The organism is Pseudoalteromonas sp. SANK 73390 (genome assembly GCF_054966645.1).
Map to the genome: position 1 here is coordinate 1 of NZ_ARPN01000013.1, position 57,671 is coordinate 57,671.

Sequence of the window (57,671 nt, forward strand, 5' to 3'; positions counted from 1 at the left end):
CAAAAATATGTTATCTCGTTATTCTACATGAGTTACTTTAACGCAGTTAATGAGTTATTTAGTTTGCTAGAACGATCAATGTTTTAATAAAATTAGCATTAAAATATCAAGACGAAAAATCTAACTAAAGGCTTTTATAATTTATTTCACCATGCATATAGTCAATGGCGGGGCCAATTAACATCACCCTTTCATCTTTAACGTTACATAAAATAGTTCCGCCGCGATGCGAAATTTGAGAGGCACATAGCTGCGTTTTATCAAGCGTACGAGCCCAGTAAGGTGCTAATTCACAATGGGCTGAGCCTGTCACAGGGTCTTCATCAACTTTAAGTTTAGGGAAAAAACAACGACTAACAAAGTCCATATTGTCACCTTTTGCAGTCACAACCACCCCGCGTAGCTCTAATTCACGCCAAGCATTATAATCAGGTTCAAGAGCTTTGAGTTGAGCCTCATTTTTGAGCACAACAACATAATCAAACGCGGCAAGCACTTGCACTGGTTCTATATCGCCTAACCCACGTAGCAGTGCAAGCGGTACGGGCACTTCTTCCAAAACAGAGGCTGGAAAATCCATGCTATAGCCTTGTGTGGTTTTACTGACCTCCAACATGCCACTTTTAGTGTGAAAAGATATGCTTTTTTCATCATAGCCTAAGTGTTGATAGAGCACATGGGCTGTGGCAAGTGTTGCATGGCCACATAAATCAACTTCCTCTTTGGGAGTAAACCAACGTAACTCGTACCCCGTGTTAGCTTTTACGAAAAAAGCAGTTTCTGAGAGGTTATTTTCTTGAGCAATTTTTTGCATGAGCGTGTCATCAAGCCAGTCATCTAGTGGTATGACTGCAGCAGGATTGCCTTTGAATAAATCACTGGCAAAAGCATCAACTTGATAAATTGGTAATTTCATAACACATCCTGATCAAAAAAAGCAAAACAACACTTTAGACCTAAGTAAGTATTCATATCAATAGGCTGAACAGATAATGTATTAAAAAGAGTTATATAAACAGGAAAGTTGCACTGGTGAACAAAGGTCAAACTTGATAATGAAGCTAATGATTGTTGCCCGCCAATTTGATAGCGGGCAATTTTAAAACAAAGTTTATTTATCTAAGCCTAAGCTTTTGCCTTTATTTTGCTTTCGTACATTGGCTATACGAGAGCGATTTTTAGCCCTTGCTTCACCACTGGCCTGATTGCTAGGGCGGTTGCTTCGTGGCTGGCGACGTTGATGTGCCGGTTTTTTAGTCAATTTTTTAATCAAAGACTCTCGATTACTAACTTCATAGCCAGGTAAATAGTAGCGTTTAATGTGTTGCTCAATCAACTGCTCAATATGTACCAGCACTTGCTCTTCCTCACGAGATACAAATGAAATCGCTTGTCCTTGATTACCTGCTCGACCGGTGCGGCCAATACGGTGAACATAATCTTCAGCAAGATAAGGTAAGTCATAATTTACGACTCGTGGTAAGCCTTCAATATCAATACCTCGAGCAGCCACCTCGGTTGCCACTAACACTCGGTATTTACCTTCTTTAAACTCTCGTAAAGCTCTGCGACGTGCGCCTTGCTTTTTATCTCCATGGCATACAATAGCAGGTATGCCATCTAAATTTAGCTCTTCCACTAGCCCATCGGCAACATCTTTCATGTTGACAAAAACAAGGACTTGTTGCCAATTTTTCTTACCAATCAATTCCGACAGCAATTCTCTTTTTCGACTTTGCTCTACAGGGTATACAACATGGCGAACTGTTTCAGCGGTTGTGTTTTCTGGCGTTACTTGTACATATTTTGGATGACGTAATACTTGCGCAGCAAACTGTTTCATTGCTGAAGGGAAAGTGGCAGAAAATAATAGTAATTGGCGACGCTCATCCGCAAGCTCGATCACTTGTTGCATATCATTAATAAAGCCCATGTCTAGCATGCGATCTGCTTCATCAAGTACCAAGTGGGTAACTTTAGCTAAACTTAAATTGCCCAAGCGTATTTGGTCTAGTAGTCGTCCCGGTGTGGCAACAATTATATCACTGCCTTTAGAGAGCTGTTGCGCTTGTCCCTCAGTGCTCACGCCACCAAATAGTGCCACGGTTTTAAGTGACGTGTGTTTACAAAATGCATCGCAATTTTGCGCTATTTGCTCCGCTAATTCTCGCGTTGGTGCAACAATAAGCGCTCGTGGTTGAGGCCCACCCTCTCCTTCGAGTAATTTTTGTAAGATAGGTAGTGCAAACGCTGCTGTTTTACCAGTTCCCGTTTGAGCTGTTGCCAATACATCATGCCCTTTGCGCACAACAGGTATAGCGGCTTGCTGTATTGGGGTTAAGGTATGGAAATTTAATTCCTCTAATGCTTGTAGTAGCAAAGGTGAAAAGCTAAAAGATTTAAAATTCATGGTAAAACCTGCGACCAATACTTAAGGGCCGCAGATTATACGTTATTTGTGCAAGCCTAACAAAGTTTTAATCGTGTTTCGTCAATAATCCGAGCTTTCGAGCCAACAATGTCAACTTCGTTAAGTTGGTTGATCAGTTCAATGCCGAGTTGTTGTTGCGCGTCTTCTAACGGTAAGTATGGTAAGCGAAACACGGGTTTTACGGCGCCAGTCATGATTAAAGCAGTATTAATTGCAATGGGATTGGGTTCGCTAAATAACCATTGCATGAGTGGTTGTAACTGCTGATTCAACTCATTATTTTCAGTATCCATTAATTGACGGAACAATCCTGGAACTAAGTTTGAGGTGACTGAAATAACACCATGTGATTGATAACGATGGCGGCTATCATGTGCTTCATCATCATTACCTGACCAGCAAGCAATCCCTTTAGCTTCATAATGAGCAATCCGCTCATTGCCAGCACACTCTTTTACACCAATAAAGTTATTATGTTTAGCTAATGGCTCGATAATGTCGGGAGTAAGGTCTTGTCCCGTTCTACCGGGTACGTTATAGATAAACGCAGGACCTATATCTAGTAAACGTTCAAAATGCGTCATCACCCCTTTGATTGATGTTCTGCCGTAATATGGATTTATTTGCAAAGCAGCATCCATTCCTGATGCAAACCCATATTCGGTAGCCTTAACTGCTTCGCGGGTGTTATTACTTCCAGTATTACCAACAATCATTAATTTATCTGAGAATGTGTTTACGCTATGCGCGATGAGCATTAAATGCTCCTCCCAGTTCATTAGTTGACCTTCGCCCGTTGTGCCACCAACAATGATACCTTCAACTCCACTAGCTATTTGTTGCTTAACTAAATCATCATAAGCATTTAGGTCAATTTCTCCATTTTCAGTGTACGGAGTTTTAATTGCCGTGATTAAGCTCGCTTGTTTTATCGTTTGAATTGTTCGCATCGTATTCTAATTTTGCAGTTTTGACTTTGCGCACTGTTTTACCATAAATAGACATATTATCCGAGTAGCAAAGTATTAAATTTGGCAAAAACAGCATAATTATTTAAATAACCTTAACTCTGGGTAAGATGAATTTGCCCAATAAAGTTATTTCGACCATTCTCTGCGTTACTTCCACTTGTAATAGCCGGTTATTACATGTGAAAGTAACGTGATGTTGGGCTAAATCGCGTTATTGGATGATGAATGTTCAGCGCTTTTAGATGTTTACTATTGCCACACTCTTACCCAAATTTGAGGTTAAAGAGAACTTAGCATTGTCGTAATTTAATTTTGTTATTTTAGAGGCTACAAAAATACGTCCATTTTGCTTGAAACTAAAAGTAATATCAGCCACAATGATTTTACTGTACATTTATCCAGTAAAAATAATGAGCTTACTCAATCATCTAAATACACATTTTTACCGTACTGAAGAGCTTTGCCATGGCTTAAAAATAAGTGCTGAGCAATTATATGATTGGCAACAAACCGGGTTGTTCCCTAAACCCAGTTATAGTATTCAAAACCAAATAAAGTGCAGTTCTTTTCTTGGCTTGTACGAATGTGAAGAGTTTACAGATTATTACCCTAGAGGGTGTACACAGTGGGGCTTAGATTTAATAAAACACAAAATATCAAGTTCTGCGCAAGCCTATGAACTTTTTTATCAACACTACACGCAAAGTTTAAGTAAATGCCAACAACAAGGGTTTGTATGTCACGACGAATGCTTTAGTGATGATTTATGTGAACAGATTCAAATAGCGTGGCAACAATATTTGTGTAGTAAGTATGGTGTGCTAAGCCAAAATGGTTTAATCGAAGAGCTGGTTCACATTGAGCTAGGGCGCGTTATTGTCGATGAAATAACAGAAGGAAGAAGCTCACCGAGTGTAAGCATTGAACAACGGCCTCGCTTATTACAAGCAATTAAATTACTTAATCGTGCTTTTAGTCACCCAGCAAAACATGAACACAACCATTCTTTGCGTGAGCGCTACATTGATGCATTAATTAGCAAGTATGACCTTTCTATCAAATAATCCATTTATAGGTTTATTTTATTGCTGCATTATCATCTGGGCTGCACACAATAACTGGCCCACTTTATAGTATCTGAGTATTAATCGCACATGCTGCGGCTACGTTATTTAACAGAAAACTACAATCCACAAAACTAAACATTTCATCTTCGTAGTAATTTCATTGCCAATTCATTGTTCAATGAAAATACGCAAAAGTATTAGATAAAGCAAAATCAGCTAAATAAATTACTAAACAGTAAATATCTTTTATAAAAACAACAGTTTCTGTCGCATGTTATGCTTTCATGATTTCGCTCAGCGGAACACTAAAATGCCTTATCTTAGTTATATTGCTATTGATGCTCTTGCTCAAAATGCGCACGCATGACTTCAAAAGCCTTCAGTACATCAAGTTGAGATTTGCATAAGCCATCATACCAATTATCAAATCGTTCATCATCTTCTTGTTCACTTAGTGCCTGATATTGAGCCAGGAGCTCAATAATATCAGTATGTGTACAAGCCATACTATCAAGCTTTTCACTTAAAGCTGAGTGATCTTTATTTTTTAATGTTGCAATGACGCTATCATCTAGTTGTAGGTTTTGTTCCGTCATAGCGGCTCCTTCTTAAACATTACCCTTTCCTTTATATCAGGCTGAACACGAATAGCTAGCCCTGTTATACATAGTTGCATAATATTCAAACTGATTAAGGAAATAATTCATAATATGGACTCAAATTTAAGCAATATCATTCAGCAAGCACCTAGTTTCCAAACAGCAAATCCCAAATACTCGGAGGCTCATGCAATTTATGGTATTGCTTTCGTAATTTGTCGACTTCTAAAAGCTTAGTTTTTGCATCGGCTAATTTTCCTTCATTAGCTAACAACTTACTTTCGTTGACTATTCTAAGTACCTTATCTAGTCCTGCTTGCGATTTATCATGTAGCTGCGCATTAAACTGATGTTGTTTACTTACTAATAGGTGCTCAGTTAGTAATTTAATACTACTTAATAGCTGTTGCTGTGACTCGCTTTTCATTGCTTGCTTATAGGCATGGCCCATGTTTTTCATTGTCACTTCTAACTTACTGCTTTGCTGAGCAAATAACTGTGTACTCAGGCTTAGTAAAACGAGTAATAGAAAATTGTACATACATCCTCCTAAAAAATTGCGAGCATTATAATGCGCTTTTTAATACCAGCAAAGTAATGTAAAAAACTAGCATGAAGTTACACAAGTACTTTTAGGTTTTTGTGCCATAATAGTTACTTAACAAAAGATAAGGAGGTAAGTGTTGCTAAAAAACTTTGCATTTATTGTACTTTTATTGCTCTTAGCACTGCCTAGCAAGGCACAGCAGGTAAAAGTGACATTTGTAAACCCAGGCTTTGCACACGAAAACCCTACCGGTAATTTTTGGTTTAATGTGTCTTCACTAATGGATGCTGCGGCAGATGATCTAAATATTGAGTTAACAACCGTGTATGCTGAGCGCAATCATGTACGTATGAAAAACCTGATTGATCAAGTTTTAACGCGCAAAGATCATTACATTATTTTAGTTGATGAAAAATCGGCAGCAGCTCAAGCATTGCTCACATCAAAGCATATACACAATAAAGTTTTATTTCTTCTTAATAAACCTAGCAAGCAAGAATTACTTCGTTTAAAAGCTCGGGGAATGGGAATATTAGGAAGCATAGTACCGGACAACTTTCAAGCTGGTCGGGTACTTATTCAAGAATTAGAAAATCTTATTATAAAATCTGAAAAAAACCCAACTATTAACACTTTGGCACTGCTTGGTGACTTAGCAACAGATGCCGCCAGATTACGAGAACAAGGCTTACTGAGCCACAGTAACCGCTCTTACTATTTAAAGTTATTACAAAGAGTCAATGCTGGTTGGTCAGAGCAAGAAGCTTATAGCATTACTAAAGGGCTATTGAAACGCTTTGAAAATACTAAATTGATATGGGCTGCAAACGATGCAATGGCGGTAGGTGCATCCCGTGCAGCAGAAGAGCTATCGGTCCGCCAAAACATAAAAATTGGGGGAATAAACTGGGATAAAAATCAACATCAGTTATTGGATGTTTCGGTGGGTGGCCATGTAACTTTAGGCGCGCTAGCTATTGTTAAAATTGCTGATTTTGCCGCCGATAATCGCAATGCCATTGGCGATCTAACTCTGCCGATTTTTAAAGCTTACCAGCCTAAATATGCGCCTTTATATCAAGCAATACACGGTAATAATGTAGCTCAAATCGACTTTCGCTATTTTTCCCTTGCACATGCAACTCTAACAGCAAAGCCATTTACCCTTGATAATATGACAGCGCTGGTCAAATAATTTTTAATACCTAAATAAGCAATAAAATAGAATAATAAAGTGAATTTTCAGAATATATTAAATAATTAATATGTTTTTGTGTTTTTTATGAGAATATTATTCCCGCCCCTTCTTTTGCTCAAAAAACAGACTATTGACATGGGGCTATTTACCTGTTTTATTTACACGGGTTAACAACATGTAATAAAGGTAATTAAAAATGAAAAATATAGTTTCTAACAGCGTAAAACTTTCAATTCTGTCAGTTTGTGTAGGTGCAGCACTAAGTGCAAGCCACGTTGCTGCAAGTGAGGAGCAACGCGTAATTGTAACACTTAAAGATAATGTAATTAATACATTGCCATTGTCTGTGAGCAACTCTGATGTTTCTAACTACAAGCAACAAGCACTTAATTCGTTTGCGCATCAACTTAATGTAGAGCCAATGACAGCGCTGCCAAGTGTTAATGCAGTGGTCATGAATGTAACACCTGAAAAACTAGCAGAGCTTAAATCAAACCCGCAAGTTGCCAACGTTGAGGTAGATCCTAAACGTTTTTTAATGGCTGAATCAACACCTTACGGGATCAATATGGTTCAAGCAAATCAGCTAGCTGATAATATGAGTGGTAACCGCAAAGTATGTATTATGGATACAGGTTATACTTTGAATCACCCAGACCTACCAAGCTCAGGTATCACAGGTAATGATGGGTATGGCTCAAATAACACAGGTAACTGGTACAATGATGGTAACGGTCACGGCACCCACGTTGCTGGCACAATTGCTGCTATTGGTGGTAATAGTCAAGGTGTTGTAGGCGTTAACCCGTCAGGTCAACTTGGTTTACACATAGTTAAAGTATTTAATGACCAAGGTCGATGGGCTTATGGTTCTGACTTAATTAAAGCAATATCACAATGTGAAACTGCTGGCTCAAACATTACAAGCATGAGTTTAGGTGGTAGTGGTAGCTCAACAGCAGAGCGCAATGCCTTTGAACAAAGCTATCAGCGCGGTATGCTTCATATAGCGGCGGCAGGTAATGGTGGTAATAGCAGTTTAAGCTACCCTGCATCTTATGATGCCGTTGTATCTGTTGCAGCCGTTGATAGTTCAGAAAATAAAGCGTCATTCTCACAGTATAATAATCAAGTAGAAATTGCTGGACCAGGTGTGGGCGTTAACTCTACTTGGAACAATAATGGGTATAAGTCAATCAGCGGTACGTCTATGGCGACGCCTCACGTTTCTGGTGTTGCAGCATTAGTATGGAGCCATTTCCCAGATTGTTCAAATGAGCAAATTCGTAACGCATTGAATAGTTCAGCAAAAGATAAAGGCGCTCAAGGCAGAGATACATCATATGGATATGGTATCGTACAAGCAAAAAGTGCATATGACTTACTTTCATCATCAACAGATTGTGGAGGAGGTGAATTGCCTGTTGCTAATTTCCAATATAGCGTTGATGGAAATACGGTTACTTTTTCAAACTCATCTCTAAATGCAACAAATTATAGTTGGCAATTTGGAGATGGTAACAGCAGCACACAAGTTTCACCAACACATACATATTTGGCTGCGGGAACATACACTGTTGAACTCACTGTATCTAATGATCAGGCGCAATCATCGACTATCACTAAACCTGTAGTTGTTGATCCTAGAGGTTGTGATGGCAGCGATTGGCTTGCTAACAAGCAATATAAAATAGGTGACATCGTGGTGTATAAAAATAACAAGTACGAAGCCATTTGGTGGTCTCGTCAAGCACAACCAGACATCTTCAGTAATGTTTGGAAACGTGTAGGATCTTGTAACTAAGCTATTTTTAGCGCCCACTTTTGGTGGGCGCTTTCAATACACCAAAACTACACTGCTTATCAAAATTAACATAATTGCTGCGCTTTGCTTTACACTTATTTGCTCTTTGAAAAATAACATACCGATCAGCAATGCACTTAGAATTCCTACCGCACGCTTTAATCCTTCAACTACCCCAGGTTGTAGCAACTCTATTGCCATAAATTGAAAAATGACTGCACCCGAAAAACATAAAGTCGCAAACAACCACCACAGAGGAAACTTTTTTAAAATATTTAACTTTATTTTTACCCCAAGCATAATTGAAATGGTAAATAAAATAATAATAGTGATATAGATTGCGTGAAACTCTCTAGGTCCATATTGCAATGCAAATTTGTCGAGTACAATGCAGCATCCCCAACAGCATGCAGCTAGTAGTCCTTGCCAAACACCAGCTTCTTGGGTTTTCAGACGCCCGCCTAATACCCAAAAGGAACCTAAAGTAATACCTAAAATTGCAATAATTTGTATAGAATTCAAAGGGTCTTCTAACCAGAACCAAGCAAGTAAGGCCGAGCACACAGGCGTGAATGACAACATAGGTAAAACAATAGCCATTTTACCTAATGCCAGAGCTCGGATAAACGACACACTACCAAGCGCGGCAAGTAATCCACTAACCGTTGCACTTAAATAGTAATCATTAGTTGGCAATGTTGCACCACTAGAGATCCATAAAACCAAGAATATAGGCAATACCAGCGAGCTAAACATAATCGACATTTTAGGGGCACTGAATGACTGAGCTAGTTGTTTACGACATAGGTCAAACCCTGCCCAACACAGCGCACTTATTAATGCATAAATCATATTAACCTCTATTTTGCGCTAAAGTGGCGTTCGTGTGTTCAAGCATATATTGATTTATTTTCACATGATCAGGTTTCCAACCGAGTAAAAAACGATGGAAGTCAGCCCAAACAACAGGCCATAGTGCTCGCCAACTGTTAATCAAATTTATTACATAATCTGTAGAATGATTAATTCTTAAGTGTGCATTTAACTGTTTAAGATAATATTCTAATAACCTATCTGCATGATTAAATAATGATGCTTCGTCAAACACACTGGTAAAATACAACATCACGTCCTGCACACCAACTCCACCACCAACATATTGAAAATCGAAACCCATAACATTTAAATGACTATCTAGAGCAAAGTTTGCGACTTTAGCATCACCATGTATGACACACCTATAAGGGCAGTGTGTGACTAAATCGTCAATATATTTTGCGTGGGTTTTGAGTCCATGATGATGCATTCTTTGCCACTCATCAGGGCGAGTGGCTAAATGCCAATAACCTCCTTGTTGCCAGCCAATCTGCTCACTTTGATTTAAAAGTTGACTATGGAAGCGAGCAAGCCAACTCAATATTGCATGATGTTGCTGCATTGAAACATCAGTATGTTGCACAAAACCTTGATAGCCAAAGTCTGCTAATACCAAACAGGTTGCATTGTTTTTTTGACTGGAAAATATCAACTCAGGTATTTGACACCCCGCTTTTGGATTTGTATGAAACCATTGATAAAACTCTAACTCAACTTTGTAAGAAGTACGCTTTCTTGACAATGCAAAGTCAGACTGCTGAATATGGCGATGAATCAATTGCTCAGGTACATATGAAAACTTAACCACAACATTTTGCTCATCAAGACACATCTTACGAACTTCACCGCAGCCGCTCCAAAGTTTGGTATGATTATTTTTATCAATGAGCTCACTAAATTGTTCACTTAAAAATTGATATAACATAATGTTTTACAGTTAGTTATTTAATCAAAACCCTACCATGTTTTATGCATAAAAAAAGCCCCTAAAATGAGTTAGGGGCTTTATCAAAATAATTAAGTGCCGTTACTGCTGGCACTTAGGGCATTGTTGAAAATTATTTAGCTTGCCTGCTGTACATTCTCAGTAGGTTTTGCATTGTCATCAAGTAGGTTCATATCAAAATCAAATTCATCAACTCGAATCGCTTTTTCACGTTTCTTATTGTAGTCAATCAATTGTGTGTATTCAGCTGCGTTAATCAAGTTGGCAGCTAACGCATTATCTAGCGTTTGAGCAAAGCGTACGCCCGCTTTAATCTCTTTTTTACGTAATGCCTTTTTTACTTTTGCTAATAAATCTAAGCAAGCCATTTTAGCTTTATACGCCTGCTCATTTATATCATGACCATCGCCAGCTGTTGGCTTAATCAAGTGCGTAAGTTGCGCTTTAAAAGCAGTATCCATTTGTGCTGCTTTAGCTAGCTCGCGCACTAAGTCATCACTAATAGCTGGCATTCTGTGTGTATAATGCATGGTGATCACGCGCATAAATTTACGAGTTACCGATGATGGGAAGTTGTCTAAAAACTTGTGTAATGCATTTTCAGCATTTTGTAATGCCCAACGCGTTGCATAGTGAAAGTAAGGTGCAGCAGCTTGTCTATCTGCCACGGCTACTTTCTGCTCGTAGTATTTGATAGAGGCCATAGCCGCATACAAATAGCTCATTACATCACCCAAACGCGCCGATAGCATTTCAGCTTGCTTTAACTTACCGCCCAATACTAATAATGAGAAATCTGCATACACTGCCAATTTAGCAGATAACTGGTGCGCCGCTTTTTCATATGCTTGTACTTCAGGTAATGATGATTTACTTCCTGCTGTAAATGGTAATACGCCTAAGCGTAATGCCCGTAAGCTGTTTGCTACACTATAGCCAACTGTTTTACGAAAAATCTTATTAAACGCTTTATCTGCATCTTTATCTTGGCTGTGAATTGACTCAACCATAGATTGCAAATATGGATGGCAGCGCATTACACCTTGACCGAAAATCATTAGGTTACGAGTTAATATGTTCGCGCCTTCTACTGTAATTGCGATAGGCTGAGCCACATACCCACTTGCTAAGGTATTTTGTGGACCATTTTGAATCGCTTTACCCGCTTGAATATCCATCGCAGAGTCTAAAACATCTCGACCAATTTCTGTCATATGATATTTTGCAATTGCTGTTACTACTGATGGTTTTAAGCCCATGCCCAAGCCCTCAGTGGTTAAAACACGCATGGATTCTTGTAGGTATGTTTTACCAGCAATGTCAGCTAGCTTTTCTTGAATCCCTTCAAACTGACCAATTGATAAGCCAAACTGCTCACGAACCGCAGCATATTCAGATGCTGATTTTAGAGCTACTTGCGCCGTTGAAACACCAAGCGCAGGTAATGAAATACCCCTGCCTGCACCTAAACAACTAACAAGCATTTGCCAACCTCGACCGATATTTTTTTGGCCACCGATAATGAAGTCCATTGGTATAAATACTTTTTCACCACGAGTAGTACCGTTGTAAAAACGAATGCCCATAGGGTCATGACGATTACCCAGCTCAACACCAGGGTGAGATTTAGGGATCAATGCACAAGTAATACCCAAATGTTCTTTGCCACCGAGTAAGCTGTGTGGGTCTTCTACTTTAAATGCTAACCCTAACACAGTCGCAATAGGCGCGAGCGTAATATATCTCTTGTCCCAAGTTATCTCTAAACCAAGTACTTCTTCACCATTATATTGGCCTTTTTTAACAACGCCAATATCCGGTATGCCACCTGCATCGGAGCCTGCTTCAGGGCTTGTAAGCGCAAAACATGGAATTTCACGGCCATTTGCAAGGCGTGGTAAATAATGAGCTTGCTGCTCTTCAGTACCATAGTGCAGCAATAACTCACCAGGCCCTAAAGAGTTAGGGACCATCACGGTAACGGCAACAGCAGATGATTTAGTTGCAATCGTACCCACAATAGTCGAATTAGCGTAAGGGCTAAATTCTAGGCCACCAAAAGACTTTGGAATGATAAGTGAGAAAAAACGCTCTTTTTTCAAAAATTCTAAAATATGGTCAGGTAAATGCTTACTGTTTTGGATCACAGAGTCATCTATCATCGCCATTAACTCTTTAACCGGCCCGTCTAAAAAGGCCTGTTCATCAGCGCTTAGCTTTGCCTCTGGCACAGCTCTTAGTGCATCGAAATCTGGCTTACCTTGGTAAATTGAACCTTCAAGCCATACATCACCGGCATCCAGTGCTTCTTGTTCTGTTACTGAAATGCTTGGTAATACTTTCTTTAATTGTGTTCTTAAACTCATAATCAACTCATCCGACCAGATACATATATCTTACATTACGGCATAAAAATCACAATAGATCAATCACTCTACATAACTTTTAACGAGTTTTTTATCGTTATTTAATTTTATTGAGAATATTTTTCGATAAATTAGCAGCTTACACGTGTACGCTCAAATGCTGTATTTTGGTTGAAATTCTGCTTTTTGGACGGCAATCCCTTTCAAATGATGCTAATTGCTTTAAATTAGAGGTCTGAATCGTGATAGGTAAAGGACTTGGTGACTAGGCTCCCTCTATCGATAAGGTAAATACCTTCATATAAGTTAGACAAGTATTTAGGTATATCGTTATCCTACATCAGCAACTTTAAACGTAGTGATTGAGATATTTAGCACGCGAGAATGAATAAATGTAAGAGTAAATTTGATATTTAGAGTTTGTACGCATATGTTTAATTGGTAATTGTGATTTTATGCGCTTCAAATTTTAAATACTTTAATAGTAATATTTTATAATTTTTGTTGCACTGGATGACACTGCACATATCATAAACTTAAAATATTGAAGGCGGCTCCCTGCCGCCTCTGTGTATTAGCTTTGTTCATTAAATAAGCCGGTATATGCGAAAGTATGGCTTAATGTGTTTGCCTATAGCTACGATAAATGCTCTTTATTAGCTAAATCAGTAGTGCTTTGTTGCTGGCTTATAATTAATGCTTTTAGTTGTTGGATTTCACTGTGTAGGTCTTCAATGGTGGGTATATTTTGAGCGTTTTCTTTTTCTTTTCGTAACTTAGAGCGCTCATCTTCCATCACATTCACCACAATGCCTATCACCATATTTAAAAACGCAAATGCAGTAAAAAATATAAAAGATAAATAGAATACCCAAGACATTGGATAGACTTCCATCGTCTCGTATTGAATATCTGTCCAATCTTCAAACGTCATAATCCTAAACAACGTTAACATTGAAATTGCTATATCACCCCATAACTTGGGATTAATTTCATTGAATATGAAACTTCCGATAGCAGCGTAAATGTAGAAGATAATAAACATAAGTAAGATAACATAGCCTAATTGTGGTAATGCCTTTATCAATGAATTGATTAATACTCGAAGTTCAGGTACAACCGAAACCATTCTAAGCACCCTAAATACCCTGACTAGTCGAGCGAGTAGCGCCATTTCACTGTCATTAATAGGAATGAGACTGATCACCACAACGAGAGTGTCAAAAATATTCCAGCCTTTTGTAAAAAAACGTTTTTTATTTTCGTCAGCGATAAATCTAACCGATAATTCAAAAAGGAAGAATAAGGTTATAAATATATCAAGCACATGTGTAACCGATACCGCGCCACTTGACAGTGGAAATGTTTTTGCACCAATTTCAAGTGCAGAGATGATGATCACAGCCACAACAGAAAGCTCAAACGCTTTGTTGTTTTTTAAATTATTTAATCGTGTTTTGATAGTTTCGTACATAAGCTGCCAATTAAGTTGAATGGTTGTGCGATTACATAAAATTTGCGTGATTATATCCTAATTAATAGCTAATTAGGATTATCGTTCATTTAAAAATTTCAGATAATAGTAATGATTAGCACATAGGTTGTTGGGTTTTGTAAATAGAGCTTTTACCCGATGGAGCTGCTTATAAATCAATTCACGTTGTCAAATCACTTTTGATATTAGACAGTCTCTTGCAAATAAACTCAGGTAATATTGTGTTTTATAAATGCTAGTTTTTAGCCCCGTTGCTTTAGTGTATTCAACATGAACTATGAACTTAACACAACACTAGTTTGCTAAATGCCTTTACCTGAAGTTATTCATATATCTATATCCACCTTCCAAATATCCAATTTTAATCGGAAAATTTTGTATTTAATTTGACCATTACACAGTTAATACCAAGCTTTTTAAATTAATTTTTTAGGCATCACTGTGAAGCAAAATGAGCCGCAATTATGAGCTTAAACCAAATGGTGCTTATCGGCAGTGCATTTGCTAGTACTACAAACAGGCTTGGCGTCAAAAGCGTTGACTGCTATGCTCTATTTCCTCTTCGTTGGTTTACTCAGGTCACAAAGTTAACAGCAATGAGTCGCTTTCAAAAGCTCGAAAAGTTTAGCAATGCTGTGTAGTGATATTCTGCACAGGAAGGAAGAAATATCTTAACCTAGCAGTTTTTATTAGGGGCTTTTGATCTTTGAGGTATGAATTTTGTTCAAATCAAAACTTTTATTACGCGAAATGAGCAATACAGCATAATAGTTTATGTCAGTTGCGGATGACAAAGTAGTGGAAGCCTTTGGGTAGCACCATATAAAATATCTCAATGTTTTTATAACGAGAGGTAAAACAGTTATTATCATGACCATAATATCAACCAAATTGTGGTATTGGTTAATTTTTGTGTGGTTTGCTTTAACTAGATTGAGATGAAAAAATAAGAAGATTATCTTTAGGTAAGGAAGAAAAACGAATGCTATGAGATCATAGAGATGCTCTGTATAGAATATGATCCTGCTCTGCTTCATATTGAAGCTTATTTAGGCCGGCTAATGACAAGCTTTATTTGCAAGATCATACATTTAAGTAATTAGCTTATGTGTAAACTGTTGAGGTCGATTTCACACACCAATATTTCAATGCCAAAACTTAGTTTAGCCGGAGCATAAATTTACTATTTTATTTGCTCTTATAAATAAGTGCTTTTGATCTTTCATCACTAGATTAATTTAGTGCTATCTTATTCATGTTAAGCATTCATAGTTTTTCTGTATTGGCATGTCACTTATAATTATCTAGTTTTAATTCTATCATCTTATCTAGTGTTAACATTTTAATGATAAAGGCTTGGTTCTTATCGTATTCACACGATTCTTTCTTGAAGCCTTGAATGATATGTAAGCTCCCCCATATATAGATTCAGCATCCTTATTGGATAATTCTTTTATTTTTTTGCTTTTAATTTTAGCGATATTACCATTGTTTTATTCCTTATTATTGTGCCAAGTAAATTTTGAATGGTGTTGACTTCTAACGTTTAAAGATTAAATATTGCGCGAATATTGAACCGCTAGAATCATCTTACTGGTATACTTTATGAACAGCAATCAACCAATATTACCAGTTTAATCTATCAAAATTTATTCTATTTTCTGGATGTACTTTACTAGAGTTCTTTATATAGAGGGAACATGATGCACTGAACTTTATAGTCGTATATTGGAAATACATACACAGTAATTAACTGGCTGATTACTATAAGGTTAAAGCCAAAAATGTATCTGGATAGTAATTACCCATGAGTCACATAGTAAGATAGCAAGTTATGTTTTATAAATAACAGTAAAAATATAATTAGTACAAATGTATTAATTCCGTTAACCTAAATGCTTTATGGAGGTGAGGTAGAAATGAAAAAAATAGCCATATTTGTGGATGTGCAGAATATTTATTATACGTGCAAACATGCACTTGGTTATAATTTTGACTACAACGCGTTTTGGTCGCATGCACAACAGCTTGGTTCAATTGAATACGCGTATGCCTACGCTACTTATCGTGGCGATGACAAGCAAACTCAATTTCAAAATATATTACGGGCCATTGGTTTTGAAGTAAAACTTAAGCCTTTTATCCAGCGTAGTGACGGGTCAAAGAAGGGAGATTGGGATGTAGGAATCACGATCGACATATTAGAAGCCGCAAAACAAGTTGATGAAGTAGTTTTACTATCAGGGGATGGTGACTTTGCTATTTTATTATCACATATACGCAAAAATTATGATGTTTCAAGTCGTGTATATGGAGCACAAAAGCTTACTGCTCAGTTACTTATGGATAGTTGTGATACATTCACCCCTGTCGATGAAAAATTGTTATTAACTTAAATCCTATAAGAGTTTTTTATAAAAGCATTTGGCTTTGTCATTAAACAGCTCTTTGCTAAAAAGAAATATACCTTTATACTTGGTACTAAAATTTAGTATCGGACTTAACGATGATGTTAGTGCCATTGGTCGACACTTTAAAACAACTTCGCTATCAAATAGCACATATAGATGACAAAACATTACAGCAAGAATACCCTGAGCTAGATTTATACTTGGAAAATACAACCGCGTTAATACCGCAAACATATGATGATATACAATTCTTATATCACTTTCTGTATGTTTATGGTCGTAAATCTGAAGCCACTTTTAGCCGTTTCCGTAATGAATTGGAACGTTTTTACCTTTGGGCTTGGCACCATAAACAGCAATCTGTATTTACTTTAAGACGAGATGACATTGAACAATATGTTGATTTTGTGGTTGAGCCAAATACAGCTTGGTGTGCTGATTCGGTGCAATGGCGTTACAAAGATAGTCAAGGTAAAAGAGTCGTTAATATAAATTGGCGCCCGTTTGTTGAGAAAGAAAAAAGCATAAGCCAACAAACTTTAGCTGCTATGTTTACTGCATTAAATGTATTTTATAAATTTGCAATTTTAGAAGAAAAGACGAATACAAATTTTGTTCCTGTAGTAAAAAAAAATAGTCCTTTTTTAGTTGTACAATCGCAGATCAAGCTGCCTGATACGCTGAGCAATTTGCAATGGGAGTATGTATTAGGTGTGACTAAAGATAGGAGTGAACAGCAACCAGAGCTAGAACGTAATTTATTTACGCTTGTGTGCTTAAAAGGTTTATATTTAAGGATCTCGGAGCTATCGGAAAGGCCCCAGTGGTCACCTGTTATGAGCCACTTTTGGCAAGATCCAGACGGATTTTGGTATTTACGAATTATGGGCAAAGGCAATAAGCTTAGAGATGTAACTTTAAGTGAGGATATTGTTGAATGCTTAAAAAGGTATAGGACTTACCGTGGTTTACCCTCCTTGCCACGCGTTGATGAAGCATTTCCAATAATCCATAAATTACGGGGTCAAGGTGGAATGAATGTGCGGCAACTGCGCCGAATTGTTCAGCAAAGTTTTGATTTAGCAGTAGAGTCGTTAAACAAAGACGGCTTTATAGATGAAGCTGAATTACTTAAAGCCGCAACTGCGCATTGGTTAAGGCATACGGGTGCAACACACGATGCGCAACACCGGCCACTTAAGCATTTATCTGAAGATTTGGGTCATTCCAAAATAGCGACAACAGACCAAATTTATATTCAAACCAACATAAAAGACAGAGCTAAGTCAGGTTCAAAACGTAAATTATAATTATGTTAAATTAGCCTCAAAATTTAAATTCGAGGCTAACAACATTAATTAATTGAGCGTGCAATAAATTCAATTGGGTGAAGAGGTTTTTGTTTGTCAAAGCGTTTTACTTGGCTCCTACATGAAAAACCAGTTGCGAGTAAATTATTTTTTACTGTAGCTTTTACGTTTGCTTGCCAAGACATTTGATACAGAGAGTAACTATTTTCTTGGTTTTCTAATTCATGTCCATATGTACCTGCCATTCCACAACATCCGGTATTAGGTGTCTTTAGATTTAACCCTAACTGAGAGAAAATTTCTCTCCACACTTTAGGGCTATCAGGCAAGGCAGTTGTTTCAGTACAATGAGACAGCAACGTAAATTCAGTTCCAGGCTCTACATTCACAACTATCTTTGACCAATCTTGAGTTCTGAGCCAATCATATGCTAATTCTACTTTAAAATTTAGGTGCTCCTGAGAAGCAAATTGCTTATATTCATCACGATAAACCATAACAAGAGATGCATCTAACCCAATCATAGGTATATTGTAGTGTGCTATGTTGTGTAAAAATTCACTGCTACGCTGAGCCGTTTTACAAAATTCTTTCAAAAATCCTTTTACATGTTGAGCTTTCCCATTCGGAATAAATGGTAGAAGAATAGGCGTTTTTCCTAATGCTTGTATAACATCAATGCAAGATGAGACTAATTCAGCTTCGTAGTAACTGGTAAATGGGTCTTGTACAATAAAGACTGAATTTTGTTTTTGTTCCTCAGTCATAGATTCAATTAATGCTTCACTAAAATGAACTTGTTTGTCGACTCTATGTTGCACTGATGGTGTACTCAACATAGGTGTATCTACATAGCCGAACACATGTTTGATTAAACCCGCAACCAATTTAGTTGATATTATAGGGTTTACAATTGGCGCAATTTTTGAAAGTAAAGGAGCCATTAATTCAATATTAGAAACTAAAAAGTCTTTTAAAGGACGATTGTATTTACTGTAGTATAAATTCAAAAAGCGAGCTCTAAAACTAGGTACATCTACCTTAATAGGGCAAGCCGTGGTGCATGCTTTGCAGGCTAAGCATGCATCCATTGACTCTTTAACTTCATGAGAAAAATCATACTGACCCTGTTGTTTGGCCTGATTATTTCTAAAACGTTCCCACCAAGTTATGTCGTTTTCTTTATAAATGAGTTGTTTCTCAACATTTAGTATGTCGATATTTGCAGCGCTTTGCAGTCTTAACCACTCCCGAATTAGAGTTGCCCTACCCTTTGGTGAGTGTCGACGATCTTTCGTAACTTTATATGAAGGACACATTGGTGAAGTTTCATCATAATTAAAGCAAAGTCCATTACCGTTACAGTTCATGGCATTGTCAAAACTGTCGCGTACTTGAACGTCTATACTCTTATCAAACCAAGAACGTTTCTGGTCATCAACACTGACAAGTGAGTCTTCACTTTCAATTGGAGTACATATTTTACCTGGGTTTAGTCTATTGCTTTTATCAAATACAGTTTTTATTTTTCGTAATTCACAAAACAACTGCTCACCAAAAAACTCCGGTCCGTATTCACTGCGGTACCCTTTACCATGCTCTCCCCACATTAAGCCGCCATATTTGGCAGTTAAAGAAACGACTTGATCTGAAATTAGACGAAGTAGCTTTTCTTGCTCAGGATCGCATAGATCTAAAGCTGGTCGTACATGTAGTACCCCTGCATCGACATGGCCAAACATACCGTAATGGAGTTCATGATCATCAAGGAGTTTTCTAAATTCAGCAATAAAGTCAGCCAAATTTTCTGGAGGAACGGCGGTATCTTCAGCGAAGGCCAGAGGCTTTTGTTTACCTTTGGTATTACCTAACAAGCCAACTGATTTTTTTCGCATAGCATAAATTTTAAGAATGTCGGCTTTGTCATTGGTAAGTTGATAACCGATAACGCCAGCTTCTTTATTTGCAATCAACTTATCAAGGTTTCTGCACAGGGTTGAAATTTTGCTGTCCATTTCATCAGCAGTTTCACCATTGAATTCGACCATGTTGAGGCCTTGCATTTCAATACCAGGCACATCGGTTATTAAGTCCGATACTGAATGCCAGATAATATCTTCTTTAGCTAAATTCAATACTTTACTGTCGACGGTTTCAACTGATGTTGCACTTGCCTCTACTAAAAATGGTGAGTTTCTCAGGGCAGAATCAAAGCTGTCGTATTTTATATTTATTAAGGTTTTGTAGGGAGCAATTGGGGTTATGTTTAGCTTTGCTTCAGTTACAACCCCAAGAGACCCTTCTGAGCCGGTAATAATTCTAGATAAATCAAAGGTGGATAAATCATCATTGAAAACGTTTTCTAGATCATACCCAGTTAAAAAACGGTTCAGTCTTGGAAATGTATTTAAAATTTGATGTCGGTTATTTTTACAAGATGCCAATACTTGCTGGTAAATTTGCGCGGTACGGTTGTCTTGCTGAGCGATAACTTGTGCTTTATCAGTCGCAATTTTGCTGGTGCATAACTCGGTGCCATCAACTAGGTATGTTGTGAGCCCTAAAACATGATCACTCGTTTTGCCATAAACTAAAGACCCCTGCCCTGATGCATCTGTGTTTATCATACCACCAATAGTTGCTCGATTACTTGTTGATAAGTCAGGAGCAAAGAAATAGCCAAATTCTTTTAGGTAATCATTAAGCTGATCTTTTATCACCCCGGCTTGAACTCGAACCCATTTTTCTTCAACATTGATCTCGAGAATTTCTCGCATATGTTTTGATAAATCAATGACAATACCAGGCGTTAAAGATTGGCCATTTGTGCCTGTACCGCCCCCGCGAGGGCCAAAAGTCAAAGACAGAAATGGGTCTTGCGATGCACATTGTAACGCAGTTTGAATATCCTTATTGCAAGTAGGAAAGATAACCGCTTGTGGTACATTTTGGTAAATACTATTATCAGTCGCATTTATCAAACGAGTTGCATAGCTTGAGTCTGTTTCACCTACAAAACCCGCTTGTTTAATTGTGTTTAGGTAGTCGTTAAGTAATTTGTTGGCTGTGTCTTGCTGACTTATATTGGCAATCATGACGGTAATAAGTTATTGCTTTTATCTTATTGTAACATGTAGAAAGATTTAAAAAATTGAGAAATTTAATCTTTGTTACATAATTTGCAAACTTTGACACACAAATTATCTTATAGTTGATGTAATGCTTGAATGAGATAAGATATGAAGAAAATTTTGATTTTATTATTAGGTGTATTGTTTATATTACTGGCTTTAATATTTGCGATAATTCCAGGACCTTCGATAATATTTTTGTTATCAGCACTTGTGTGCTTTTCAATATATTACCCAAAAGCTAGAAAGTGGCTCAAGAAATTACAAAAGATATTTACTAAAGCATGCTACAAGTTAGACAAAATAAAATAAAACAGCCAGTAGCTACTGGCTGTTTTTTATAGCTTAGTTCTTTAACTTATCCGCTAGGTAAAGCCAAGTTTCTAAAACTGTATCAGGGTTTAGCGATACAGAGTCAATACCCTGCTCAACCAACCATGCAGCAAAATCTTCATGATCTGAAGGTCCTTGTCCGCAAATACCAACGTATTTACCTTTTGCTTTTGCAGTTTGGATAGCCATTGATAGCAACTTTTTGATTGCAGGGTTACGTTCGTCAAATAAATGTGCAATCAGACCAGAATCGCGGTCTAAACCGAGTGTTAGCTGAGTTAAATCATTTGAACCAATCGAGAAGCCATCAAAGTATTCTAGGAATTCTTCAGCCAATAACGCATTCGAAGGAAGTTCACACATCATGATTACTTGTAGACCGTTTTCTCCACGCTTAAGTCCATGCTCCTCAAGTAGCTCGATTACTCTTGCCGCTTCTTCAAGCGTACGAACAAACGGTATCATGACCTCAACATTAGTTAAGCCCATTTCATTACGCACACGCTTTATAGCTTCACACTCAAGCGCAAAACATTCACGAAAATCTTCAGAGATATATCGTGATGCACCACGGAAGCCAATCATTGGGTTTTCTTCTTCCGGTTCATATTGCTGACCGCCAACAAGGTTTGCATATTCGTTTGACTTAAAATCAGACATACGCACTATTACGCGTTCAGGAGCAAATGCACAACCCAATGTAGAAATACCTTCTACTAACTTTGCGATATAAAATTCAACAGGTGACTCGTAGCCTGCGATTATATCTTTAATCTCGGCCTGTAACTCAGGAGTTTGAGTATCAAAGTTGAGAAGAGCTTTAGGGTGCACACCAATCATTCGATTGATTATGAATTCAAGGCGGGCAAGACCAATACCTGCATGAGGTAATTTTGCAAAATCAAATGCTCTGTCAGGGTTACCAACGTTCATCATTATTTTCATTGGTAAATCTGGCATTGAATCTACGCGAGACGAAATGACCTCGTATTCAAGTTCGCCTTCATAAATATAACCTGTATCACCTTCTGCACAAGAAACAGTCACTTGCTGATTGTTACTAATTAGGTCAGTTGCATTACCACAACCAACAACAGCAGGAATACCTAATTCACGAGCGATAATTGCTGCGTGACAAGTACGTCCACCACGATTTGTTACAATCGCAGCTGCGCGCTTCATGATAGGCTCCCAATCAGGGTCAGTCATATCGGTAACGAGCACATCGCCTTGCTGAACTTTGTCCATCTCATCTATGGAGTTAAGCACGCGAACGACACCCGCACCAATTTTATGACCGATGGCACGTCCTTCAGCAACAACATTAGAGTGCGCTTTTAATTGAAAGCGCTCCATTACATTAGCATCTTCATTAGAGCGCACAGTTTCAGGACGCGCTTGGACAATGTACAATTTGCCATCATTGCCGTCTTTAGCCCACTCGATGTCCATTGGACGACCGTAGTGTTTCTCAATTATTACAGCTTGTTTTGCTAACTCTTGCACTTCATCATCTGTGATAGAAAATTGTGCAGACTTAGCAGGGTCCATGTCAACGATTTCAACTTGTTTACCGTGAGCTTCATCACTAGAGTAAATCATTTGAATCGCTTTAGAGCCGATATTACGACGCACAACAGAAGGAAGACCTTTGTTAAGTGTTGGTTTGTGAACATAAAATTCATCAGGATTGACCGCGCCTTGAACTACCATCTCGCCAAGACCGTAGCTAGAGGTTACAAATACAACATCTTCAAAGCCAGATTCAGTATCAATACTAAACATAACACCTGATGATGCTTTGTCTGAACGCACCATACGCTGAATACCAGCAGACAACGCGACACCTCTGTGGTCATAACCTTGGTGAACACGGTAAGAAATAGCTCGGTCATTAAACAATGAGGCAAAAACATGTTTTATAGCGACCATTACTGCATCAATTCCGCGAACGTTTAAAAATGTTTCTTGCTGACCTGCAAATGATGCATCTGGCATATCTTCTGCTGTTGCAGATGAACGCACTGCAAAAGAAACATCTGAATTAGTATCCCCGTGAAGAGAGTTGTAAGCGTCTTGAATCGCGGTGTTTAGAGCTGGTTGAAAAGGTGTATCAATAATCCATTGGCGGATTTGTGCGCCAACTTTGGCTAGGGTGTTGACGTCATCGACATCAAGGGTATCTAAAATGGTGTGGATTTTTTCGTTTAAACCAGATTGGTCAAGGAATTCATTGAAGGCGTCTGCGGTAGTTGCAAATCCACCAGGAACTTGTACACCTGCGTTTGATAAATTAGATATCATTTCCCCAAGTGAGGCATTTTTACCACCAACCCGAGGCACGTCTTGCATACCTAACTCTTGATACCAGAGAACGTAGTCTTGCACGGAACTGTCTCCAAAAACAAATTGTAATAAATGTGAGAGATTATTTGACCTTTAATAAGGGTCGCAGGCATTCTACACTGGTAAGCATACCTACGTAAACCGCGATAGGGAAAATTCAGTTAATTTGAAATAATAAGGTTATCATGAGAACGGCATTCTATATCTCAGACGGCACCGCGATTACTTCAGAAGTATTTGGCCACGCAACGCTCTCTATGTTTCCAGTGGAATTTAATCACCAAACTATTCCATTTGTTGAAACAGTTCAAAAAGCTCAAGAAATAAAATCTTTAATTGACCTTACGTCACAAAACAGTGGTGATAGGCCACTGGTATTTTTTACTTTTGTGAATCCTGAGCTGTCAGAAATTATACTATCATCGCAGGGGGTTTGTTATGATTTTCTAGCATTAGCTAGTAAAGTCGTAAAGAAAGAGCTTAATGTTGACCCGGTGCCTAAAATACATCGTACACACTCCATACATGAAGCGAGTTATGATTTTCGAATCGATGCAGTTAACTATGCACTCGCCAATGATGACGGCGCTAATATTAAAGATTATGAGCAAGCTGACATTATTTTAGTAGGTGTGAGTCGATGTGGAAAAACACCAACAAGTTTATATCTAGCACTTCAGTATGGTATTAAAGCCGCCAACTATCCAATGACAGAAGATGACCTTGAAAAAGGAAATTTCCCACGTTGTTTGTTGCCTTTTAAACATAAATTATTTGGTCTAACTATCAACCCTGAACGTTTATCTGCAATTCGTGAAGGGAGAATGGCAAATTCAAAATACGCATCATTACGCCAATGCCGCATAGAGGTTAGAGAAGTAGAGATGTTATTTAAACGTCATAAAACGCCTTACTTGAACTCAACCTGCCACTCTATTGAAGAAATTTCAGCAAAGATAATTTCTGAAACAGGCTTAACAAGACGAAAATATTAAATGAAAAAAGGCCGTAAATACGGCCTTAACATTTGATATTATACTTTTTTACGTGCGTCTTTGAGCAAGTCGGCAACTAAAAAGCCTAGTTCTAGCACTTGATCTGCGTTCAAGCGAGGGTCGCATTGCGTACGGTAACGTTGAGCTAGGTCTTCATCTGATAAGCCATATGCGCCACCGGTACATTCAGTAACGTGTTGACCTGTCATTTCTAAATGTACACCACCTGGGTATGAACCTTCAGCTTTATGAACAGCGAAAAACTGACTTATTTCTCGAAGAATATTATTGAAACTTCGGGTCTTATAACCTGTACTGGCTTTTTCGGTATTGCCATGCATTGGATCGGATGACCAAATTACTTTACGACCTTCTTCTTGTACTTTTCTTACTAAGGCTGGTAATTTTTCAGGTAAAATATCTGCCCCCATTCTTGTTATTAGAGTTAATCTTCCAGGTATATTGTCTGGATTAAGTGCATCAATTAATTCAATCAACTCGTCAGGTTTCATACCTGGACCAACTTTTACGCCGATTGGATTTTTTATGCCTCTAAAAAACTCAATATGAGCATGATCCAACTGTCTTGTACGTTCACCAATCCAAACAAAGTGCGCTGAGCAATCATACCAATCACCACTTAAATGGTCTCTGCGTGTTAATGCTTCTTCATAACCAAGGAGCAACGCTTCATGTGATGTATATAGGTCTGTTTCTCGTAAACTAGGCGCTACTGCCGCATTAATGCCACAAACTTCCATAAATTCGAGTGCATCTTGAATTCTATCAGCTAATTGCTGGTATTTTTCTTTCAGTGGGTTGGCTGCTACAAAGCTCATATTCCAGCGGTTGACTTGGTGCAAATCTGCTAAACCGCCCTGTGCAAATGCACGAAGTAGATTAAGCGTTGCTGCACTATGATGGTATGCTGTCATAAGCCTTGCAGGGTCCGGTACTCGCGATTGCTCTGTAAACTCGAAGTTATTAATAATATCACCACGATAAGAAGGTAATGATATTCCTTCAATTGTTTCAAAATCTGATGAACGTGGCTTTGCATATTGACCTGCCATTCTGGCAATTTTAACAACAGGACATTTACCGCCGTAAGTTAATACTACAGCCATTTGCAATAGTGTTTTGAAAGTATCACGGATATTTGCTGCATTAAAATCGGTAAAAGACTCTGCACAGTCTCCACCTTGAAGTAAAAATGACTTTCCTTCGCATACATCTGCTAATTGTTTATATAAGCTACGAGTTTCTTCAGCGAACACAAGTGGTGGTGCATCATTTAATTGTTTTTCAACCTGTTTCAGCGATTGCTGATCCGGGTACTCTGGTTGCTGTACAATTGGAAGGCTTCTCCAACTGTCAGGGTTCCATAATTTCATTTTGTTTCCTCATTCCAAGTAGTGTAACTTCAAGATGAAAGTAACGTATAGACGTCTTTCCTTCAAGAGAAATTTGCATTAACTGGGTTAACAGAGGTAATAAGACAAAGGACAACAAGCAAAAATAAAGAACACATCATACATAATTTCTATTCAAGTTAAATTAGCAATGAAGTGAAATTTAAATAAAACAGACAAATAAGGGAATTTATGTATCAACCACTTTAAGGTACTATGGCTTGTTTTATTTAAATAACTATCAATTTAACATAACGTAAGTAAAGTAAACATGAATATTAAGAGCCTGATACCCATTAAATTTTCAACCAATGGGCATTGCTATTTTTCAAGATTACATAGTTACGCCAATAAAATATTGGCCAAAAACAGAAGGTACATGCAGATTAACCATGTTTCTAATTAACAAAAAAGTTCTTACCTGTGAAAAACACCTATCTGCTGTTGCTAAATCCTCTGGATTTCAAGTCTCCAGTTATTATCGAACATTACTCCTACTCACCTAAAAGCGGTGTTTAAAAACTTATCTTGCCTGCAAGGTGCGAATTTTCAGATATCCATCAAAATCTATGAGCTTATCGGGTTGCAAAATAGGTTATATACCCTTTCATAATCAAATTTAGAAAATTGCATTGAAAGAGTTCGTTATTCATGCGATGTCAAAATTGACTTTAAACACGATACACAAAAATTTTCCCCCAGCCAGAAATACAGCGAGCTTTAATGAATTAACTTTGTTTATTTCTTGTCGTTTTTACTGCTATAGGTCTTGCTTCAATTGATTTGAATATTACTTATGACCTATTTAACCTCAGATCTGGTTAAAGTACCTAATAAATTCAGCATAGCTCTGTCCCACGAGAAGATAAACTTGTTCATCATGTTATTTTGAACCGTCTTTGATCAATGCAACGACTTTGTTACCGTAAAGCTTTCCAAAGAATGTTTGCTAAGATTTTAGCTGGCTGCCAACATAGTAAAGGTTGTAGTTTTTGAAACCATTAATACCACTGATGTAAGTGAATAATGATAGCCATCACTTCTGCAGTTGATAAACGGCAGGCTCTACGGCGCATAATTTCTCCGGTTTCTGGTAACATTAATTGCTAACGCTAAATAAACAATTGATAGGAATCATCGAAATCACAGTAGATTTCAACTAATTTACTCATGCTCATTTCTTTTCAGTCTAATCAAACTTGGTCGAAGGAACGAGCATTTAGTTCCTTTAATTCAGATCAGGTTACTTAATTAACAAGCTCGTGAAAGAAGTATTCCACCTGATGTTGAAAATGATTGAGCCTTTACTCGTCAGTCACATACTAAAAGATATATTTTGGCTTAGATTACTTTGAGCTAATATCTCAAAGTGGCAACTCCTTTTGACCGAATCGTTACATCATCTTATTGTATAGCTGTAAATACTAAAACCTTACAAATATGTATGATAATAAGTCAGTTGACTTAACAGTACTCTGGAAGAGAAATGAATCCGAGTATAGTCTTATCTACCTAGTAAAAAGCGTTCAACTTTGCTTGTTACTAATTTGCAAGGTGCACAGTAATTTTGACTAGTGACTTGATATGTACTCGACTCGCTTATTACATTAGCTAAAGTCATTAAATCGCCTTAAGAACTTTATTACAACATACCCACATATTGCAGAATCATACTGCAAACACCGTGTACTTGAGCTACTAGCGGTAAATTGTAAGCGTCAATATATTGAAAAATAATAACACTTACGGTTTGAAAATAGGGAAAATCACAACAATGAGTTTTCTACTACTATCAGCTTGCATACCACATTAGGGAACCGCTAAGATTATACTTAAAATATCTAGAGCTAAATTTTAAAGTATGATAAGAGATAGAACACATCATACCATATATTTTGAATGTTAAAATAAACATACTGCACATATTGAATTTTCATGCTATCAACGTAAGCTACAAAATAGAACTTAATTGCCTATCATCGTAATGATGATAATTACTAGAAAAATGATTAATAAAAATGTAAAGCTCATTACGACGTTTCACAAAAATATGAAGATAAAAACGATGTAATTATGATTTCAAAGACGATTAAAGTCCAACCCCAAAAATATACTTCAATGAATATTGGAGTATGAACTGTTATGCAAAATGCCATAACTGGATTTTACGGCTTAAAAGTTCAACAAGCTACACCTTAACCTAAGCTCTCAAGTTTATAAATCTTTTAAAGCTACAATTTATTTGATATTCTACTGACAAAGAACACATCATACAACGTGTTCAAAAGAAAAGAAACCCGAGCATAAAACTAAAAGGATGATGTGTTCTAACATGATTAACAAATTTAATATAAAATCACAGTTTGATTTACTTTTTGAACAGCTTTGTTTGTTCTGCGATGAACTTGAAAAAGCACAAATTCAATCAGCTTTATATTTTCAATTACCACCAATTAATAAAGATCAAGAAGATAAAGCACCTACAAATATTAATGTCAAAAAATACAAAGGTGATGAAGCTTTAAATAAAATAGTAAGTGCTTACAAAGATTTGTTTATTGAAAATAAAGCTAGTAGTAAAGTAATGATGCGCCATCCAGGCTTATTAACTATAAATGATTTTAATAACCAATTAATAAACAGATTAAAATGTGTCAATGAGGAAAAACAAAAGTTTAAACAACTAATTTTAGAGATTCCAAACAATGATGCGCGCTTTGAAGCTGTTCATAGTGCAATCCCTTCTTTGATAACTCTTGCTAGCTACAGAAAAATTCACAGTGAAAGTACAGTACCATATTCCGTCAGATTTACTTGGATGACAAAACATGCCACTCGGACTTTATCCAAAGATGCAGCACTAGAAATGCTGTCTCGGTCATCGAACTATTCCAATCCACGTATGATTGACCAGCAATCCTGGCAAGCACTTGTTGAAAAAGAAAAAATTCGAGTAGCTAGTTTGAATGAGAAAAGTAAACTACGAATTCGCAGGCCAACCAGGGTATCTCCAGAAGTCAATGTTCGTTTCACAGCCCAAAAACGATACCATGTTAGTGCGGCATTACCTTTTATTTTATTCAATCCACATCCAGAAACAAAACTGGGTGATTTACCTAATTATGAAAAAAATGACAATCACCCCAGAAAAAAAGCATACAATTTTCTTGTTGATCGTATCTACCTTGAAAAAGTAGATTAAAAAAGGCGCTATATTATATTAGCGCCTTTTAACTATTTCTTGACTATTTCTTCCAGTGTATCTTCATCAATCACTTCCACATTTTCAACAATTCGTTTACCACCTTGAATTTCAATGCGCTTGTTATGTTTATTTAGCGCGAGAATTTCTTCGCAAAATTGAGCAGAAGGATGCATTTCATAAACATAATCAATTATCTTTGCACTTTTATCATCTTTAACATTTGTGATGTTATATTCAGATATAGCACCTTTTTCAATCAAATCTTTCATGGTCGTCGTCATATCACGACGAAGTGCTTTGAGTTTATTCTCGGAAATATCATCAGTTGAGTAAATTGAACCATATTTTTCCATAATCGACAATAATCTAAAATGATATGTCTTACCTGGTGCAGCATAACGCCATAAATGATAAAGCCTAAGCATCATCCAACGCGATAAACCTCGTTTTAATTCCTGCGCACTATTAAAGTAGTAACCCTTATACTCTAAGTTATCTATCATGTTGTGAACAAATGCATTTAAACATGCCACACACTTTATATTACCGCCCTGTCCTTTTTTACCACTAAAATGCAATGATGATAAAAAGTTCATATTTGATTCATAAAAAGAGTCGTCAATATCTGAATTTTTCGTATCAGTTGCTGAATACTTAAATGACAATTTTGAGCCCTGCAATGCCTCTAATGATTCTTTAATTTGGGGATAAGGCATTGACTGACCGACAGCTTTAAGCTCCTGAGCTAGCTCATTCATTGAAAAAATAACAGCGTATTGAATACCAGATTTAAAATTTATTTTGACAATCTTGCCCTTTGATGCCAAACGAATAAGTGCTCGCTCAACTTTTTCTTCTCTATCTGATGGCCATACTAAATATTCTATATCGTCACCGTCTTTTTTAGTACTGACAACTGCAGGTGTAATTTTTATCTCACCTTCATATAAAATACCATCGACTTTTTCAGAGATACGACGAGTAATAATCGTTTTTTTAGGCGCTTCCTCTAAAGGTAATTTTTTATGTCCAGAGCGAACAAAGCGGCCCCAAAGATCATAGTGATTAAAGGTGTTTGAGTACGCCCTCAAGCCATGAGCTGCGTTTTCAATAGATATACGAACATCTTTGTTATCAGTAAATAACGCTAAACTCTCGTTATCAATGGCACTTTCCACACCATGGATCTGGCCTCGCAACGAATCTGGTAGGTTATCTACTGAGATGTTCACCTTTCGGCTCATTATTCTACTTCCAAAATATTATGACAGCTTATAACAACATATTCATAGACAAAAGTTAATGGCTATTGTTAGTAAAAATCTGATCTCATCTAAATTATTTATTACAGATCTAATTTTTACTAACTCTTTCAAACTACAGATCGATTTTATACTAACAAAAGCCACTGCAGCGCCTTTCTTTCTCGTTTTTTTTCAAAAAACAACAGTAAACCTCTGATTTTCAATATCACTGTGTATAACTTTTGTTCTTCTAAGTATAGATCAGATCTATACTTAGAAAAGATCAGATCTATATCTACTAAAACAATAACGAAGGCTAAATAATGTTAGTAAACTATTGATTTACCTTAGTATAAACTTGATCTAGCACATTAAGTTTGTGAGTAAAGCTGTTGATAAGCTGTTACCAAAATAAAAGATTAACTTATTCTTAGTAAAAAGCTGATCTGTGACTAAGTAAAGATCCGATCTTTACTGCGTTAAAACATGATCTGAAAGATGTTAACTTTATTATATTTATCAGTATGTTATATATAATAAAGTTCTCTTTAACCTTTATTACCTTTATTCTTAACCATACTTAACCTTATTTATTTATTCTTAAGTCAATAAAAAATACAATGTCTGTCTATTTTATTGTTTACTACTCATTTGATGGACATTATAATGTTAGCTATCAAGTAAAGGATATTGTGTATGTCAATTAATAATAAAGCACTGTCAACTTATAGCCTATTAAAAGCGACTGCCGAAGTGGCTGAGCAGTCCTTAGAAGGTCGAATACAGCATTATAGAGCACATTTAAAAACAGACGAGAAAGAGCTTAGAACCTATACACAAAAAGCTGCCGCTGACTTGCTCGGTTGCAATAATAGAACATTAAAAAGGAGACATGATCAAGGCGACTTTGACCATTTGAATATCCAAAAAGGAGCCAATGGACATTATGCCTATACACTGTCCAATATTTTTGCAATGGCAGAAATTATGGGAGTGACTTCCGATCAAAGAAAAGAAAGTGATAAACTTCAAGTTATCGTTATTAATTCATTAAAAGGTGGATGTGGAAAAACCACATCTCTAGTTAATATTGCTGCTGCACTTGCAACAACAAACATTAAGCGTTACCGCATTGGCATTATTGATTTAGATCCACAGGGATCATCTTCTAGCTTTTTCCCACCAGATGATCCAGAGCCTATAACGGTTGGTGATTTAATGCGTGATTGTATAGAGCTTGAACCTGACGAAACATGGAGAGATGTTGTTGCTAATGCCTTTCAAACAACCCATATTCCAAATATAAGAGTACTTCCATCTGGAATGGATGATTTTTATTTTGAACATGAAACAGCCACTGAACTTAAAGAAAGTTCAAGTTATGAACAAACTCGCCATTACCATAAATTATATGAAAAAGTGATAGAACCCGTCGAAGATCAATTTGATATTTTACTAATTGATACTGCTCCTTCACTTAATTTTATGTTTTATAATGCACTTATGGCCTCTACAGCAATGTTAATACCTGTTCATCCAGAAGCCGTAGATTTTGATGCTAACAACAAATATTTAAAACGTTTGGGTGAGATTTATCATACAGTAGCAGCACTTGGTCATGATGGTTGGGACTTTATGCAGTTTTTAGTCACTAATTACGTTAAAGGCAATCATTCACAAAGAGATATTGTTAAAGATGTTCGTAGTGCATTTGGCCGTCAAGTAATGAGTTACCCAATCAATCATAGCTCAGCGATTACTGCCAGTTCATCTTCTTTTAATACAATTTTTGACCAGAAAACATCAGATAGCTTAGCTAGCAGAGAAGCATTATTAAAAGCTCAAGAAAATATAAAAGACGTTGTTGATGAATTAGAAATGCTAATTCGCTCGAATTGGCCTTCAACTCAATCATCATTAACGTAGTAAGAACAAAGGTTTACTAATGGCTAAAAAACGTAAGAATGATACACGACTAGACCCGTTTGCTTCCCCAGTTGAAGGCAGCAGTTTAGATGATCTATTAGATCAAGCAAAAGTTGGTGACGTGATCACTATGCCAGCACCAAGCGATCCTAATAGAACGATCACATTAACGTGTCATGTGATCAAACATAAAGAAATTGAACTTAAAACTAAAGTCTATGGGCAAAACCGACGTGAACAATCACTACTAAACGAACGTTCAGTTGCAGATATACTGCCAGCAATTAAAAATGATAAACGCAATTTGCATCCGGCGTTATGCTGGGAACAGAATAGTATTCAATGGGTCCTGTCTGGTTCAAGGCGCCGCAAAGCATGCATATTTGGCAGTGCTGATTACGTAGTCTTGTCGTCAAGTGATTTTACAGAAAACGATGCTAAGCTACTTGCTGTTTCATCAGATCAATATATTGCCCCAAGTTTATGGGAACTTGGTCAAGCATATGCTGGAACAAAGCAAAAGCTACAAGAGCAAGGGAAAAAGGGCTCCTTTAGAGAAATTGCAGCCATAGAAGGTGTATCTCATACCGCAATAGCTGATGCGATAAAAGCCTATGAACAAATACCAAAAAGTGTTTTAAATGTATATCCAACAGCAAATCATGTTGGCCGAGAAGCCGCAAAAAAAATAATTGAAGCTATTAATATTGAGCCACACTTATTTCAATTGATGTTAGAAGAACTGGCGAATCAAGCATTTATGCTAGAGCCCATGAGTGACGAAAAAAGAGCTTTATTAATCACAAAATACTTAACAACTTTTGAAGAAAAATCCCATCGCAATGAGTCACTATTAGAAAGTAACTTCGTAAAAGTACAAAGGAGTTTGAAAAGTGGGGATGTCACGATAAAAATAGATAATCGTGTTCTTACAGATAAACGCCTTGAACAACTACAAAAAATTCTTTCAAATTATAATTAGTATTTTTTACCAAGCAACAGCAAAATGTTGCTTGGGTCTTCACTTATTTTATTTATCTCTGATCCAACCAGTGAAATAGCGTCGTTTATTACCTACCTACCCCTTTTGCTTACAAGCGCAATCCCATATACTGGGCAGATAGGTAAATTTTAATGTTGTGCTGATGTCTACGCAGTTGTCCAAAGAACAGTTATTTGCTTTGTTTGAAGAAATTAAACAGGAGCAAGCGAGCCAATTCCCACTTTCTGAACGCTTTTTAAAGCAGTATTTTAACGCTCAAATGCTAAGTAAAGCAAAAGAGTATCTTAATGATTCTCAGATCAGCTTTTTAGAGCATAATAATGATTTTTCTAAAATTGATGCCCAAATTATAGGTAATCAAGGTAATACTTTTTCTCAGCACATTAGTATGGTTCATAAGAACAATACTATTCGTGTTAACGCGCAATGTACTTGTTCAAGTAATAACAAATGTCGTCATATAGCTGCTGTATTATTGAAATTAAAAATTGAGCACTCAGGTGGTTTTGGCGAAGCGTATTTGGTGAATGATTGGTTTAATGAACTTGAACAATTGCAGTCTCCAAAGTTAAGTGAAGCTAACAATGTATTACTATTTTCCCTTGAAATGCACGGATCAGAACTATTACTTGCTCCAAAGGTAAGTCCTTTAAAACCTGACGGTGTATACCCATTAGGTCGCGCTCTTACTGAACATCAACTTACTAGCCAACTGCCACCCGCAGGCGTTTTAGATGATGATTTTAGGTTATTTACTTGGGTACGTTCTCAAAACTCACCAGGGCATTATGAACTAAATGGCGCATGGGGTCACACTGCATTGCAACAATTACTGCAAACTAATCGGTTGTACTTTCAAACTAACAGAACCCCTTTAGCCGCAGCCCATCAACAAAGTTTACAGTTTGTTTGGCAGCAAAATAGTAAACTCGTGCAGCTCAAAGCTGAGTTATCTAATACAGAGCAATGGGTGCTTATTAAAACTGATCCGCCTTATTATTTAGATACAGAAAAAATGCTGATAGGGCCGATTAACTCAGAGCTCAATAGTCATGAAATAGCTCATTTGTTGACTATGCCAACAGTACCAGCAGAACAACTAGAGCAAGTTTATCAACGTTTCGCTCAATTGTTCTGTGCCGATGTTATAGAGCCTCCTAAAGGTGTTGCTAGCAATATAGCAAGAAACACCCTAAGCAGCCGCCTGAGAGCCTTTGATACAGTAGATGGCGTACGCTTTGAACTTAATTTAGATGACGTGATTAAATTATCGAAAAAGGATTTAGCAAAACAACATAAGCGATGTGAGCAAATACTTTCAGGAATGGGTCTAGTGAGTAAGGATAAGCTGTTCAGTTTACCTGTTGATAATGAACAAGCTTATCATTGGTTTAATAATGAAGTACGACCACAATTATTAAACAAAGGTTGGGGTGTAGATGAATTAGTTACAAACGTGTCGGTTGTTGAACCTATTGTATCGCTATTATTGCGTAGGGATAAACAGCATCACATTTTAGGCAAAGTTCAGTTTGATGATAAAACGGTATTACTTGATTGGGACACTAAACCACGTGCTGAACTCAATGAGTTAGCAAATAAATATCAATACATAAAAATAGCCGATCAATCTTATGCTATTGATTATGAAGTTTTTTCAAGGTTATTAAATCTAAAATTCCGCTTTAGCTATTATTTATCTAATAGCCAATTTAAATTTCCACTGTACTTTGCCAAAGAGCTATTTGCGTTAAATAATATTGCGATTAATTGCGATGACTCAAGACTCATTGACTATTTAGATGAACTTAAAAACCCACCTCTTTCATCTAGTGTTATCCCTGCTAGTACGAGCCAAGCGTTTACATTGAGAGATTATCAAGAGCAGGGAGTCAATTGGCTAAAGTTCTTGAATCGACACCAATTGGGCGGCATTTTAGCTGATGATATGGGGCTTGGAAAAACACTTCAGGTTATTGCTTACTTCATTACTCAACATAACACTTTAGTGAATAGACCGAGCCTTATAGTGTGTCCGACAAGTTTAGTCGGAAACTGGCAAAGTGAGTTCGCGCGTTTTGCACCACATTTAACCCTGACAACGGTGCATGGTAGCAATAGAGAAGCATACCTTTGCGAGCTCCCCTCGGCCAAATTTATTTTAACAACCTACCCGCTTTTAAAACGAGATATAGCGCATTATAAAGGCCTTGAATTTGATTCTATTGTGTTAGATGAAGCACAATATATTAAGAATGAGTCTGCGCAAATATCTAAATGTGTAAAACAACTAAAAGCACAGTTTAAGCTTTGTTTAAGTGGTACGCCCGTTGAGAACAACTTATTAGAACTTAAGTCATTATTGGATTTTGTCATGCCTGATATTTTAGGGACTCGTCAACAATTTAAGCAATATTTTCAATACCCGATAGAGAAAGAACAAAATCGAGAACGTGCTAGAGAACTACACGCGGTTATTGCGCCATTTATATTGCGCCGAACTAAGGCGCAAGTGGTTAAAGAACTCCCTGATAAAACAGAGCTTATAAAAGAACTTGAGTTTTCAGCAGGCCAAGCTCAGTTGTACAGAAATGTTCAGGATCAGGTTGAAAATAGCCTATTGAACTTATTTAAAGAGCAAGGTGTACAACGCAGTAAGTTGCTGTTTTTAGATGCGCTATTAAAGCTCAGACAAATTTGTTGTCATCCGGTATTGGTTGATAGTCAAAATCAGGCGTCTAGTGCCAAACTTGATTGGTTGGAAAAACACCTTCCTGTAATGTTAGAGCAAGGCCGTAAAGTAATCATATTTAGTCAGTTTACAACGGTGTTAGATTTGATAGCACAGCAATGTGATCAGCAACAACTTCCTTTCAGTATGCTCACTGGACAAACTCGGCAGCGGGATAAGGTGATCAGTGAGTTTACACAAGGCAAACACAATGTATTTTTGATCAGTTTAAAAGCGGGAGGAACAGGGTTAAATCTTACACAAGCAGACACCGTAATACATTTTGATCCTTGGTGGAACCCTGCCGTTGAAAACCAAGCCACTGACCGAGCATATCGTATAGGGCAGGATAAACCAGTGTTTGTTTATAAGCTTATTATGGCTAATTCGATTGAGCAGAAAGTGTTTAATATGCAACGACAAAAACAAGCGCTTGTAGATGCACTATTTGAAGATAAAGCAATGAATTTAAGTCAGTTTGATGAAGAGCAAATGCTATCACTGCTTCGATAATTTCACTTTTTTTGAATATTAATAAATAGTTTTGAACTTAATGATATTATCTGGGTCTATTAATATGCTTGTTAGTAGTAATAAGCATTTGTTGATTCCCCCTTGATTACCATTTTGTAATAAGCCAGCGAAAGCTGGCTTTTTGTTTTGTGTCATTCTAACTATCACAATTCCTTCCATATTTGCTCCATATTGTGTTGTTTTAATAGCCATACTAAAGCTTTGATTCAATTATTTATAATATGGAAATGTCATGATGGGCCAGCAGAAGTCAGATGTTAGTTTAAATTTTATAGAACCCTTATCACAAAGTGATTATTATTTACTGGACGAAGTGGCAACGAGTGAAGATCTCGATAGTATTCTAGTAATGCTATTATTAGATGATACCTTGTCTGACTCATTACGTCGCAAGGTGAATAAACAGTTAAAAACAACACGAAATATTACCGCTATTTAAGAGGGTCTATGCACCATATCCTAATTGTTGAAGATGACTTTGATATTGCCGAGCAACTCATGTTGTTTTTTAAAGCATCTGGATTCAATACTTCTCATATCGCTGATGGCGCAAAGGTGGTTACATGGGTACAAGAAAACCAGCCTGATGCCATTATTATGGATATTATGCTCCCCAATCAAGATGGCGTTACATGTATGAAACAAATTCGGCAATTTTCAATGGTTCCAATTGTGATGGTGACAGCAAAAGTAGCAGAAGCGGATAGACTAAAAGGGTTAGAGTTTGGTGCTGATGACTATGTGTGTAAGCCTTTTAGCGCAGCTGAGTTAGTTATGCGTATAAAAGCTATCCTTAGGCGTTGTGTACCCAATGATGAAGTGCAACAAAAAGTGGTTGTCAATGAACCCCAGCTTGCAATAACAATTGCTGGGCATGCTTTAGTATTGACGAAAGTGGAGTTTGATGTTTTTCTCTTGTTATATAACTCACCGCGTAGAGTCTTTTCTCGTCAGCAAATTTTAGATCATATTCAGCCAGACAACTTTGATATTTCTGATCGTGTTATTGATAGTCACATCAAAAATATACGTAAAAAAATAAAGCTGTTAGGATTTTCTGCAAAGCTAATTGGCTCGGTATACGGTGCAGGTTATCGTTATGATGCACAACAGCTTGAGGAGTGAGCAACAGACCCAAATAACGTTTTAAAAATAATTAAGTTATTGCCGTATATCCCGCCTTCACAAAACCCAACTCACCCGATTGCCACAGAGCAATAAAGTAGATGAGCACGTAAACCTCTTAATCAAGGCTCCGGTTATTTAAGTGCTTGTAACGGTTGATTAAGGTATTATCAAATATACGAATTATATCTTTGAGATAGTGTATGTTTGAAGCTATTGTGTCGCAAATAAGTTGGTCGCATATTGTCTTGGTAGGAAGCGGTGCTTTTGTAGTTGTTCCTTGGTATATTTTACAGCAGCAAAAGCTGGTATCTCAAATAGCCATGCATGAGCAGCGTCTTGCAGCAGAAAGTGAAAAAATAGCAGAGCTCAATCTCCAAACTCAACAACTACAAGCTGAAAAGCTACAACTTCATGGTCATTGCCAGCAATATCAAGCACGCTTAAATGAGAAGCAGCTGCAAGCTAACCAATACCAGCAGCTATGGCAGCAAAGTGAGCAGTCGCTAGCACAAAGCACAGAGCAATCTCATTGTTTAGAAATTGAACTGACAGATATTAAAACAACGTTGGAACAAAAACAGCAAGCATTTGATGCACAAATCGCACAGTTAGAAAAATCGAAAGCTATTTTAAAGCAAGAATTTGAAAACATTGCTAATCAAATATTTGAAGAAAAAACCGCCCGTTTTAATTCTCATAGCCAAGAACGAATTAGTCAATTATTGCAACCAATGCAAGGTGAACTCAAAGGCTTTCGTGACAAAATGGAAGCTATTCACAGTGAAGAATTAAAACAACGCGCATCGCTTAAAACTGAACTGATGCACTTACAAGCTAATAATAAATCAATTACTGAGCAAGCTGATAGATTGACCAATGCGTTGCAAGGGCAAAAGAAAACTCAAGGGAATTGGGGAGAGTTGATGCTGGAAAATGTGCTCGACAGTGCTGGTTTGCGTGCGGGCTATGATTACAAGAGAGAGGTGTCGTTTGCTACTGAACATGGTAAATTTCGTCCAGATGTCATTGTATATTTACCGCAACAGCGACATTTGGTGATTGATGCAAAAACCTCTCTTAATGCTTACACTCGTTATGTCAATGCAGATTCCCAAGCTCTTGCACAAGAAGCGTTGGTTGAGCACTGTCAGGCAGTGCAATCAAGAATTAAAGAGCTCGGTGATAAGTCATATGAGCGATTACCAGGTCTTAATTCCCCTGAGGTTGTTATTATGTTCATTCCTGTTGAGTCTGCATTTGTTGAAGCCATTAAGCACAATCCTCAGTTGTATCAGCAAGCACTTGATATGAACGTGTTGGTAGCAACTCCGACAACATTACTAACGAGCCTCAATATTGTTAAGCAACTGTGGAAGTTTGAAGCGCAAAGTAAACATAGCCGAGAGCTTGCATTACGAGCTGAAAAATTTTACAACAAACTAAATGCGTTTTTACACAGTATGGATGGGGTAGGAGTACAGCTTGACAAGGCAAAAGAAAATTATGATAAAGCATTTGCGCAGTTATACAGTGGGAAGGGTAACCTAATTAAGCAAGCATCAGAGTTCAAGGAGTTAGGTGTTTCGGTAAGTAAATCGTTACCTGCAGAGTTAGTCGAAAAATCGCGATTAGAGCTAGAGTAGCATGGCCTCCTAAGTTGAGGCCGTGCTGCTTTTTTCATAAGGACAAGTTGGGGTTTTGGCATTTTGTATAAATGCCTTTGCGTGGCGAATCAACAAATAGATTTATGTACAAATTATAATAATTTACATCATGCCAAATTTGGTTGCCTAATGAAGGGCATATTGAGTCTTTAATGTATGTTGTGATTTGTTGCTCATTCATGGCTAAGTTAGTTGGCATTTTGATCAGCACATTGATATCTAACTTTGAAAATGTAGCGTCATAAAGCTGCCAGCTTCCCATCATGAATTGTTTTGAAAAGTGTCTAGTAATACGTTCTTTTTGTACTTTTTTGAGCGCGGAAATTTGGTGCTCTTGAGTATTATCTAATGCATAAACCCATAGTGCTGCGATAACAAAAAAACCAAAAAGTAGGCTGATAATGACAAATTTGTTGTTGGTACTCCTTTTTGGTTGAACTTGTTTTTTTATTTGTCGAGTTTCGACAATTCTTGCCCAGTCTCCATGTTTCATTGTGTGTTGTGTCATTTCGCTTTCCTCTTTTGTATGGGTTCTATTTAAGCTAAGAATTGTGTAAGAAAAATGGAGTCACTATTGTCGGTATTACTCATCGGAGCACTTAGATTAAGAGTATTATTTGTTTTATTTAGGCAAAATAAGTGGGTAATAAACTCTAATGGTTAGCAAAGTACATTTGTACTCAATACCTTGATATGGCCTAGAGTGTAATTAAACAAAGGTAATTGTTAATATTGCCCTTTCACAGAGCTTAGTCGAAACAAAGTACGTGGTTGTATTTTGGCTTAGTATCGGTTTTTGCTATCGCTAAGTTGAACAACTTATTTATGAGTGCATGTTAAACTCGTTGATTTTTAACAGGAAGTAGTTAATAAAGTCATTAAGATCACAGATATACTAACTTTAATAAACTCTGCCTTTCTAACCGAGTTATTGATATCAATATGTATATTTGTAAATTAAAGGCTATCGTATACTTCGTCTTATGATATTTACTTAAGAGTTTTTTACGTCTTTAGCCCATATTTTTAAGGGTTATAAACAATACATTGTGATTTTTGAGCTGATAAAAGTGTAACTAAATCTAGTTGTAAACTGAATCTGTAAAGGGGCTTTACAAGTTGTATTTTACTCAATAATTTACTTGTGTGACAGAATGAGGTCAATCAGTTGGTAAAATTTTGATTTATTGAACCTGAGTTAGTAAAATTTCGGTTTATTCGTTAAATTAGTTAGTAAAATATCGTTCTAGAGAGCCGTTAGTTAGTAAAATTTTGCTTTGGTCCTTGTGCCTAAAGCTTAAAATATTTAGGAAATAAAGATAATTACCTAGGTTGTAACCTATTTTTGGCAACTAAGGCGCTGTGATATACCTAAAAGCAGCTGTGAGGTTTGATTTAGTAAAAACCTGATCTCATCACTCATGAAAGGCAAAACTAAAAAAGGGGTCAAAGACCCCTTTACTAATAAGCATCATTGATTGGAATGTTTGTGTACTAAAATTGATTCATGGTGTTTGCTTCGCCGCCGGCTTTAAGGGCATTCTCACCTGAAAAGTACTCTTTGTGTGTATCGCCAATGTTTGAACCTGCCAAATCTTGGTGTTTAACGGACGCTTGCTCACGACGAATTTCTTGTCTTTGTACATCGCGAACATAAGCAAGCATTCCTAAGTCACCAAAGTAACCTTCCGCCAGAATATCTGTGCTTAGTGCGGCTGTGTGGTATGTAGGTAGTGTAATTAAGTGATGGAATATTCCTGCTTCACGTGCACCATCGCGCTGGAAGTTTTGTACTAACTCATCTGCAGCAATTGCTAATTCAGAGCTATCTAACTGTGGGGCCATCAGTGCTTTTGCATCTTGCTTAGGATCTGGATAGTTGGTTAAGTCTCTACCCTCTTGTTGCCATTGCGCATAAACTTGCTCTCTAAATTTGAGTGTCCAGTTAAATGAAGGTGAATTGTTGTATACCAATTTGGCATTTGGTACTTGCTCTTTAATGCGGTTTACTAATTCAGCAATTTGCTGAACATGTGGTTTTTCGGTTTCAATCCACAACAAGTCGGCACCTGATTGTAGGCTTGTAACGCAATCGAGTACAACTCGGTCTTTTTCAGTACCAGCTCTAAATTGATATAGCCCATTATCTAAGCGTACTGGCTTACAGAGTTTACCGCCTAATTTCATGGCCATTTCACCATCGTTTAAGTCATCAGGACTATTAACTGGCGTGGTATCTAAAAATGCGGTGTATTGACTTGCTAGATCGCCAGGTTCTTTTGACACTGGAATTTTTTGCGTCAGGCTAGCACCTAATGAGTCTGTACGCGCAACGATAATGCCATCTTCTACGCCCAGCTCTAAAAATGCGTAGCGAACTGCGTTAATTTTTGCCAAAAAATCTTCATGAGGAACAGTCACTTTGCCAGCCTGATGGCCACATTGTTTGGCATCAGATACTTGGTTTTCGATTTGGATAGCACATGCACCCGCTTCTATCATTTTTTTTGCTAATAAATAGGTCGCCTCTTCATTACCAAAGCCTGCATCGATATCTGCGATAATAGGCACTATGTGGGTTTCATAGTTGTCTATTTTATTAATAATTTCTTGGCTATCCGCCCCCGCCTGCTTTGCTTCATCAAGCTCTCGATACAAATGATCTAACTCTCTTGCATCTGCTTGCTTTAAGAAGGTATAAATCTCTTCAATCAACGCGGGAACTGATGTTTTCTCGTGCATACTTTGATCTGGTAATGGACCAAACTCAGAGCGCAGAGCAGCAACCATCCAGCCACTAAGATAAACATATGAGCGCTTAGTGGTTTTTTGATGCCTTTTAATCGCCATCATCATTTGCTGAGCAGTAAAGCCATGCCAGCATCCTAGAGATTGGGTGTATTGACTGCTGTCTTGGTCATAAGCATCCATATCTTCACGCATCACTTTAGCTGTATATTTGGCAATGTCGAGACCAGTTTTAAAGCGGTTTTGTAGATTCATACGGCTTGCAAAGTCAGGACTAATTGACTGCCAAGCTTTGCCATTTGTTTGACACAAGGTAGAGAACTTATCGAGCTGTGATTGATAACGAGTCATAATTAAATTCCTTCGAACGAGTTAAGCTATTTTTAGTTGTGAGAGTTGCGCACAAGCCAAGGCCGTTGGCGCTTAATTACACACTAGGCTCGAAAGTAAGATTTTTTAAATTTATAGTTTTTATTGTGAGTATATTTTTCGTGAATGACTTTTGGGGTTCGTTTTAAGCTTAAATGCGATATGGTTATTTTAAACCCGTTCAAACTCGACTTAGGACCATAGCTATGCAAGCAAGCGTACAACAAGCTGGATTAACCATAGATAAGCGGTTATACGACTTTATAAATCTACACGCTTTACCTGATACTGGATTAGAGCAAAATGCTTTTTGGCAAGGCTTTGCCTGTATCATAGATACTTTGTCTCCCTTGAATAAGGCGCTATTAAGTAAAAGGGAGTTACTTCAGCAACAAATAGATGCTTATCATCAGCAGCATCCGCAATGGAATCGCTCTCAATATCGGACATTTTTAGAAGATATTGGCTATTTACAGCCGCAGCCAAATGAGGTTCATATTGATACGCAATTAGTAGAGCCTGAAATAGCGTTGACTGCGGCACCTCAACTCGTTGTACCTGTAAGTAATGCAAGGTTTGCGCTCAATGCTGCGAATGCTCGTTGGGGTTCGCTGTATGACGCTCTGTATGGCACTGATGTACTCAGTGAAGATGAAGGTGCAGAAAAAACATTAAGTTATAACCCTGTACGTGGTTTTAAAGTGATGGCGTATGTACGTCAGTTTTTAGATAAAGCGGTGCCGTTATATCATGGTTCACACATAGAGAGCACAAACTACAGCGTGGTAGATGGGCAGTTGCTTGTGACATTAAATGATACGACTCAAGTTAAGCTTGCTTGCGAAACTCAATTTATCGGCTATCAGGGTCAAGCCCAGAACCCTAGTGCGATTTTACTCAAACATCATGATCTTCATATCGAGATCCAAATTGATCCTCACAGTGCTGTAGGCCAAGCAGATAAAGCAGGTGTTAAAGATGTGTTGTTGGAATCTGCTCTTACTACGATTATGGATTGTGAAGACTCTGTTGCTGCAGTTGATGCGCAAGATAAAGTACATGTTTATCAAAATTGGTTGGGGCTAATGAAAGGTACGTTGTCTGAATCTTTTATTAAACAAGGAAAGTCGTTAACACGTAAGCTCAATCTTGATAGAAGCTATACCAGTAAAGAGTCAGAGCGTATAACACTTAAAGGGCGCAGTATGATGTTTGTTCGTAATGTGGGCCATTTGATGCGCAGTCCAGCCATAGTTGATAAACATGGCGAGCAAATATTTGAAGGGATCATGGATGCCGTTATTACATCACTATGTGCTGTGCATGATTTAAAAGGCAACAGTGCCGTGCATAACACTAGCGCGCACAGTATTAATATTGTCAAACCTAAAATGCATGGTCCTGAAGAAGTATCATTTACACAGCAGTTGTTTAGTGAAGTGGAAGCGTTATTAAAGCTTTCACCTAATACGATTAAGTTAGGTATTATGGATGAGGAGCGTCGAACCTCTGTGAATCTTAAAGCATGTATTGCACAGGCAAAATCTCGCGTGGTATTTATCAATACTGGCTTTTTGGATAGAACGGGTGATGAGATCCATACCTCAATGTTAGCTGGTGCAGTGTTACCTAAAGCGCAAATTAAATCTCAACCTTGGATCGAGGCTTACGAAAATCGTAATGTCGATATTGGTCTTGCGTGTGGTTTTAGTGGTAAGGCGCAAATAGGTAAAGGTATGTGGCCTATGCCAGATAAGATGGCGTTGATGATGCAACAAAAGCAAGCTCATTTAGAATCAGGTGCCAATACTGCTTGGGTTCCTTCTCCAACTGCTGCAACGTTACATGCAATGCATTATCATTACGTTGATGTATTTGCGACACAGCAGGCGCTTAAGACACGTCAACAATCATCGTTAGATGATTTATTGACGCCTCCATTAATGTTAGAGCACACGCTGAGTAAAGAAGATATCCAAATTGAACTTGAAAATAATATTCAAGGGATTTTGGGGTATGTTGTACGCTGGATTGATCAAGGTGTTGGTTGCTCCAAAGTACCAGATATGAACCATGTTGGCTTGATGGAAGATAGAGCAACATTACGAATATCTAGTCAACATATTGCAAACTGGTTAAAACATGGTATTTGTACGCATCAGCAGGTTCGCGATACATTTAAGCGAATGGCATACATAGTAGATAGTCAAAATGAGCATGATGAGCACTATCAGCCTTTGGTATCGGATAAACATTTACTAGATGATAACCTTGCTTATCAAGCTGCCCAAGCTTTGGTATTTGAAGGTGAAAAGCAACCAAATGGTTATACAGAGCCACTGCTGCATGCTTATCGTTTAAAATACAAAGCACAGGCTAATTAGCACACTAAGGTTAAGTAGCAGCCAAACAGATGTTTGGCTGTTTCTTTTTAAGGGTCTAAAACACTTGCTAAACAGCTAATATTAGAGAACTATGAAAAGCCTAATTCAGTTAATGGAATAAGAGATATGCTTTTCAAAAAATATTCAATGTTGTTTTTTTCCACAGCAGTCTGTGCGTTGTTTAGCACAAACTGCTTGGCGCAAAACAATACATTAAAACTAGAAGAATATAGTTTGGCTGAGCTTCAGCAGCTGGTTGATCAAAACCAGCTAAGTTATCAACAGATAACACAGTTCTATCTTTCACGTATTGATGAGTTAGATGTTAATGGGCCTAAGCTCAACGCTATCATTAATGTCAATCAGCAAGCTTTGATGCATGCCAAACAAAAAGATGCTGAGCATGATCAAAACACTGAACATAGTTTACTTTATGGAATGCCAATTGTATTAAAAGATAATATTGAAACAGCAGGCAATACGCCCACCACGGCAGGGGCTGTTGCTCTTGAACACAATTATGCTCAGCAAGATGCTGAATTGGTTGCAAAGCTTAAAAAAGCAGGTGCTATCATTTTAGGCAAAGCAAATTTAAGTGAATGGGCTAACTTTAAGTCAACTCATAGTTCAAGCGGTTGGAGTGATGTAGGTGGACAAACAAAAAACCCTTATGTTTTGAATCGAACGCCATGTGGTTCAAGTTCAGGATCTGCTGTAGCGGTTGCGGCAAATTTAGCAGTTGTTGCTGTTGGAACTGAAACTGATGGTTCTATAACTTGTCCAGCAGCACACAATTCATTAGTGGGCTTGAAGCCAACCGTAGGCTTGGTATCTGGCAAAGGTATTGTACCTCTGTCTCATTCTCAAGATGCTGCGGGCCCCATGACTCGTTCAGTGCAAGATGCGGCGGTATTACTTGAGGTTATGGCTGACACCGCGCCAAACCATTATCAAAAGCACCTAAATAAAGATGGCTTGAAAGGTAAGCGTATTGGTATAGCGCGCAACGTTAGCGATTTTAATCCTGTGGCAAGCCAAGCATTTGAGCAAGCTATTACTGTACTAAAAATTGAGGGGGCTATTGTGGTTGATAACCTCACTTTGGAACATCAAAATGAACTCTCTCAAGCGGAGTTTGATATTTTACTATATGACTTTAAACACGATGTAAACGAATATTTGGCTAATACACCTGAACAAGTAAAAGTAAAATCGCTTGAGCAACTTATCGCATTTAATACCTTATTGGCCGACAGTTATTTTAATCAAGGCCTATTTGAAATGGCTCAGCAAAAAGGTGGGCTAGAGAGCGAAGCTTATATAACAGCTAAAAAATTGGTTGCTGATAAAGCCCGTACTCAAGGCATTGATGCGTTAATGGCGGAGCATAAGCTAGATGCCATTGTAGCACCGACCAATGGACCCGCTTGGGTGATTGACACGGTTAATGGCGACCAATACACCGGGGCTAGTTCAAGCCCTGCTGCAATAGCTGGTTATCCGAGTATTACGGTGCCAATGGCATTTTATCGTTCGCTACCTCTGGGTATCTCATTTTTTAGCACGGCTCATCAAGAAGGAACTTTAATTGAAATTGGGTATGCTTTTGAGCAAGCGACAAAGGTTAGAAGGTCACCTAAATTTATTTCGAGTATTGACGAATAAGCGAAGTGTTAACCCCCTTTACAGTATGTGTTTTAAAGTACGATATTAACATTGCTTAAGGAATTGTGATTATCGCAGTCCAATTATTTTTTATTTATATGTTACGCCACAAGTAATGCGTTTACCCTTACAGCATGCACAATGGCGGTAAGATATGAATTAAATATTGCTCAGCAGTGGTTAGAAGTTAAATAGTGAACTTTGATCGCAAATAATTGACCCAGCAATGTTATTAGGATTTTATTTAAACTTAATTCTCAAAAGAAATGGAGCTCAGATGAAACGTAGTTTAATAGCAGTGGGTGCTAGCCTTTTTATTAGTAGCGCTTTTGCCAGCGAAAAATCACTACAGTTGGAAGATGTATTCGACTTAGAGTATGCTAATCAAATTGAGTTTAGCCATGATGCTGAGCTGGTTTTTTTTGTTCGTAATCGAATGGATATTAAAACTGATAAAAAAGTCAGTAACATCTGGTCTGTGAATGTAAAGAGCAAGCAAATGTTGCCTGTTACTAGTGGTGTACATATTGATTATGCACCTGAACTTTCACCTCAAGGTGATCGTCTAGCTTTTATCTCAACCCGCGATGGTAGTAGCCAAATATATGTTAAATGGCTTACATCGGGTGCTGTTGCTAAAATTAGTAATTTAACACAGTCACCAAGAGCACTGCATTGGGCGCCAGATGGTAAGAGTATTGTATTTAGCCAATTTGTGCCTGAGCCTGCCAAAACGCCAGTAAGTTTAAAGGGTAAACCTAAAGGTGCTAACTGGGCAAAACCTCCTATTTTTATTGATGATGTTTTTTATCGTGCAGATGGTGCAGGTTATAACAAAACTGGGTTTACACACCTATTTAAAATTGATGCAAATGGAGGGAATGCGCAGCAATTAACATCAGGTCAATTTAATCATGGCGGCAATGTGAGTTTTAGCCCTGATGGTGAGACGATATATTTCTCTGCAAATCGCCATCGTGAACATGAATTAAAGATCACCAATTCAGAAGTGTATGCGTTAGATATTAAATCGCTAGAGATCAAAGCGGTGACTGATCGCATTGGTCCAGATAGCTCTCCTGCTGTGTCGCCTAATGGCCGATTACTTGCGTATCTTGGTTATGACGATAAACGTACAAACTATGAAAACACAAATATCTATGTGCTTGATTTAGATAAAGGTGAAAGCCGTGTGTTGAGTGAAAAACTTGACCGGAACATTGAGAGTATTCAATGGGACAGTAAAAGCAGAGGTCTTTTTTACAGTTATGACTCACAAGGGCAAACAGTGGTGGCACACCAACCTCTCAAAGGTAAGTCGAAAGTGATCACGGAAAAAGTGGGTAGCGTGTCGTTTGGTCGACCTTATTCTGGTGGTGATTTTGATGTAAGCGTCAAAGGTGATATTGCATTTACCATGGCTGATACACAAAGGCCAGCAGACGTCGCTTTGGTAAAGCGTGGAAAAACACAGCGCCTAACACACTTAAATGAAGATGCGTTAGGTAATAAGGCGCTGGGCAAAGTAGAAGAATTATGGGTTAAATCTAAGTATGACCAATTAGATATACAAGGTTGGATTGTTTACCCACCAAATTTTGATAGTGCTAAAAAATACCCTCTCGTATTGGAGATACACGGTGGACCGGTTGCTAATTATGGTCCTCACTTTAGTGCTGAAGCACAGCTATTTGCAGCCAAAGGCAATGTGGTACTGTATATGAACCCACGAGGTAGTGATTCATATGGTAAGGCGTTTGCACAAACCATTCATCACAATTATCCGAGTAATGATTTTGATGATTTGATGACTGGGGTTGATGTTCTAATCGAAAAGGGTTTTATCGATGAAGAGCGTTTATTTGTAACCGGAGGCTCTGGTGGTGGCGTATTGACTGCATGGACGGTTGGGCATACTGACAGATTTGCTGCAGCGGTTGTTGCAAAGCCCGTGATAAATTGGTTTAGCTTTGTACTGACTGCCGACTTTTATCCCTATTTTGCTGATTATTGGTTCCCAGGTAAACCTTGGGAACATACTGAGCATTATATGAAGCGCTCACCTATTAGCTATGTCGGCAATGTTAAAACGCCAACAATGTTGCTTACAGGGGATGCTGACTACCGTACGCCAATTTCAGAAACTGAGCAGTATTATCAAGCGCTCAAGCTGCAAGGTGTGGAAACGGCAATGGTTCGAATTCCTGATGCATCGCATGGTATTACGGCTAGGCCATCTAATTTAATGAATAAGGTAGCTTATATTCAATGGTGGTTTGATAAACACAGTAAATAGCCATAACTGTTTGGGCGTCATTTAACTCTAAATGCCAGCGCTTAGCTGGCATTTTCTTCACTTGTTGTTCTATCATTAATAAACCAGTTGTTTGTTCTTGGCATTTGTTGTGGGTAATTATTTAATTAAAGTTGTGTGGTTTTTGCCATGTTTATTAGGGGGGTGTTATGCGTTTGCTGTACAACTCTATGTTGGCGATGAAAATGACTTTATTATTTATCAAGGATTTAACCCTACTACGAACATTGCAAATAGCACTAATTTTTTAATTATTAATGCTCTGCCGTCAAATCAAATAACATTTGTGCCAGCCAGTTACCCGCGCGCTTTGAAAGCAATGCGCACCAGTGAAAAAGCGGTTTGTATCGCAAACAAAGTAAAAAATAAATCACGTTTAAATGAATTTTTGTTTAGTTTGCCTGTTAGTATCTATTTGAGTCGAAGGCTTTATCAACATGCCTCTGAGCCGCCTTTATCTGAGCTTATACTAACTGAAGAAGGTGAAATAAAGTCATTGCCTCAATTGTTTGATGTACATACAGATGCTTTGATTGTATTTACTCCAACCATGTCGTATGGGCCGTTTTTTGATAAGCAATTTGCTAATATAGCACGTGAAAATAAAATATACCGTGTTGGCAGTAACCCATATGATGACATGTATAATTTGTTTAGATCCAAGCGTGCAGATTTCTTACTTGGTTATCCTGCAGAAGTTTATCGTCGTTTGCAAGAAGAGCAAGTTGCATATCGAGAGTATCATGTGGCTAACGCCCCTAGATATATTATTGGTTATTGGATGTGTAATAATAATGAAAGCAGCAAAGCGTTTTTAGCTTTATTTAATTCACTCATGGTGCATATTTATAAGCAAGCATCATTTTATGACGCACACCTCCAGTGGCTTCCTAAAACCTCACAAAAGCAAACCAATGCCTATTTGGATGAGTTGATACGTCTACTCACACCTACTGAAAATTAAACGCACTTATTAATATACACCCATAAAAAGCTTTGATAGTGATAACTAAAATAATCGTTTTGTGTTTATAGAAGTGGCATATTGCATCAATATTGGCCTATGCTTTTAAAAGTTTTTTAAAAAGAGCGTTGTAGTTGATTGTGTATAGTTGTATTGCATTTTTATTTTACTGTATATGTTTTAGCTTTGCTCAGGCTGCGCAATTATACGTTGATGATGAGGTGGATTTGAGTGTGCTACGTCAGGAAAAGCCGCCAACTGGAATTGCTAATAATACCAACTTACTCGTAATAAATGCTTTGAAAAAGGAACTGATAACGCTAGTTCCTGCCAGTTATAAAAGAGCACTAAGAGCAATGCATGAAAGTGAAGATGCTATATGTGTACAAAATCGTATAAAAACGCCTAGTAGGCTCAGTAAGTTTTTGTTTAGTTTGCCCGTTAATATCTACTTGAGTCATCGTTTGTACCAACATAAGCAAGCTGTTCCGCTTGGCTCATCTTTACTTAATGCTGATGGAGAAGTTGAGTCATTAGCTAACGTGTTTTATAAGTACAAAAGCGCTTTGATAGTATTGACGCCATCAATGTCCTATGGTGAATTTCTTGATAAGCAAGTACGTAATATACCTGGTAATAACAAAGTGCTTCGTGATGGGACAAACCATTATGACATGACTTTTCATATGTTTAAGCGCCATCGAGCTGATTTTTATTTAGGCTTTCCAGCTGCTATTTTCCGGCACTTACAAAACAACCCGACCGACTTACGTGCATATGATATTGCAGGTTCTCCTAAATATGTGATTGGTCATTGGATGTGTAATGATACTGAACAAAGTCGATTGTTTTTGCAAAAATTAGATAAGGCTATTACACAGACGTATCAACATATTGATTTTTATCACGCCCATTTACGGTGGTTGCCAGAAACTGCCCAGCTTAAAACAAAAGCTTACCTTGATGACCTACTTCGGGTTCAAGGGGTAACCCCTCCTACTATTACTAATCGTTAGTAATGTTTTTCGTTGTGTTCTTTGGTAAATGTGCTTGTTTTTTATACTATTTATGTTGCTTTGAAGTAATACTCTAAACCTCATGCAAAAGTCTGTTATTTATGAAATGGTTCATAATTAGGTATAATTGTAACTTAAATGTAAATATCAACATCTATATTAGCGCTTGGCTGCGCAGCCTACATACACATCTTAAATATAAATACAGGAAAAATAATGAAAACAATTACTTCTATGTGCTTTTCTGCGCTATTAGGCGGGTTAGTTATTGCACCAGCTCAGGCCTCTTTATATAAAGACCCTGGTTTTGTAGAGCAGTCAGCGCGAGTGGTGAACAAGAATAATGCTGTAGGGCGCACTCATCAATATCGAGATCAGCAAGGTTGGATGTTTGTTGACAGTGTGGCTAATGGTGCAACTAGCGGTTTCTATCAGGCTGGTAATTGGCTGAAACTGCATAACCGTAATTTTAAAATGGCGGTTGGTTTTGTTGAGTTCTCTTTTAACCCATCAAAGTTAGAATGCACTCAGGGTATGAGTTTTAACCTAACAGTAGGTGACGATTCAGTCGCAGCATTTGAGCCAAACTGTGATGACTTACTGAATGCATCAGTAACTTATCCTGTAGAGTATTACTTTGACCTGATCCCAGAGCCTATTAAACCAAAACTTGAGCTGCCGCTGGACCCACTTGGCTTGTTAAAGCTTGGGGTTAAATTTGGTGCTGGTATTGAAGCTGGTGCTGATTTCACGGTTGGCGGTGTCGTTGGTGGTCATGGTAATGAAGAGCCTTTTGAAGTCGACGGCGTTCGTCGTCCAGATTACATCTATGCATCAGTAGAGCCTTATGTTGGGGGCGTGGTATCAAGCTCTGCATATGGCTCTTTTGGCCATGGTATCTCTGAAGCGGGCGTAAAAGGAAAACTAAGCTTACTGAAAGTAAAAGGCAAAGGCTACGTTGAAGCTGGTATCCGTCGTGTGACTGTAAATGAACAAGTACTTGAGGAAGGTTTTTTGGAGCTTAAAGTATCCGGTAAGCTGTCAGGTGGTGACGGTAAAATACAAGGCTACTGTAAAAAGTTTTGGGGATTGTTGCAGTTTCATGTTGATATCATGAAGTGGGATCCACTTTATGAGCGTGAAAGAACATTGTACCAATATGCTAGTCCTAGCTGGGAACAGCTTTAATTTTTACTTGGCGGCAGCTGCCGCCATTTTTTGGAGTTTTTATGAAAATTAAAGTGTATTCAGCGATTCTTTTAGTGATTGCAGTTGTATCTATAGGGGGTTATTTATCTTATGAACCACACTCAGAGAAGACACAATATCAAAAAGTATCTCTTAGTGATGAAGTAAATCATGAACAGACTCAACCTTTGAGTTTTTTTGTATCAGTTGATTCATCCATTCGCAGTGATAAGCAAGTTTTACTGTCTCATTCGCAGCTTAGTTGGCACATGCAACTGCAAGCACAACCCAATACTGAACTACTTCTCGGGCAGTTAAGCGATATTCGTTATTCACAAGACAGTAAACCCGTGTCACTGGTAAGCACATTGCCGTTTAAAATAGCATACACACAAAATCGCTTTGCGCAGCTAGATTTGCTCGGCCTCCCTGCTGAGCATACGTTACAGGTAACAAAGCAGTTGTTTGATTTGTTGAGTTACGATATCAATCACCCTTTAACCTTAAAGCAGCCGCAGGGACAAGCAACTTATCGTTATCAAAGAGTAAATAACACAATTGTGCGCACAGTTGAAAAACAGGCTTACCTGAATGCTAACCATAAACCCCAAAAAGAACAGCAAGATTGGCGGTTATCATTAAATAACTCAGGTGAGATAGCGCAGCTTAACTATGTGAATACACGGTATTGGTTACAACCGCAGCAAAATTATATTGTTGAGCAGAGTGTGACTGTGACTAAAGCACCTAGTCGATCACTGATGCTAGCTAAGCAGGCTGATAATGTAAATGCAGGCATAGAGGCTGACCAACTTCAGTCTAAGAGAATACAAGTTACTAATAAGCAAACATTTGAAGATGCGCTCGTTGAGCTAAAGGTTTCTTTGTCAGCAGAGCTGGCACGAGCGGTTGGACAATACTTAGTGGACAATTACAATGCCTATGAAATACAAGCACTGCTTGATGCTATGCCAGATTCTAGTTCCGCTATTATATATGCGCTGCAAAAACTGCAAACGCCTCAGGCTGAAGCGATGTTGGTAGATTTACTACAGTTTGAACAAACCGCAGACTTAGATAAGCATAAATTGGCTATGGCATTGGGCCGCTTTGGCGCATCCAGCGCATTGTCATTACAGGCGTTGCAATTAATTGCTGAGCAGCCTTCCCACCAAGCGGCTAATACAGCTCTTTTAAGCTTGGGTACAATGGCTTATTTTTCACCCGAACAAGCTATCAGTATAAAAAACTATTTGCAGCAAAATTTATCAGAGCAAACGAGTTTATCAACCACAGTTTTAGCGGTTGCAAATAGTAGAGATCCGAGTTTACTTGCGCAATTACCTCCGTTATTACACAGTGATGATGGCACAGCAAAACTTAATAGTATCAAAGTTTTGAGTAAGCATGAGCATTATCAAGATGAAGTTGTATCTGCGCTTTTATCATCTCCTGAGCCTCGGCATATAGCAGCATTTACTCGGACAATGTTAGAAACACAGCAGGCCTTAAGTGCGCTTAATATCGCTAGGCTTCAACAGTTGTACAGCAAAACACACAACCCTGTGATTCGCAAAAAAATAACTGAACTTTTAGAGGGCTAGCTCATTTGAAGTTAAATGCCATGGCAAAATAATAGTGTCATAAAAAGAAGATACCAGCGAGGTGCTGGTATCTTTGTAATAGACTAGTGTGGACCTGTGTTTTTGGCAGGCGTTAGCCAGTCACTTTGCCAAATATAGTTGCCATGGAAATAATATAAATCGTCTTGATGGATAATGGCACGATCATCGCCTGACCAAATGTAGGGGATATTTTCATTATCAGGATAAGAAATCATACTGCTGCCCATATAGTTCATTTGTATCGTATTGGTATTAAGTTCAAATGCAGCAAGTGCATTGTCTTTTGCCCATATACTGGTTACAGGATCTGAGCTATCAGTGTGCCAAGTTTCAATGGGTAGCGTGAAGCGGTACAGGCCATTTTCTAATGGTAAAAAGCTAAATGCATGATAATTGCTTTCTACTGCTGAATAGGCATTGTCAAAAATATGTTCGCTAACCTGCTGTGGGTTATTGATATTACTAATATCAAACAAGCTTACTTTAGCCCCCTGTGTGATCACCGGTGTGTCATCGCTCAGATCATCGACATGTTGACCAACCCCCAATAACAAGCTGTCGCTTATTGGGTGTAAATATGAAGAATAGCCCGGTATTTCTAGTGCACCTGCAATATTTGGCATTTGAACGTTAGATAAGTCAATCACATAAAGAGGATCTGTTTGCTTAAATGTCACTACATAAGCACGGCTGTCGGTAAAGCGAACCGCATAAATATCCTCATCAACAATGCCTTTTGAATTGACTTTACCGATAGGTGTTGGTTGTTGGTCATTTGGTAGTTGGCTGAGTACGGCTAACTCATTGCCTTGTTGTTCAAGTGTAAAGAGTGTGTGATTTAAGCCATCCGTGGTGTTACCACTGCTTGTCACAACACGTAAATATTGCTGTACTTCACTAAAACGCAGATTCTGATTACGCCAGCCAAAATGCCCAGTTACTTTGCCGGTCGCACTATAATCTAATGCGTTTCCAGTGAGGCTGAATTTATGAATGACAGAGTTTATTTCATCATCTGTATAGTCAGTACTGTATGCATAAAGAGATTGTTGTGATGCATATAAACCATCGACATATGTGTTAACACAAATAGAGCTTTGCTGTGTTGGGTCAGTCAACGATATTTTTGTTAAAGTCATAATGGCATCATAGCCATCATTTGTTGTTGCACCTTCGTTGATATAGCAATTATCAGAGCTGAATAATGGATTAGATTGTGAATTAAGGTTGTTTTTAATTGCAGGGAGTAGTTTATTGATTTGTTCGTTTTGTAAAGCTTGGTAGTCAGCTAGTTTGCTCTGCTCACTGTTATCAGTGCCAACAAAGCCGTCAAATTGAGGGTAATAGTTACTAACAATATAAAGTTGATTGTTTATAACACGCGTATCAATAAGCTGACCATCAATGGTGTAATGGGCCTTTACAGAAGCCTGTTCAGGTATGCTTACATCCATTAAACTTAGCTCAAACTGCTGCGCTGTGGGTGCCATTATTGAGGTGTTTGCTACCTCTTGAGTTTGTACCATCGGTGAGCTAACGCTAAACCAGCCGATATCATGATTGAGCACAGCGAGAGTGTTGTTATTAAGGAACAGTTGTTGTTTTTGGTATTGCGTATTAGAACTGGTTACATCACTTACTTGTGTTAAACCACCCGCCTCATCTCGCTTTATAATGCGAATAAACTGACGATACTGCTCAGAGCTTGTTAAGCTCTGAGCAGTATTTGCACTAACATACATGTACTGGCCGTCGTACTTAATTCTATCGGCTTCATCAACACCTTGCTCTTGCACATTCGTACTAGAAAACTGGCTATTACTTACTGCTGCATCAGCACTGACTTCACCGCTATTAGTGGGTGTTGCATACTCATAATGACGCATAAACAGACCATTTTTAAGGTGTGTAGTAAACTGTTGTGTACTGGCTTTACTTAGCGCAGTTGTTGATACTTTTAAACCGCTAAGCTGCGGTAAAGTAGTTGTTTTTTTATCGGAACTGTCATTATTACTATCAGAGCAAGCGCTGAGTAATAAAGTAACACCGATAGTAATTACACGAGGGTAGAACATTACATATCTCCTTTTATCAATGAGTCATTATTACTGTACAAAATTTGCCTAGATTAACTGTTACCATTGAAGTGTGAATTGTTATTAAGTGTTACTCTAGATAGTAAATTGCAAATACGATGGTAAATTAGCTAAGGTAAGCAAATTTACATCTGCTCTGTTGGAAAGTGAAAGTAAATAATTGCTCATCACCTTTTTGATGGTGTTGGTTTTTACGAGTGGATGTCGCAGTCATGCAGGAGGTTGGTTTGAAGCAGTTGCTATTGTGGATGAGTTTAATGTTGGCGTTACAGGTCAATGCACAGCAGTGTGAGCCAAAATCACAAGAGTGTGTTGAGGTTGGGCAATGGCAATTTTCTGTTGCGGTGGGCGCTGGGGTGATGACCAACCCGCTGGTTGGTGGAGAAAACTTACCTTTGTTGGTGCTTCCGTATGTGAGTTATTACCGAGATAAGTTTTTTTTAGATAATACCACGATTGGCTATACCTTTAAGAATACTAAACATTTTGATGTGAGTATTATTGCGGAGCCAAACACAGAGCAAGCTTATTTTGAGCGTTTTCATATTCGTAATCTAATCGCGCCAGAGAGTTACCTTGAAACGAGTAGCTCCGAAGGAGACTCTGGTATTTTGCCTGATGGTACTGCCAGCGAAAACGATTTGTCGCCCGTAAAACCAAAAGTCAGTATAGATGAAATATCCAAACGTAAATGGACCATGGATGGTGGCTTGTTAGTGCATTGGTATGCAGGCACTCAAGGTAAATTTACATTTAATTGGTTAAAAGACCTAGGTGGCGTTTACCAAGGTCAACATGCAACGATTAGTTACAGCCACCAAATTAACCTGCCCAGACATATACCAGCAAAATTACAATTCAAGTTTGGGGCGCACTGGCAAAGTCAGCAACTTGTTGATTATTATTATGGTTTACGAACTAAAGACAAATTAGACCCGCATTTTTATTATCGAGGAGAAAGTACCATTTCTCCTTTCTTATCCGTAGCATTTAATTATCGTTTGAACAAACAATGGCAATTAAAAGTAAGCGCCAAGCATAAGTTCTTCGGTTCAGGTATCAGCAATAGCCCATTACTCAAAAGTCACAGTGCGAGCAGTATGTTTGTAGGAGGGCTTTATGAATTTTAAAGCGTATTTTGCTGTTGCGCTGATTTTGGTGTTAAGTTGCACAAAGCTATTGGCCGCAGGGAAGAGCTCTGGCCACACTCAATTAACTATAAAGCCAGTAACATGTATTGTCAGGCAGTTAGGTGAACTATGTCAGATGACAGTACAACTGTATTGGCAAAATGATGTGCCTACTGATGCTTGTTTGTATCAAGGGAAAATCAAATTAAAGTGTTGGCACGCACAGCAAAAGATAACCGAAAAGCTTGAAATTTCTTTACAAAAAAATATGGTTTTTCGTTTGTTCGATAGTAAAAAAGAGTTGCTGGCACAGCAGAAAATTAGTGTAAATGCGACTATGAGTCGCCAGTACCGGCGCAGACTAAAAACAGATTGGAGTATTTTTTAATGGCCCATGTGATGCTTGTGGAAGATGATATACGCTTGGCCGAGTTGACAGCCCAGTTTTTGCAAAGCCATGGCTTTAAAGTAAGCAAAGTGCACGATGGTGAAAAAGCTT

41 protein-coding genes (1 of these 41 running past the window's edge) are annotated in these 57,671 nt (G+C 37.9%); 24 read left to right on the forward strand and 17 right to left on the reverse strand.

What is annotated here, in order from left to right:
* Window positions 1-124 precede the first annotated feature (124 nt).
* The 3 genes from SANK73390_RS01160 to dapA all read right to left on the reverse strand — a co-directional run bounded on the left by SANK73390_RS01160 (window position 125) and on the right by dapA (window position 3,381).
* Entirely contained in the window at window positions 125-916 is a 792-nt protein-coding gene (locus tag SANK73390_RS01160) for a PhzF family phenazine biosynthesis protein (protein ID WP_462762492.1), read from the reverse strand.
* Between the two features lie 195 nt (window positions 917-1,111).
* Window positions 1,112-2,410 (reverse strand): DEAD/DEAH box helicase, encoded by a 1,299-nt coding sequence (locus SANK73390_RS01165; RefSeq protein ID WP_462762494.1) that lies wholly within the window; start codon window positions 2,408-2,410, stop codon window positions 1,112-1,114.
* A 56-nt stretch (window positions 2,411-2,466) separates the two neighbouring features.
* Entirely contained in the window at window positions 2,467-3,381 is a 915-nt protein-coding gene (dapA, locus tag SANK73390_RS01170) for a 4-hydroxy-tetrahydrodipicolinate synthase (protein WP_462762497.1), read from the reverse strand.
* Between the two features lie 431 nt (window positions 3,382-3,812).
* On the opposite strand from dapA, the gene SANK73390_RS01175 reads away from it, so the two are divergent.
* Complete coding sequence (locus SANK73390_RS01175; RefSeq protein ID WP_462762499.1) at window positions 3,813-4,466, forward strand: DUF6058 family natural product biosynthesis protein; 654 nt, start codon at window positions 3,813-3,815, stop codon at window positions 4,464-4,466.
* A 335-nt stretch (window positions 4,467-4,801) separates the two neighbouring features.
* On the opposite strand, the gene SANK73390_RS01180 is transcribed toward SANK73390_RS01175, so the two are convergent.
* Together SANK73390_RS01180 and SANK73390_RS01185 are read right to left on the reverse strand one after the other, a co-directional pair.
* Window positions 4,802-5,065, reverse strand: a complete 264-nt coding sequence (locus tag SANK73390_RS01180) for a hypothetical protein (protein ID WP_462762502.1) — start codon at window positions 5,063-5,065, stop codon at window positions 4,802-4,804.
* Window positions 5,066-5,216: 151 nt separating this feature from the next.
* A complete protein-coding gene (locus SANK73390_RS01185; RefSeq protein WP_462762504.1) occupies window positions 5,217-5,609 on the reverse strand; it encodes a cytochrome b562 in 393 nt (130 codons plus the stop codon).
* A gap of 139 nt (window positions 5,610-5,748) precedes the next feature.
* Here SANK73390_RS01185 and SANK73390_RS01190 point away from each other — a divergent pair, with 139 nt between their 5' ends.
* A complete protein-coding gene (locus tag SANK73390_RS01190) occupies window positions 5,749-6,810 on the forward strand; it encodes an ABC transporter substrate-binding protein (RefSeq protein ID WP_462762506.1) in 1,062 nt (353 codons plus the stop codon).
* A 199-nt stretch (window positions 6,811-7,009) separates the two neighbouring features.
* Window positions 7,010-8,617 carry a S8 family serine peptidase gene (locus SANK73390_RS01195; RefSeq protein WP_462762509.1) on the forward strand — a complete coding sequence of 536 codons (1,608 nt, stop codon included), beginning with the start codon at window positions 7,010-7,012 and terminating at the stop codon, window positions 8,615-8,617.
* A gap of 33 nt (window positions 8,618-8,650) precedes the next feature.
* On the opposite strand, the gene SANK73390_RS01200 is transcribed toward SANK73390_RS01195, so the two are convergent.
* The 4 genes from SANK73390_RS01200 to SANK73390_RS01215 all read right to left on the reverse strand — a co-directional run bounded on the left by SANK73390_RS01200 (window position 8,651) and on the right by SANK73390_RS01215 (window position 14,279).
* On the reverse strand, window positions 8,651-9,469 hold the full coding sequence (locus SANK73390_RS01200) for an EamA family transporter (protein WP_462762512.1): 819 nt from the start codon (window positions 9,467-9,469) through the stop codon (window positions 8,651-8,653).
* Window position 9,470: 1 nt separating this feature from the next.
* Entirely contained in the window at window positions 9,471-10,418 is a 948-nt protein-coding gene (locus tag SANK73390_RS01205; RefSeq protein WP_462762515.1) for a hypothetical protein, read from the reverse strand.
* A 137-nt stretch (window positions 10,419-10,555) separates the two neighbouring features.
* Window positions 10,556-12,805: an acyl-CoA dehydrogenase gene (locus tag SANK73390_RS01210; RefSeq protein WP_462762518.1), complete on the reverse strand. Its 2,250-nt coding sequence runs from the start codon at window positions 12,803-12,805 to the stop codon at window positions 10,556-10,558.
* Window positions 12,806-13,442: 637 nt separating this feature from the next.
* Complete coding sequence (locus SANK73390_RS01215) at window positions 13,443-14,279, reverse strand: ion transporter (RefSeq protein ID WP_462762520.1); 837 nt, start codon at window positions 14,277-14,279, stop codon at window positions 13,443-13,445.
* A 485-nt stretch (window positions 14,280-14,764) separates the two neighbouring features.
* Here SANK73390_RS01215 and SANK73390_RS01220 point away from each other — a divergent pair, with 485 nt between their 5' ends.
* The 3 genes from SANK73390_RS01220 to SANK73390_RS01230 all read left to right on the forward strand — a co-directional run bounded on the left by SANK73390_RS01220 (window position 14,765) and on the right by SANK73390_RS01230 (window position 18,021).
* Window positions 14,765-14,941: a hypothetical protein gene (locus tag SANK73390_RS01220; RefSeq protein ID WP_462762522.1), complete on the forward strand. Its 177-nt coding sequence runs from the start codon at window positions 14,765-14,767 to the stop codon at window positions 14,939-14,941.
* A 1,278-nt stretch (window positions 14,942-16,219) separates the two neighbouring features.
* Window positions 16,220-16,696 (forward strand): NYN domain-containing protein, encoded by a 477-nt coding sequence (locus tag SANK73390_RS01225; protein WP_462762525.1) that lies wholly within the window; start codon window positions 16,220-16,222, stop codon window positions 16,694-16,696.
* A 113-nt stretch (window positions 16,697-16,809) separates the two neighbouring features.
* Window positions 16,810-18,021 (forward strand): tyrosine-type recombinase/integrase, encoded by a 1,212-nt coding sequence (locus SANK73390_RS01230; protein ID WP_462762697.1) that lies wholly within the window; start codon window positions 16,810-16,812, stop codon window positions 18,019-18,021.
* A gap of 44 nt (window positions 18,022-18,065) precedes the next feature.
* On the opposite strand, the gene ydiJ is transcribed toward SANK73390_RS01230, so the two are convergent.
* Together ydiJ and ppsA are read right to left on the reverse strand one after the other, a co-directional pair.
* A complete protein-coding gene (gene ydiJ, locus SANK73390_RS01235) occupies window positions 18,066-21,116 on the reverse strand; it encodes a D-2-hydroxyglutarate dehydrogenase YdiJ (protein WP_462762527.1) in 3,051 nt (1,016 codons plus the stop codon).
* Between the two features lie 381 nt (window positions 21,117-21,497).
* Window positions 21,498-23,873, reverse strand: coding sequence for a phosphoenolpyruvate synthase (gene ppsA / locus SANK73390_RS01240; protein WP_462762530.1), 2,376 nt, complete (start codon window positions 23,871-23,873; stop codon window positions 21,498-21,500).
* Between the two features lie 143 nt (window positions 23,874-24,016).
* Between ppsA and ppsR the strand changes: the two genes are divergently transcribed.
* Window positions 24,017-24,826, forward strand: a complete 810-nt coding sequence (gene ppsR / locus SANK73390_RS01245; protein ID WP_462762532.1) for a posphoenolpyruvate synthetase regulatory kinase/phosphorylase PpsR — start codon at window positions 24,017-24,019, stop codon at window positions 24,824-24,826.
* Window positions 24,827-24,864: 38 nt separating this feature from the next.
* On the opposite strand, the gene SANK73390_RS01250 is transcribed toward ppsR, so the two are convergent.
* Window positions 24,865-26,220 carry a class II 3-deoxy-7-phosphoheptulonate synthase gene (locus SANK73390_RS01250; RefSeq protein ID WP_462762534.1) on the reverse strand — a complete coding sequence of 452 codons (1,356 nt, stop codon included), beginning with the start codon at window positions 26,218-26,220 and terminating at the stop codon, window positions 24,865-24,867.
* 2,350 nt (window positions 26,221-28,570) lie between these two features.
* On the opposite strand from SANK73390_RS01250, the gene SANK73390_RS01255 reads away from it, so the two are divergent.
* Window positions 28,571-29,440 (forward strand): DNA replication terminus site-binding protein, encoded by an 870-nt coding sequence (locus SANK73390_RS01255; RefSeq protein ID WP_462762537.1) that lies wholly within the window; start codon window positions 28,571-28,573, stop codon window positions 29,438-29,440.
* A gap of 32 nt (window positions 29,441-29,472) precedes the next feature.
* Here SANK73390_RS01255 and SANK73390_RS01260 read toward each other — a convergent pair whose 3' ends face one another.
* Entirely contained in the window at window positions 29,473-30,687 is a 1,215-nt protein-coding gene (locus SANK73390_RS01260; RefSeq protein WP_261594930.1) for a replication protein A, read from the reverse strand.
* Between the two features lie 696 nt (window positions 30,688-31,383).
* Between SANK73390_RS01260 and SANK73390_RS01265 the strand changes: the two genes are divergently transcribed.
* The 3 genes from SANK73390_RS01265 to SANK73390_RS01275 all read left to right on the forward strand — a co-directional run bounded on the left by SANK73390_RS01265 (window position 31,384) and on the right by SANK73390_RS01275 (window position 36,860).
* Window positions 31,384-32,613: an AAA family ATPase gene (locus SANK73390_RS01265; RefSeq protein ID WP_261595326.1), complete on the forward strand. Its 1,230-nt coding sequence runs from the start codon at window positions 31,384-31,386 to the stop codon at window positions 32,611-32,613.
* 19 nt (window positions 32,614-32,632) lie between these two features.
* Window positions 32,633-33,595, forward strand: coding sequence for a transcriptional regulator (locus SANK73390_RS01270; RefSeq protein ID WP_462762542.1), 963 nt, complete (start codon window positions 32,633-32,635; stop codon window positions 33,593-33,595).
* A 163-nt stretch (window positions 33,596-33,758) separates the two neighbouring features.
* The gene (locus tag SANK73390_RS01275; RefSeq protein WP_462762544.1) at window positions 33,759-36,860 is read left to right on the forward strand and encodes a DEAD/DEAH box helicase; all 3,102 of its coding nucleotides are present in this window, start codon (window positions 33,759-33,761) and stop codon (window positions 36,858-36,860) included.
* An 18-nt stretch (window positions 36,861-36,878) separates the two neighbouring features.
* Here the strand turns inward: SANK73390_RS01275 and SANK73390_RS01280 are convergent, their stop codons facing one another.
* Complete coding sequence (locus tag SANK73390_RS01280; RefSeq protein WP_462762547.1) at window positions 36,879-37,073, reverse strand: hypothetical protein; 195 nt, start codon at window positions 37,071-37,073, stop codon at window positions 36,879-36,881.
* Window positions 37,074-37,113: 40 nt separating this feature from the next.
* On the opposite strand from SANK73390_RS01280, the gene SANK73390_RS01285 reads away from it, so the two are divergent.
* The 3 genes from SANK73390_RS01285 (at window position 37,114) to SANK73390_RS01295 (ending at window position 39,652) form a co-directional block, all read left to right on the forward strand.
* Window positions 37,114-37,320, forward strand: coding sequence for a hypothetical protein (locus SANK73390_RS01285; RefSeq protein WP_261595330.1), 207 nt, complete (start codon window positions 37,114-37,116; stop codon window positions 37,318-37,320).
* A gap of 8 nt (window positions 37,321-37,328) precedes the next feature.
* Window positions 37,329-38,006 (forward strand): response regulator, encoded by a 678-nt coding sequence (locus SANK73390_RS01290; protein WP_261595331.1) that lies wholly within the window; start codon window positions 37,329-37,331, stop codon window positions 38,004-38,006.
* 203 nt (window positions 38,007-38,209) lie between these two features.
* Complete coding sequence (locus SANK73390_RS01295) at window positions 38,210-39,652, forward strand: DNA recombination protein RmuC (protein WP_462762551.1); 1,443 nt, start codon at window positions 38,210-38,212, stop codon at window positions 39,650-39,652.
* Between the two features lie 34 nt (window positions 39,653-39,686).
* On the opposite strand, the gene SANK73390_RS01300 is transcribed toward SANK73390_RS01295, so the two are convergent.
* Both SANK73390_RS01300 and SANK73390_RS01305 read right to left on the reverse strand, forming a co-directional pair.
* Complete coding sequence (locus SANK73390_RS01300) at window positions 39,687-40,181, reverse strand: hypothetical protein (protein WP_462762554.1); 495 nt, start codon at window positions 40,179-40,181, stop codon at window positions 39,687-39,689.
* Between the two features lie 986 nt (window positions 40,182-41,167).
* Complete coding sequence (locus tag SANK73390_RS01305; RefSeq protein ID WP_462762556.1) at window positions 41,168-42,772, reverse strand: isocitrate lyase; 1,605 nt, start codon at window positions 42,770-42,772, stop codon at window positions 41,168-41,170.
* 224 nt (window positions 42,773-42,996) lie between these two features.
* Between SANK73390_RS01305 and SANK73390_RS01310 the strand changes: the two genes are divergently transcribed.
* The 7 genes from SANK73390_RS01310 to SANK73390_RS01340 all read left to right on the forward strand — a co-directional run bounded on the left by SANK73390_RS01310 (window position 42,997) and on the right by SANK73390_RS01340 (window position 53,925).
* A complete protein-coding gene (locus SANK73390_RS01310) occupies window positions 42,997-45,174 on the forward strand; it encodes a malate synthase G (protein WP_462762559.1) in 2,178 nt (725 codons plus the stop codon).
* Window positions 45,175-45,300: 126 nt separating this feature from the next.
* Window positions 45,301-46,839, forward strand: coding sequence for an amidase (locus SANK73390_RS01315; protein WP_462762561.1), 1,539 nt, complete (start codon window positions 45,301-45,303; stop codon window positions 46,837-46,839).
* Between the two features lie 277 nt (window positions 46,840-47,116).
* Window positions 47,117-49,135 (forward strand): S9 family peptidase, encoded by a 2,019-nt coding sequence (locus tag SANK73390_RS01320; protein ID WP_462762563.1) that lies wholly within the window; start codon window positions 47,117-47,119, stop codon window positions 49,133-49,135.
* Window positions 49,136-49,244: 109 nt separating this feature from the next.
* A complete protein-coding gene (locus tag SANK73390_RS01325) occupies window positions 49,245-50,117 on the forward strand; it encodes a hypothetical protein (protein ID WP_462762566.1) in 873 nt (290 codons plus the stop codon).
* A 140-nt stretch (window positions 50,118-50,257) separates the two neighbouring features.
* Window positions 50,258-51,133: a hypothetical protein gene (locus tag SANK73390_RS01330; RefSeq protein WP_462762569.1), complete on the forward strand. Its 876-nt coding sequence runs from the start codon at window positions 50,258-50,260 to the stop codon at window positions 51,131-51,133.
* A gap of 216 nt (window positions 51,134-51,349) precedes the next feature.
* The gene (locus tag SANK73390_RS01335; RefSeq protein WP_462762572.1) at window positions 51,350-52,321 is read left to right on the forward strand and encodes a hypothetical protein; all 972 of its coding nucleotides are present in this window, start codon (window positions 51,350-51,352) and stop codon (window positions 52,319-52,321) included.
* A gap of 41 nt (window positions 52,322-52,362) precedes the next feature.
* Entirely contained in the window at window positions 52,363-53,925 is a 1,563-nt protein-coding gene (locus SANK73390_RS01340; protein WP_462762575.1) for a hypothetical protein, read from the forward strand.
* Between the two features lie 83 nt (window positions 53,926-54,008).
* Here SANK73390_RS01340 and SANK73390_RS01345 read toward each other — a convergent pair whose 3' ends face one another.
* Entirely contained in the window at window positions 54,009-56,021 is a 2,013-nt protein-coding gene (locus SANK73390_RS01345) for a beta-propeller domain-containing protein (RefSeq protein ID WP_462762578.1), read from the reverse strand.
* 248 nt (window positions 56,022-56,269) lie between these two features.
* Here SANK73390_RS01345 and SANK73390_RS01350 point away from each other — a divergent pair, with 248 nt between their 5' ends.
* The 3 genes in view from SANK73390_RS01350 to SANK73390_RS01360 are tightly spaced (each overlapping or abutting the next) and all read left to right on the forward strand, a layout consistent with a single transcriptional unit that may run on beyond the window.
* Complete coding sequence (locus SANK73390_RS01350; RefSeq protein ID WP_462762579.1) at window positions 56,270-57,172, forward strand: MipA/OmpV family protein; 903 nt, start codon at window positions 56,270-56,272, stop codon at window positions 57,170-57,172.
* On the forward strand, window positions 57,162-57,560 hold the full coding sequence (locus SANK73390_RS01355) for a DUF3019 domain-containing protein (RefSeq protein ID WP_462762582.1): 399 nt from the start codon (window positions 57,162-57,164) through the stop codon (window positions 57,558-57,560). The genes SANK73390_RS01350 and SANK73390_RS01355 overlap by 11 nt, the downstream gene beginning before the upstream one ends.
* Window positions 57,560-57,671 carry the 5' end (the start) of a response regulator gene (locus SANK73390_RS01360; protein WP_261595345.1) on the forward strand. 578 nt of this gene lie beyond the right edge of the window, so the window shows 112 of its 690 coding nt (coding positions 1-112); the start codon lies at window positions 57,560-57,562; its stop codon lies beyond the right edge, outside the window. The genes SANK73390_RS01355 and SANK73390_RS01360 overlap by 1 nt, the downstream gene beginning before the upstream one ends.

Excerpts from the sequence above, each read along its gene's own strand:
- SANK73390_RS01195 (WP_462762509.1), top strand. The coding sequence starts at position 7,010 with ATGAAAAATATAGTTTCTAACAGCGTAAAACTTTCAATTCTGTCAGTT.
- SANK73390_RS01280 (WP_462762547.1), bottom strand. The coding sequence starts at position 37,073 with ATGGCTATTAAAACAACACAATATGGAGCAAATATGGAAGGAATTGTG.
- SANK73390_RS01185 (WP_462762504.1), bottom strand. The coding sequence starts at position 5,609 with ATGTACAATTTTCTATTACTCGTTTTACTAAGCCTGAGTACACAGTTA.
- SANK73390_RS01310 (WP_462762559.1), top strand. The coding sequence starts at position 42,997 with ATGCAAGCAAGCGTACAACAAGCTGGATTAACCATAGATAAGCGGTTA.
- SANK73390_RS01300 (WP_462762554.1), bottom strand. The coding sequence starts at position 40,181 with ATGACACAACACACAATGAAACATGGAGACTGGGCAAGAATTGTCGAA.
- SANK73390_RS01175 (WP_462762499.1), top strand. The coding sequence starts at position 3,813 with ATGAGCTTACTCAATCATCTAAATACACATTTTTACCGTACTGAAGAG.
- SANK73390_RS01345 (WP_462762578.1), bottom strand. The coding sequence starts at position 56,021 with ATGTTCTACCCTCGTGTAATTACTATCGGTGTTACTTTATTACTCAGC.
- SANK73390_RS01305 (WP_462762556.1), bottom strand. The coding sequence starts at position 42,772 with ATGACTCGTTATCAATCACAGCTCGATAAGTTCTCTACCTTGTGTCAA.
- SANK73390_RS01220 (WP_462762522.1), top strand. The coding sequence starts at position 14,765 with ATGAGCTTAAACCAAATGGTGCTTATCGGCAGTGCATTTGCTAGTACT.
- SANK73390_RS01285 (WP_261595330.1), top strand. The coding sequence starts at position 37,114 with ATGATGGGCCAGCAGAAGTCAGATGTTAGTTTAAATTTTATAGAACCC.
- SANK73390_RS01165 (WP_462762494.1), bottom strand. The coding sequence starts at position 2,410 with ATGAATTTTAAATCTTTTAGCTTTTCACCTTTGCTACTACAAGCATTA.
- SANK73390_RS01230 (WP_462762697.1), top strand. The coding sequence starts at position 16,810 with ATGTTAGTGCCATTGGTCGACACTTTAAAACAACTTCGCTATCAAATA.
- SANK73390_RS01270 (WP_462762542.1), top strand. The coding sequence starts at position 32,633 with ATGGCTAAAAAACGTAAGAATGATACACGACTAGACCCGTTTGCTTCC.
- SANK73390_RS01160 (WP_462762492.1), bottom strand. The coding sequence starts at position 916 with ATGAAATTACCAATTTATCAAGTTGATGCTTTTGCCAGTGATTTATTC.
- SANK73390_RS01255 (WP_462762537.1), top strand. The coding sequence starts at position 28,571 with ATGATTAACAAATTTAATATAAAATCACAGTTTGATTTACTTTTTGAA.
- SANK73390_RS01180 (WP_462762502.1), bottom strand. The coding sequence starts at position 5,065 with ATGACGGAACAAAACCTACAACTAGATGATAGCGTCATTGCAACATTA.
- SANK73390_RS01315 (WP_462762561.1), top strand. The coding sequence starts at position 45,301 with ATGCTTTTCAAAAAATATTCAATGTTGTTTTTTTCCACAGCAGTCTGT.
- SANK73390_RS01210 (WP_462762518.1), bottom strand. The coding sequence starts at position 12,805 with ATGAGTTTAAGAACACAATTAAAGAAAGTATTACCAAGCATTTCAGTA.
- SANK73390_RS01250 (WP_462762534.1), bottom strand. The coding sequence starts at position 26,220 with ATGAAATTATGGAACCCTGACAGTTGGAGAAGCCTTCCAATTGTACAG.
- SANK73390_RS01215 (WP_462762520.1), bottom strand. The coding sequence starts at position 14,279 with ATGTACGAAACTATCAAAACACGATTAAATAATTTAAAAAACAACAAA.
- dapA (WP_462762497.1), bottom strand. The coding sequence starts at position 3,381 with ATGCGAACAATTCAAACGATAAAACAAGCGAGCTTAATCACGGCAATT.
- SANK73390_RS01205 (WP_462762515.1), bottom strand. The coding sequence starts at position 10,418 with ATGTTATATCAATTTTTAAGTGAACAATTTAGTGAGCTCATTGATAAA.
- SANK73390_RS01355 (WP_462762582.1), top strand. The coding sequence starts at position 57,162 with ATGAATTTTAAAGCGTATTTTGCTGTTGCGCTGATTTTGGTGTTAAGT.
- SANK73390_RS01320 (WP_462762563.1), top strand. The coding sequence starts at position 47,117 with ATGAAACGTAGTTTAATAGCAGTGGGTGCTAGCCTTTTTATTAGTAGC.
- SANK73390_RS01340 (WP_462762575.1), top strand. The coding sequence starts at position 52,363 with ATGAAAATTAAAGTGTATTCAGCGATTCTTTTAGTGATTGCAGTTGTA.
- SANK73390_RS01260 (WP_261594930.1), bottom strand. The coding sequence starts at position 30,687 with ATGAGCCGAAAGGTGAACATCTCAGTAGATAACCTACCAGATTCGTTG.
- SANK73390_RS01265 (WP_261595326.1), top strand. The coding sequence starts at position 31,384 with ATGTCAATTAATAATAAAGCACTGTCAACTTATAGCCTATTAAAAGCG.
- ydiJ (WP_462762527.1), bottom strand. The coding sequence starts at position 21,116 with ATGATTGCCAATATAAGTCAGCAAGACACAGCCAACAAATTACTTAAC.
- SANK73390_RS01225 (WP_462762525.1), top strand. The coding sequence starts at position 16,220 with ATGAAAAAAATAGCCATATTTGTGGATGTGCAGAATATTTATTATACG.
- SANK73390_RS01290 (WP_261595331.1), top strand. The coding sequence starts at position 37,329 with ATGCACCATATCCTAATTGTTGAAGATGACTTTGATATTGCCGAGCAA.
- SANK73390_RS01335 (WP_462762572.1), top strand. The coding sequence starts at position 51,350 with ATGAAAACAATTACTTCTATGTGCTTTTCTGCGCTATTAGGCGGGTTA.
- SANK73390_RS01275 (WP_462762544.1), top strand. The coding sequence starts at position 33,759 with ATGTCTACGCAGTTGTCCAAAGAACAGTTATTTGCTTTGTTTGAAGAA.
- SANK73390_RS01200 (WP_462762512.1), bottom strand. The coding sequence starts at position 9,469 with ATGATTTATGCATTAATAAGTGCGCTGTGTTGGGCAGGGTTTGACCTA.
- SANK73390_RS01295 (WP_462762551.1), top strand. The coding sequence starts at position 38,210 with ATGTTTGAAGCTATTGTGTCGCAAATAAGTTGGTCGCATATTGTCTTG.
- ppsR (WP_462762532.1), top strand. The coding sequence starts at position 24,017 with ATGAGAACGGCATTCTATATCTCAGACGGCACCGCGATTACTTCAGAA.